The organism is Paenibacillus glacialis (assembly GCF_001637205.1).
Classification (GTDB): domain Bacteria; phylum Bacillota; class Bacilli; order Paenibacillales; family Paenibacillaceae; genus Paenibacillus_AQ; species Paenibacillus_AQ glacialis.
In genome coordinates this window covers 57,672-115,342 of record NZ_LVJH01000070.1, presented here as the reverse complement: position 1 = coordinate 115,342, position 57,671 = coordinate 57,672, and the positions used below count along the sequence as shown (strand labels likewise).

The following is a 57,671-nucleotide window of genomic DNA, read 5'->3' as shown; positions in this document are numbered from 1 at the left end:
GGCATGGGGTGCGGCTATGACAGCATCGGATAAAAAGGAGATCGGTAGACTGGCTGATACATTGCGTGCTGCATCGGGACAGGCTAAGCAGAATGGATAAGTTAGCTTTTAGCCCTGTAGCTTTGTTTTAGTGAAATTTGTTTTGTTTAGTAACAAACTCAATATATATAATATCCACCAACATATATGAAATCCCTTAGGGTAGATTGGTAACCCACAGGGTTTAGCCAATAAAATTCTAAGGGGTATGTATTAATTTTAAAGATGCCTAAATTAAGTTGTGAAAAGCGCTATCTGTTTTTTAGTCATCACAAAACAAAAGAGTCGCTTTTGGCGACTCATCTTTAATATTTCAGTTAAATACATCTCTTATTTTTAGATCAGAAAATGTACTTACTACACTTAATAAACAAAAAATTGTCCCTCTTCTATTAAACTACCGAATCTATCGTATACCATAACGTAACCACCGCCTCCAGAAATCAGCGCCGTAACTAGACCCGTTGAAGATAGACTAAGAGAATTATTATAAGCGTGAAAATAATACGTATACCCTTTTCCATAACCCATCTGATATGTTTGTCCAGGATGAAGCCATTGCTCGTATGAAAGACTCTGAACCGAAGCATTTGGTAAAGCAGCGTTTGCGCTTGCTACACCTGAACTAACTGACAACAATAAAATAACTGAGATAGATAATAACAATTTTTTCACCATTAATACCTCCTTTTATTGTTAATATTAGCATGTTACCCATTATTTACAAGTGAAATATTTCTTTTTAATTAACTGATAGACCTATAAATCTTCTGCCACTCCGGTAATTAGCTCTCCATTACGCAGCCTTACAGCAACTTTCTGATTATTCATTACAGCTTTATGTAACTCATGCTTTACATTAATACAATCCCTCCCGTTCATACACTCAACATTCTGGAAATTTACGAATAACCCTTCTAACTTGGAAAAATATTTCAATTGAATAAAGAACGTTCGTTCGCATATAATACAAACAAGTGTTCCTATAGGGAGTGAGAGTCATGCCAGCTAAATACATTGGAAAAATCATAGAGATTATCTATATGGACCAATCAGGAAAGATCACACAGCGCCGTATCGAGATTAATGCTATTCGCAATGGCTTAATTAAAGCGGCCGATCTCAAGAGTAAATCACCTCGGACATTCCTTATAAACAATGTACTGGCATGGCAACCATCGAAAACAGCATAGGAGGGATTAAAGATGAGTAAGAAGCTAAACGGCAATGAAATGTATGAGTCTTCTCGTTTTATTATCCCGCAACACAGGGAAGCAGCTTTAAGACAAGCACGTGAGATAAGCAGACGAGAAAAACCTTTATTAGATGAACAGGAGATACACCGAATCGAAAGAGTACTTATTGATTCTTATAATAGAAGAACGTTTATAACAATAACTTTATTCGATCCGTTTGATGATGTTCAGATGAAAGGTTTAGTTATCGTTATTAACACATACCTGAGGGAAATTAAACTGTGGTTCGAGGACGAATATAACTGGATCAAGATGATAGATATTATAGCAGCGGAAGTATGATGAATTATAAAAAAAATACCCCACCGACCAATTAAGGTTAGTAGGGTATTTTTTTAGTTGTTTTGGCTCTATTGTATAATATCTCTCGAAAAATTCCGTCCCCAATCCGTCCCCAAGTCCAAATAACTTCTAATTCTAATCGTTTTCTCAGGAGCAGATTAAAAGAAAAACCCCTTATATAATAAGGAGTTTCAGTGTTTTTCTTAAATGATCTGTGTAGGATTCGAACCTACGACCCCTACCCTGTCAAGATAGTGCTCTCCCGCTGAGCTAACAGATCTAAATGGTAGATACAACGATTATCATACCAGCAGCTACATGTACTGTCAATATCATTTTATCGAAAGAATCGTTGCGCTGTCTGGGTTCTCAATGTCCTCAGGTTTAAAAAAAGTAAAAGAGTCTACAATGAGAAATATAGTATCAACCAATAAAGGAAGTGGCATAAATGCCGAACAAGATAAGTGGCTTGGTAGCAGGAGTGTGTCTGCTTGCGCTTCTAGTGGGGTGCTCGGTAGAGCAGGACAAGTCCACATTGCAAATAAAAAGGATGGACTCATCTTCCGCGCCTATCATGAAGGATGTATATTCTGAAGATGTAAACGAACAGGTATACTCAACGAATGAGATTTCCCCACCCTAAACGATCGATAAATAGCGACTAGAATCCCCTTTGACGAACAGCCTTTGTCATGGGGGATTTGGTGTGCCTTACTTTTGATCCTCGACTCTTATATACTATAATCATTCTTCTTCATCCCATTTACGGGAGTAGCCCTTCTTGGTGACATAGAAGAAAGAGTAAATAAGGACGATAGTCATGATAACACCAATAACAATAGTTGCTTTCATTAAATATATGGCCCCTTTGTGATGAATGTGAAGACAAAGTAATTATCAAAACTATACATCAAAAACATTTTTTTGTATAATAATTCGATTAGACGTTAGACTAAATTGATGATACGAAAGAGAGGTAACAAAATGGCTGCAGAGATCATTCATGTCAACACAGAGGAACAGCTGCAGTATGGACTGGATATTCGGAAGAAGGTATTTGTGGACGAGCAACTGGTACCGATAAGTCTTGAAATTGACGAATATGATAAGATTAGTCCCGATGTACATCACTTGTTAATTCATGATAATGGCGAATATGTTGCGACAGGCAGAATCATTTACTATGATGAAGAGACCGCCAAAATGCAGCGTATTGCTGTTTCAAAGGAATACCGTACGAAAGGCTTCGGTAGAGTACTGATTATCGCAATGGAGAAGCTAGCAAAGGAACTTGGATTGCGTTATGCGATTCTTGATGCTCAGTGCCAGGCTGAACCCTTTTACGAGAAGCAGGGGTATGAAGTAATCTCGAAGGAACCCTTCGATGATGCGGGAATACTACATGTTCGCATGAAAAAAGAACTATAATTTGACCGAATTTGACTTTGATATTAAATTTGACCATGATCTTGAATTCATATTAATGCATTGAATTAGCCGATGCTGGGTAACCTACTCGAATGCCCCGAAACTCAATACATGAAACAAAAGGAGCGAATCGATATGGGAACCTCAGAACGTGAACAATTTGTTGCAGTACAGAAGAATGGAGATGGTGATCTGACGGCATTTCAGACATCATCAGGTCGTGTGTTGGCTTATGAACAAGCACTTCAGGAAGTACAGGCAGGAACGATTGCCGGCGTTAATGCATTTAAGGGTAGAGATGGGGAAACATATATTCGTGGAGATGCCGATGGAGATCCATCCAACAACTTGGATCAACTCCCTATTTTTGAATAAATCTAGACACCACAAGCCAGTAGTTGACCCCACGTGGGAATCAACTGCTGGCTTTTTTATAGTTCGTAGATCAGATTTTGTTCTAAGAAGGTCATTTCACCAGTCTGATTAAGATAATCGTCTCTATCATCCGCGTAATGCATCAAATAGGTATTTTTCTGGATTTCTGTGGGTAGTGTAAGGAGTTCTTGAAGCGTTGTATGAACTTCTCCAGGCCCGCTTAATTGGCATTCGTGAAAAATAGTTCTACACCCACGCTCTTGAACCAGATGGAGAAGTAAAGAGGGTTCGAACGTCATGTCAGAGCTATAAAAGATATTTTCATTAATGTACAAAGAGTAGCTTGCTTTACCTGGTATATGTTTTGTAGGGAATAACTCCACTGTAATAAGTTCCGATATGTACTGAGGCTTCAATGGATGAAGGAGTCGTACTTCAAATATGTCTTCTAATGAGGATATTTCACCTTCTTGATATAATCCCCCCTTTAACGTGTGTTCCCACAGCGAGTGAGCGAGTTCTTCTGTTATATATAGAATCATTTTGCGCTTGAATGTGAACTTCGTCTTGAATGCAAGTTCTTCCAGTCCACCAACATGATCAGCGTGAATATGGGTTATTAATACGGCATCAATGTCGTTAAAAGACATACCCAGACGGTATAGCGCAAGTGGTGCAGTTACGCCACAATCAATTAAGAGCGTAAATGTTCCATCATATAGTAAGGCATTGTTATTGTAATAATTTTTAGCAAAAGCACTTCCGGTTCCTAGCATCTGTAGCTGTAGGCCCAAAATAAATAACCTCCTGACTTAAGTTAACGTTTCTGTTGTTAAATATATCATTCATTGCGATTAACCAACAGGAATCTTAGCCCTGAATTTATATAACACCATAGTTCCCAATGAATGAATTCCTCATACAATACTGTGAGGATACACATCTGCAAATGAGGTGACATGGTGGTCAAACCTAAGAGTAAGAAACCCGTTCAACCTAAAACCGAAAAGGTAAGAAGAGAAATGAAACTTGTGACTTCGCAAGTATGTGAGGTATGCAAAACACCTTGTTCAGACGGTATTCATTACAGAGAGAGAATGAGAGTTCCGGGTGCAATTGGCAAAGGGATCCCTTGTATTCTGACCAAACCGAGTTCGTAAATACCAAATAAAACCTGCAGAATTGCGATCTGCAGGTTTTATTTGGCATCTGGAGTAGGTTGACCGCAACTTGCCGATTTATTTGTAGTATATATTTAAGTCAGCATGAATGGAATAGTATGGAGGGAGCGTATAATTATGAGATGGAAAAAAATTATAATGAGTACACTTGTCTTGTCCCTTATGGGGGGATCTTTATTGTTTGCCGATTCAGTTAATGAGAAAGTCCGCCTTTGGGTGAATGGTCAAGAAGTTCAAGAGGGTGGCTATAACATAGATGGTAAGACATATGTACCGATTCGCTCTTTTGAAGGAATTGTGAACTGGAGTGCAAGCAATAATCAAGTCAAATTCCTTAAACCCAATGTACATATTTTTCTATTTAAAGGCGATACCATATTTGGTAACGTGAATAAAGGTAAACTGAAATTCAATGTATTCAGTCAAGTGGATAACTTAGCAGACTCCGTAGTAGCCGTTAAAGTGGCTATTATAGATCCATCAGGTGTCCAGAAGGATATCCAAACGCAAGAATTAAACAGCGATCAGAAGGATAACTTCTGGTTTCGAACGGATGATTTTACATATGATTTCAAAAGCACAGGTAAATATACGATAGGATTCTATATTAAACTGACTAAAAATTCGGAATTTGAATTGGTTTCTCAAAAAGTCATTACTGCATTAAATTAATGTAACGATATGATTTACATTGAATATGATAGGTGAAATTGACCTAAAAAGCCTTCCATGTTACGATACCAAAGGTATTAAAATTCAACTGGAAACGAGGTATTTATATGAGCGAAGATAAACACGTACACGGCGAAGATTGCGGCTGCGGTCATGATCATGAAAATGGTAGTGAGGAAGAGGAGTTTGTCCTGACTTTGACTGACGAGCAAGGCAACGACGTTGAAATGGTTCTTGTAGAGACTTTTGATGTAGGCGAGAAGGTCTATGCTCTGTTACTCGAACGTGAAAATCCTGAAGCGGACGGCATTATTCTGCGAATGGAAGAAGAGAACGAGGAAATGGTTCTTTATAATATCGAAGATGAAGAAGAGTGGAAGTCTGTGGAAGAAGTATATAATGTGCTACTTGCAGCATCGCAGGAATAGATTCTATCTAGTGTTCGAAAGAAGAAGCTCCGTACCGTTATAGGTACAGAGCTTCTTTTTCATTGTCTTCATGATCGAAATGTTAGAAAATGGCATCGGTTTCGACGATAACTTTAACGTTGTGAATGTATCGGTCTTCAGGTCCTTTTACAGGTAAGCCTACTTCGACATGATCAATGATGTAATCAATATTATCTTGAGATATCACTTCTCCGGGAAGAAGAATTGGAATCCCAGGTGGATAGACATATATAAATTCAGCGATGATTCGTCCAGCAGATTCCTTAAATGGAACGACTTCTGTATCTCCATAGAATGCTTCTCGAGGGGTAAGAGATAATTGAGGTATCTCAGGGATTTTAACAATCAATTCGTGAGCTTGATTGACTAAGAAGTAGGTATCAGATAGTTCACGCAATGCTTTTAAAAGAATTTCAATGGTATCTTCCTTATCGCCCGGTGTAACGAGACAGAGAATATTATACATATCGCTCATTTCAACTTCTAGATTATAATGTTCGCGCAACCAGTTCTCCGTATCATATCCTGTGATTCCGAGATGGCGAACGTGAATCGTAAGTTTGGTAAGGTCAATATTATGTGTTGCTTCCCCACCAAGAATTTCTTTGCCGACACAGTATAGTCCATCGATCTTATTAATTTCTTCACGTGCATATTGTGCTAAATCAATGGCTCGCTGAGCTATTTCATGACCATTCAAGGCAAGATTACGTCTTGAAGTATCTAACGATGCCAATAAAATATAGGACGTTGAGGTTGTAGTCAACATGCTGATAATGGTCTGAACACGCTGCGGATTTACGAATCCATTCTTCACATTTAGATTAAGAACCGAGCTTTGAGTCATGGAACCGCCTAATTTATGCACACTTGTGGCTGCCATGTCGGCTCCAGCTTCCATAGCGGACATAGGAAGATCCTCATGGAAATGAATCAACACACCATGAGCTTCATCGACAAGCACAGGAACATGGCGACTATGAGCAAGTTCAACAATTTCCTTTAAGTCTGCACATAATCCATAATAAGTCGGGTTAATCACAAGGACAGCTTTGGCATCAGGGTGACGATCAAGTGCTCTGCGTACAGAGCTTGTTGTGATACCGTGGTCAATTCCTAGATTCTCGTCGCGTGCTGGTGAGACAAAGACAGGTTTAGCTCCGGAGAATATGATGCCAGACATGATCGATTTATGTACATTTCGCGGAACGATGATCTTATCACCCGGAGAACAGATGGATAGAATCATGGTCATAATGGCACCGCTTGTTCCTTGCACACTAAAATAGGTATAATCAGCTCCAAAGGCATCTGCAGCCAGTGCTTGTGCTTCTTCAATGACACCTGTAGGCTGATGTAAGTCATCCAGCGGGGCAATATTAATTAAGTCTATGGAAAGGGCGTTATCCCCTATGAACGCTCGGAACTCTTCATCTGCTCCTCGACCCTTCTTATGTCCAGGGATGTGGAATTGTACGGGATTGCTAGCAGCGTGATTCTTAAGTGCTGTGAAAAGGGGCGTGTTGCTATGGTTCATGAATCATTCACAACCTTTCTGTATTAAAATACAAAGATGAGTATAGCAAATCAGGACGGGATTGCAAGCTTTTGATAAAGTGGTAAAATCCATATGTAATTGGGTAATCTATATTATAGATAGATAATGAAGGTATCAGACAACGTTTCGTGTAGAAGAGGATGGGATAATCTTGTCACAAAGTTCGAAAGAAGTCTCCAATCGTCAATTGAGATCGCCTTTTTTTATTGAGCTTATGCTCATCATTTTTTTAGTTGAGTTCCTGAAAGGATCATTGTTAGTTTCGTTATTGCCTATCTACATGAAGAACTCGCTTGGATTAACGGCATGGAGTGTAGGAATTGCATTCTCTTTGCAATATGTGGGTGATAACCTCTTTAGAAGTCCATTTGGATGGTTAGCAGAACGATTGGGTTATCGAAAGACTATGTCAGGTGCATTGTTGATGACTGTTGTTGCCGTGGTAATCATTGCTTTCACTTCTGCACCGGTATGGCTCTCTATCGCTTGTTTAATTCTAGGGATAGGTACATCTCCATTATGGCCTTGTGCAATGACAGGTGTTACGGAAATATCGGGACCGAATAACAGTAATGGTACCGCGATCGGAGCGCTAGAGATGGCTTCATTATTGGGCATAGGTGCTGGTCCTATCACTATGAATTTTCTAATGCAACGGACAGGCTCTAATTATCATACATCATTTCTAGTGCTGATCGGTTGTGGTATCGTGCTTGTGCTCGTTGCATTACTTCTCCCAGGGAAGGCTAAAAGTGTCAACTTACATACGACGGTGGAAGCCGTGCGCCATAAGAATATATTCATGCTGATCAAGTCTAAGATGATACAATTAAAAAATAGTGTGAAGAAAACACTATATGAAGTGAAACATACTTTGAAAGTAAGTTGGCTCGTCTATCCGGCACTATTCCTCCAGTCGTTTGTTATTGGAATATTAACGCCAGTTATTACGCTATATGTACAGAATGAGCTAGGTTTCTCACTGAATATGTATAGTCTCTTGTTGATTGCTGGAGGGGGAATTACAGTTGTTGCCCTTATTCCTTGTGGGAAATTAATTGACCGTTACGGAACGGCGCCATTCTTACATTGTGGGTTCCTACTTGCGGCTATATCGATTTCTATATTCTCGATGGTACACGCTGTACCACTTGTATTTATATTTGTAGCTCTTATAGGGATTAGTTATGCTTTTATTTTACCAGGATGGAATACATATGTGTCCCATTTGATACCTAAGGGAGAACGTGGAGCTGTATGGGGGTTTTTCCTGACTTTACAAGGTTCTGGGATGGTAGTTGGTCCGATTGTATCGGGTCGGTTATGGGATGTTATGGGGCACGAAGCCCCATTCATAGCAAGTAGTGTGGTTATGATCATACTGTTTATTGTTCACTTGTTATTGACTCGTAAGAGACCGTTAAAGACAAATGCGATTACAGAGGGATAATACCTGATTAGATCATTATTTCTTAAAAAGACTTTTTATATAGCGGTAAGAGTTGTTCGAATGTCGTATGGATGATAGAAAGTAGTTCCTCGCCGTTTTGTAGGATGGGATCATCATGATTTATGCGTAATCCGCACATGATTTCGGCTTTCTTAAGTGTTGATAATTTGTTAGCCATCGCCTGTAGATCATCATTTGTCAACTCTGCATGGAGCGTTCCCTTTGGATCCAAATGATCCATGGACCAGTAGAAATGATCGGGTACCAAGTTATGAATAGTTGAGGTCTCAGAGATCAGTTGCTTAGCAAATTGCAATTTATTAGGGCTCTCATAAATCACGGCAAAGATAATAAAGAGATGAGTTCCAAACATACCTACTTGAAAATGAGGGAGCGCTTTGTAGCCTCTTTTATTAGCTGCCCATGCTACCCAAGTATCATTAGGTGCATTCACCTTACGGCGAGCATGCTTGGCGACATGTGCGAAGATCTCTTCCCCACAGAGTGCGGATAGGAATGGAGCAAGTTCTGTACCTAGAATTTCTAACTTTGGTCGAATATTCTCGATTAGAGCTTCCATGCGGTGTTCGAGACCGGGTACTTGAAAGACGTCAAAATCCTTTTGAGTAAAGCCTGTGAATGACATTATGGGACCTCCTATGTGCTCGTACAATTCGTTTCAGAATATTATAGCACAACAAACCTTTGGAGGATCAAGTTACATGATCGTCCTCTTTTTCGTTGTTTGCAGGTTTATCAAGAATTTATTAAGGGTAAAAATAGTCAATAAACCAAGTTACCGTTACATAAGATAAAGTATAAAATATATCAAGCAAATGATCCCTTAGTATTCGCGGCATCATTCTAATACCATTTGTTATAATATCCAGTTTAGGAGGGAGTGCCTTGAACAAGAGCTATGAAGTAGAGTACTGTAATTTGGAGCTTCGATTTAATCGGCGACATATTCAAGACTTAATCAAAGAGTTGATTCAAGAAGGTTATTCCCTTTATTGGAGTGAGAATGAAACACTCTTTATCATTTCTGTTAGAACCGGACGGAAATTAGTTAAGCTAAGGTTTATGAGAACGCGAAGCGGATATAAGATGGTAGGAGATTACATCATTCGTGACGCTAAGCTTGCTGATTGGATGGAGAAGCTAATTGAAGATACAAGAGGGCATGCAGTTGTTAAACGATTTAAAGACAGACAGATTCTCATTGAAAATATATTATTCGGGGAAGTGATCCGATTGGTGGAAATATCTGGATTTCAACAACGGGTTCTATTTCAGAAGGGGACTTATTTTACCGAACAGGAAATGTCTAAGATGTTCTATTCGTTGGAAGGGGATTTACGCACACAATTACGAAGAATAGAAGTGGACGAAGAATTGGATAAACTTTATGAGGCAATTCAGGCCAATGACACCGTTGAGATTGAACTTTGTAAAGAAAGACTCCGAGAATTAAGTCGTGAACTTATGAGACTTGAATGGTAAATACGTCTTTTGCTTACAATAAGAAAAGCATCTGAGAAGAACACCTCGGTAGTTTGCGAGGTGTTTTATCATGTTGAAATATAAGAAGTATAAGTTTCACTTGATAGATTGAACTAAAGTTTGCGCTCCCATATTCAATCATTTCTAAAGAAATTCATGAAAGGGTATCGTCTTTAGTTCATTCTAGATACTCTATTCCTTATATTTCCGCTGAAACGGGTACAGTCCTTGAAAAGGACGGCATAGCCGTTTCTACTTGGGAATTAGGAGCAGGGGTTCACTTCTTCGCATAAACACGTTAATATATAGATTGGGTATGAGTATAATGATCTTAAAATAAATGGAGTAAAGGATGAGAAACCAAATGGCGAAACAACAAATAGGTGTCATTGGCCTTGCTGTAATGGGCAAAAATTTGGCTCTAAACATCGAGAGTAGAGGCTTTTCAGTCTCCGTATATAATCGCTCTCCTGAGAAGACGCATGACCTTCTGAAAGAAGCTGATGGTAAGAATTTAACGGGTGCTTTCTCCGTTGAGGAATTTGTGGAATCACTTGAAGTACCACGTAAAATTCTTATCATGGTACAAGCAGGTAAAGCTACCGACGCAACGATTGAGCAATTGTTACCATTTCTTGATCAAGGTGACATTATCATCGATGGAGGTAATGCTTACTTCCCTGATACAGTACGTCGCAGTAAAGACCTCGAAGATAAAGGTTTCCGTTTCATAGGAGCGGGTGTCTCTGGTGGGGAAGAGGGAGCATTGAAAGGTCCTTCCATCATGCCTGGTGGTCAAGAGAGCGCATATCAATTAGTTGAACCGATCCTAACAGCGATTTCAGCTAAAATTGACGGTGAAGCTTGTAGTACATATATTGGACCAGATGGTGCAGGACACTATGTCAAGATGGTGCATAATGGTATCGAGTATGGTGACATGCAACTCATTTGTGAAGCTTACCAGCTCTTGAAGGATGTTCTACATCTTGATGCTAAGGAATTACATGAAATCTTCACGGAATGGAACAAAGGAGAACTTGATAGTTATTTGATCGAAATCACTGCTGACATTTTCTCGAAGTATGATTCCGAGACAGGTAAACCGATGGTTGATGTTATTCTTGATTCTGCTGGTCAAAAGGGTACAGGGAAATGGACAAGCCAAAGCTCTCTTGATCTAGGCGTACCATTGTCCATGATTACTGAATCCGTATTCTCACGTTTCTTATCTGCAATGAAAGAAGAACGTGTAGAAGCTAGCAAAATTTTGAACGGACCAGCAACTGAACCTTTCCAAGGGGATAAAGCCGAGTTTATCGAAAATGTTCGCAAAGCGTTGTTTACAAGTAAAATCGTATCTTATGCTCAAGGTTTCGCGCAATTACGCGCAGCTTCTGATGAGTATGGATGGGACTTAAAATATGGTAACCTTGCAAAAATTTGGCGTGGAGGATGTATCATTCGTTCCCGATTCTTGCAGAACATTACGGATGCATACGAGAACAATGCAGAGTTGAAGAACTTGTTGCTTGATCCATTCTTCAAAGATATTTTGGAGAATTATCAAGGTGCTTGGCGTCAAACCGTTACAGCAGCAGTTGCACAGGGTATTCCAGTACCTGGATTCTCAAGTGCTCTTGCTTACTACGACAGCTATCGCTCTGAGAGATTGCCAGCCAATCTGCTACAGGCACAACGTGATTACTTCGGTGCTCACACATTCAAACGTCTAGACAAAGAAGGTAGTTTCCACTTCAACTGGATGGAAGAATAGGCTTCACAGGAATGAGTCCATGCATGGCTTCCATGAGACAGTAACGAATGTTATCTTGTTCAAGATAACTTAGTCCAGGTCGCTTAAGAAGTAACATGCTGACTTCTCCAAAGTATTGGAAATTAAGAAGTAAACGTGGCTTAGGGAGTTCCAGCAATGCTGGATCACCTTGAGCCACTTTTTGTTGAACATAATGAAGAACCCACATGATATCATCGCGGCATAACACATGGCGGACATCACAGATTTCTTCAATGCGTCTTGAACTTGCGCTCGAATGATTTTGGGAATGATGCATGGATTCAACTCACCTCTAATTTGTCTATTTATCCGTTCATTCTAGTATATGGAACTCTAGCAGAAATAGAATCTCTCTTATATGCATGATTGTCGAAACTTTTGGGGCTGTGGTATGATTGAGACAATGAGTGAATAGGATGTTTTTTATAAAATAGATATAAGGTAGAACTGAGGGTGAAACTTTGAGCCAATCACAACAAAATATAATCCTGATTGGGATGATGGGGACAGGCAAATCTACCGTAGGTAAATGGCTTGCACAACATCTAGAATATGACTTGGTTGATCTTGACGCAGCTTTAGAGGCGCACGAGGGTAGCAGTATTGCATCCATATTTACCAATCAGGGTGAGGCATATTTTCGTAAAGCGGAGACCGCTATATTACAGCAAGTACTCTTGGGTACAGGTCAGGTAATTGCGACCGGTGGGGGAGCTGTACTTAATCAAGAGAATTGCGAGTTGATGAAGAGCGGTGGCTGGGTTGTTGCTTTGACGGCAGAAGCGGAGGATATTGTTTCGCGGGTTCAAGGTGATGGACTGAGACCTTTATTAGCTGGGAATACAGAAGAAAGAATACGTACGATTCTTGAGCAGCGGAAGTATGCTTACCTTTTCGCAGATTACACCGTGAACACATCGTTATTTTCTGTGGAACAAGTGAGCGAAATGATTTTAACACATTACCGCGTCTAAGCTTGTTTCCAGTGGTGAATTTTTCGAAATATATGAATATAAAGGAGTTAATAAATATGGATGTTATCGTTAATCCGACCCTTCATTTAAAAGGTAATATTGGGGCTTTGTCCTCTAAGAACTATACAACTCGCTACTTACTTGTAGCTGCTTTAGCAGAAGGGACGAGCACCGTTTATTTCCCTGCACATAGTGAAGATAGCGATGCCATGCGGCGCTGTATTCAGGACCTTGGAGCGACACTTATTGAGGATGATGAGAAAGCTGTCATTACAGGGTTTGGCAAACATCCAAAAGATGTTAAGGAATTGAATGTAGGTAATGCAGGCGCTGTTTTACGTTTCTTGATGGGAATTGCTGCGCTCTGTCCAGATGTTACCTTTGTGAATACATACCCAGATTCTCTAGGAAAAAGACCTCATGATGATCTGATCGTAGCTTTATCTCAATTGGGTGTTGAGGTTGAACACAATGACGGACGCTTACCGATTACTATTCGTGGAGGTCATCCGACCGGAGGCAAGATCAAGGTATCTGGAGAGGTTAGCTCTCAATATCTAAGTGCGTTACTATTTCTAACTCCGCTGTTGGAAGAGGACAGTGAAATTGAAGTTCTAGGGGATTTGAAGTCCAAGGTAGTTGTCGGTCAGACATTGGAAGTTCTTGAACAGGCAGGGATTGTTATTCATGCTCGTGAGGACTACTTGGTATTCCAAGTTCCTGGTAGACAATCCTATGAAGCGAAAACATACACGGTACAAGGGGATTATCCAGGTTCAGCAGCTATATTGGCAGCAGCGGCTGTTACGCAGTCTGATGTTATTGTAGAACGTTTGTCTGCAACAAGTAAGCAGGGTGAACGTGCAATTGTGGATGTATTGAAGCTGATGGAAGTTCCACTTACCCATGAGGATGATGTCGTTCATGTTCAAGGCAACGGTAAATTAAAAGCGCTAGAATTTGATGGAGATGCAGCTACCGATGCTGTACTTGCTATGGTTGCAGCAGCTGTATTTGCTGAAGGGACATCAAGATTCTATAACGTTGAGAACTTAAGGTATAAAGAATGTGACCGTATCACAGACTACTTGGCGGAGCTTCGTAAAGCAGGTGCTAATGTAGAAGAACGACAGGCTGAGATTATTGTACATGGACGTCCTGAAGGAGTTGAAGGCGGTGTGGAGATTAATGCACACTACGATCATCGCGTGATTATGGCTTTGAGTATTGTGGGCCTGAGATCTAAACAACCGATTCGAATTAAGGATGCTCATCATGTTGCTAAATCCTATCCACAATTTTTTGATCATATGAAAGCACTTGGAGCACAGGTGGAATGGGTAGATTCTTTATAAACCAATTGGTTAAAAGAAATGGGGATGGAGAATGTCATTTATGAACCCAACGCAGGAGAAAATAGGTCAAATATTGAAGCAGGCAGGGAATATTGCAATAGTTGGTTTATCCGATAAGTCAGATCGTATTTCGTATATCGTTGCCTATACGATACAACGAAGAGGATATCGAATTATTCCAGTTAACCCCGCTGCAAGTGGGACAGAGATCCTTGGCGAAATGTGTTATGCGTCACTTAAAGATATTCCAGACAACGTAGATATTGTAAATGTATTTCGTCGCAGTGAATATTGTGCCGAAGTTGCACGTGAAGCGGCAGAAATTGGTGCTAAGGTGCTTTGGCTTCAACAGGGGATTATTAGTGAAGAAGCCGCTGAAATTGCTGCGGAGAATGGCATGATTGCTATTATGGATCGTTGTATTAAAGTTGAGGATGCAGTTTCCGTAAGGGATCCTCGTTAGAATGAAAGACGGCCTTTCGGGGCCTTCTTTTTATTTTTGACAAAATGTCTATCAAGGCTTACCATTCAATGTACATAGACTCAATATAAAATGACGATTTTTTCATATTTGATGTTGATCGTGTGGAGAAAGGGGAGTGTCACCTTGAATTGGTTGGGATCTTTGCAGCAGCTCGGAAGAGCGGTTATGCTCCCTACGATGGTGTTACCTGCTGCAGCTATCTTGCTCAGTATAGGCAGTCTACCTTGGGATGCTTGGGGACTTCCATCCATTGGTGATGTTAGTACATGGGCCGGTCAAGGGATTTTCTACTTCTTACCCTATTTCTTCGCGGTAGGAGTAGCTTGGGGACTTGCTAATCAAGCGGGACCAGCGGGGCTTGCTGCGTTGTCTGGTATGTTTATTTACGATCAGGTCACAAGACATTATAGTGATGGAAGCATCCAGCCATCCACTTTAATCGGAATTATTTTCGGCATGATTGCCGGTGGATTATACAATCGATTTAAACATATCAAGCTTCCGGAAGTGGTTCAGTTCTTTGGTGGATCGCGATTTGTTTTGCTGATTATGGGGTTGTTGTCCGCTGTATTCTCATGGTTTATGTTAGGGATTTCTCCCTTTTTACAGCGTGGTCTTGATGAACTTACGCAATTGGTTCTCCATCTTGGTGGGTTTGGACTTTTCTTATATGGAATGTTATATCGTATTCTTACCGCATTTGGTCTGCATCACTTGTTAAATAATGTGTTTTGGTTCCAAGTTGGGACCTTTACTACGCCAGATGGAATTTATGTGCAAGGAGATTTACCTCGATATTTTGCAGGTGACCCTACAGCAGGATCTTTTATGGCAGGGTTATTTCCAATTATGATGTTTGCATTGCCGGGTATTGCTTTGGCTATCATTCATGAGGCACGTGAAGATCTTAAACCTAAAATTAAAAAGACATTTCTAACAGCAGCCTTAGTCTGTTTCGTCACAGGTGTATCTGAACAAATTGAGTTTGCATTTTTGTTTGTTGCTCCTTATATGTTTATTGTACACGTTATATTGTCCGGATTAGCGATGTGGATTACGTATGCTTTAGACATTCATCATGGGTTTTCCTATTCTGCGGGCGTAATTGATTATATACTTAATTTTCATTTATCACATAATGCATGGATGCTCATACCTATTGGATTAGCCTACGGATTGATCTATTATGTGTTATTCAGATGGGCAATTCACAGATTTCAGATCCCAACACCGGGCCGTGAAGAAGGATCAACATTAGAAGATTGGGCGGGTAATATCCCGTTTCAGGCTCCACTTATACTGGAAGCTCTTGGTGGTAAGGAAAATGTTGTGCGGCTAGAATCTTGTGTTACTCGTCTTCGTCTTACGGTTAAGAACGACAGGTTAATTGACACGAGTGCACTTAAACTACTTGGTTCAGCAGGATCGATGAAATTAGGCGGTGGCAATGTTCAAGTTGTGTTTGGGACATATTCAGAATTAATTCGTGAGGAAGTTAATAAGCTTATGCAGAGGGACTTGCCTCAGGTGTTATTCTGTGCGCCAATGCAGGGACGTATGTTACCCATTGGTGAGGTACCAGATCATATTTTTGCAGCTAAGCTAGTAGGTGATGGGGTGGCATTTATACCTGAAAAGGATGAATTAGTCTCTCCTGTCTACGGAACGATTCTGCATATATATCCTACGATGCATGCCATCGGGATATCGACACCAGAAGGTCTTGAAGTGCTTCTTCATATCGGAATTGATACATCCCAACTAACTGGTGGTGATTTCAAAGCCGTAGTCAAAGAAGGGGATGTGGTAGTTCCGGGTCAGTTGCTTATCAAATTTAACTTGGCATATATTCGCAAGCATGCAGCATCCTTGGCCACTCCGATGGTCATTACCAATCCGCAGCGAGTGAAATCATGGAGCTTTGCTCCTTTTAAAGGTGTTAAGAAAGGGCAGGCATCCGTGATGTCTGTTGTATTACACGACAGGAACGTTGGAGGGCACGAAACATGATACAAGGCATCGGGGCGGCAGCAGGGGTCGCTATAGGTAAAGCATTTGTACTGCCTAGTTGGGAATGGGATTTGCCTGAATCTCGATTGGAAGCTATAGATTTAGCTAAAGAATTTGAAAGATTGTATGAAGGGATACGTACCTCTAAGCATGAAATTGAGTTCATTAGAAATGAATTCAAAGAGGTGGTAGGCGGAGAAGAATCCAGTATTTTTGACGCCCACCTTGCTATATTGGACGATCCGGTTTTTATGAATGAAATTCAAGGCATCATCGAACGTCAATACAAAGCGGCCGAAGTTGCCGTAAAAGAAGCGATAGACCACTTTGTAACGATGTTCGATCTGCTAGATGATGAATATATGAAAGAGCGTGCTATAGACATTAAGGATGTTGGGAATCGATTATTGAAACATCTACTTGGTGCTCCAGAGATTACGTTACCTGAAGATACACAACCTTATATTTTGGTTGCTAAGGAGTTATCGCCTTCTCAGCTTGTACATTTGAACCCTTCGCACGTGCTTGGAATTGCCACACTAATTGGGGGGAAGACATCTCATTCCGCCATTATGTCACGAGCCATGGGTATCCCACTTGTATGTGGATTAGAGAATAATCTGAAAGCACCGATTCAGACAGGGGATATGCTCATTGTAGATGGCGACCAAGGTCATGTGTACATTCATCCCAACGAATCAACGATAGCTCACTATACTGAAATACGCTCCAAACAACAGTACAAAAAAGAGCAACTTCAACTTCTAGCATCTGTTGAGGCAGTGACTAAAGATGGCGTTCAAATCAATCTTTCTTCCAACATTAGCTCTGTCAAAGAAATGGACATGGCTTTGAAGTATGGAGCCGTAGGCGTAGGGCTTTTCCGAACAGAGTTCTTATATATGGATCGAGTTACGTTTCCAAGCGAAAATGAGCAGTTCGAGGTATACCGCCATGTTGCAGAAAAGATGGGTAGTGGATCGGTTGTCATCCGTACGTTGGATATTGGCGGGGACAAGCATTTAGACTACTTCTCTCTTCCAGAAGAAGATAATCCATTCCTTGGATACCGGGCCATTCGGATTAGTCTAGATCGAAAGGAACTGTTCAAAACTCAATTGAGCGCGATCCTACGAGCAAGTCATTATGGTCATGTGAAGATTATGTATCCTATGATTTCATCTGTTGAAGAAGTACGAGGAGCGAATGAACTTCTTCGTGAAGCGATGACTGAATTAGACGAAAGAGGAATTCCTTATAACCGTGATATTCAGGTCGGCATTATGATCGAAGTGCCAGCAGCGGTTGCGATAGCTGATTTGCTTGCGGCAGAAAGTGATTTCTTTAGTATTGGTACGAATGATCTTGTACAATATGTGCTTGCAGTTGACCGGATGAATGAACAAATTGCTCATATGTATCATCCGTATCATCCAGCGATCCTTCGTATGCTTCGATCGACTGTCGAAGCTGCAAGACAAGCTGGTATCCCAGTAAGTGTATGTGGCGAAATGGCTGGTGACGAGAGGTCTATTCCTTTATGGATCGAACTCGGAGTCCATGAACTCAGTATGTCACCACAATCATTGCTTAAGATCAAACATCGCCTTCTAAATACATCTGCTGAAGAAGTTAAGCTTGTAGCCAAAGAATGTTTAAAGATGTATACGAACACAGAAATTGAGAAGTTGTTGAATGACTACCATGATTCTCACAGAAGTTTCCGTTCCATGACGGGAGAACGGCAATAATTATATGTTATATAAGAACAGCCTCCTTGATATCCTATTGGATTGAAGGAGGCTGTTCTCATTTTATTTGAATTTATGAAAGGATAAGTTTCACTGAATATGCTACTACTTATATTTCTGAAGAGACGGATACCCGACTTTAAGGGACGGTGTAGCCGTTTCTTCTTGATCGCAGAAGTGTTGTTATTCGCCTGCTAGTGCATCACAAAATGCTTTGCCATATGGAGGAAGATCGGGAGGTCTACGAGCAGATATAATATGCCCGTCAACGACAACAGCTTCATCTTTCCATATCGCACCGGCATTCTCCATATCGTCACGTATCCCTGGGGTGGATGTTACAGTTACGCCATCCAGTATACGCGCTGAGATCAGGACCCAACCCGCATGACATATTTGTCCAATCGGTTTGCGGTCTTCGTTCATTTCACGAATCAGTTCTATTACTTTGGTGTAACGACGTAATTTATCAGGAGCCCAGCCACCTGGAACAAGAATGCCGTCATACTCTTGGCTATTTACTTCTTCAAAGGAGTAGTCGCTCTTCGCGGGTACCCCATATTTACCGAGATACGTCTTATCTTTTTCTTCTGCTACAAGGTGAACTTCAGCTCCTTCTTCACGTAATCTGTAAATTGGATACCACAATTCCAAATCCTCGAAGTCCTCGCTAAGAAGAGCTATCACTTTTTTGCCGGAAAGTCTCATTCATCATCACTCCATTTTCAATCTATATAGATAGAATGAACTAAAGAAGAACACCCATATTCATGAGTTTCATTAGAAAATGATTGAATAAGGGAAGTGCAAACTTTAGTTCAATCTATCTTGATTACTCTATTCTAACAAAAAGCATGCCCTCAATCCTAGTTAAGGATTCTAATATTGCTATTATTTACATTAAATGCGTTCAGCATATTTTATGCAGGATTTAATCTATCTAAGGTCGAATAGATGGATAGCAACTTATTTATTATTTTCTCAAGATATATATAAATATATGAGGTGTTAATAGTGGATAGATTATGTAATTGCGGTCAATGGATGAGACTAGAGCTGCGTACAATTCTAGCGGGTAAAATACAGATTCTTCATGTACCCATGCGAGCGTGTGAAGGGTGTTCTGTATATCATCTTTTTCCACCTGTTAAATCTGTATTGGCGGACTATGTGAAGAACCTTGGGAATGATTCTCGTAAGAGAAAGAGGTCCTTCACAGATGTTAATGAGATATCACAAATTATCTATGAGGTGTTCTCGCAAGAGACGTGTGATTCTTCAGCTTCAGATATGGAAAATGCAATAAAAGCTGCTATAAATGATCGCGTTAATTTATTACTTGATTTGTTCCAACATGCGAAGAGTATAGATGATCATATCTGGATAGAGGATCTACGACAAAGATTAAGTCAACTTTCGAGTCTATTGGTAGAATTAGATCGAGATAAGGTCTATTCTTACGAATAATGAGTGTAGTTTTATGCAGATTATTGGCTTTTTTCGTCTATTTTTGTTACGATAGTGAAATAATATCAAGCTTATAGGAGGATGTATATCGAATGGCTACAATGACAAGACTGACTTCTATGGAACAGTTAAATACAGCATTGGAAGCTTCACATGATAGGCCTCTACTTCTATTCAAACATAGCACTCGTTGTCCTATTAGTTCAGCCGCTATGCAGCAGGTGATGTCCTATTTGGAGGATGAACCTAATGAGTCCATTGATTATCGAGTGATTTATGTTGTTGAAGATCGACCTATTTCGCTTGAGGTTGCTGAGTTGACTGGTATCAGACATGAATCACCACAAGTTATATTAGTAAGTGAACGGAATCCGATTTGGAATACTTCCCATTCTTATATAACGTCTCGTGCTCTTAGAGATGAATTATTATAGTTCATGAAGCGCTATCATTGCGCAAAGCAATAAATTGTCGTAATATTAATTATATTAGGTTGAACGAATGAAAATTTATTTATAATGGAGCGGAAAAATTTGACAGTAACCATTTACGATGTGGCGCGTGAAGCAGGCGTATCTATGGCTACGGTATCTAGGGTTGTCAATAACAACCCCAACGTTAAGCCACAGACCCGGAAGAAAGTATACGAGGCGATTGAACGTTTGGGATATCGTCCGAATGCTGTGGCGAGAGGTCTCGCCAGTAAGAAGACTACAACGGTTGGTGTTGTAATTCCTGATATTTCTAATTCTATTTTCGCTGAAATCGCTCGGGGTATAGAAGATATTGCGAATATGTATCATTACAATATCATTCTCTGTAATGCGGATAAGAAGAAAGAGAAAGAAATTCGTGTTATTAATACATTGTTGGAGAAACAGGTCGATGGGTTGTTGTTCATGGGCGGAACTGTAACAGAAGAACATATTCAAGCTTTCCAGACATCTGCAGTGCCGGTTGTACTCTGTGCGACTAGCGATGTGAACGGTAACTATCCTTCGGTTGACATTGATCATGAAGCGGCTGCATTTGATGCGGTAAATACGTTGATCCGACATGGACACCGTGAAATTGGCATGATTAGCGGAACACTTCAGGATCCAGCAAATGGCTATTCTCGCTTTCAAGGGTACAAGAGAGCGTTAGAAAAAGCAGGAATAGATTATCGGGAAGATTGGGTTCGTATTGGTAACTATCGCTATGAGTCTGGTGTAGAGGCAATGAAATACTTCCTTGGTCTGAGAAAGAAACCGACTGCAATATTTGCTGCAACAGATGAGATGGCCATTGGGGCGATACATAGTATCCAAGATGAAGGGCTTAAAGTGCCAGATGATTTCTCCGTTATCAGTGTAGATAACATTCATATGGCATCGATGGTTCGTCCGCAACTGACAACAGTAGCTCAACCGATGTATGATTTGGGTGCTGTGGCGATGCGCCTTTTGACGAAACTAATGAAGAAAGAGAATGTTGATAATCCGCGGGTTATTCTACCGCATGAAACGATTCTCCGTCTCTCTGTTAGTCACGTAAATGAGGAGTAAGTCATTATTTAAAAAAAATATTGCTATCTTGAAAGCTCCGTTAAGGGGCTTTTTTTAAAGCGTAATTAGGTAATCAGATGAAGGGGGTTCATAGACTTGATAACAAATGAATTAACTATAGGGTTGATTGGTGCTATGGATGAAGAAATCGAGCTGTTACTAGCTGGAATGGAACAAAGTGAGGAAATAACAAGAGCAGGTATACGATATGTTACAGGGACCTTTCAAGGGAAATCTGTCGTTGTATGTAAGTCTGGGGTAGGTAAAGTGAATGCAGCAGTCACTACACAGATCTTGATTGATCAATTCGGAGTGTCAAAAGTATTATTTACAGGTGTAGCGGGAGCAGTACATCCTGATTTGAACATTGGTGATATTGTAATCTCCACTGAATGTATTCAGCATGATTTCGATGTTTCTGCATTAGGTTATCCTCGTGGGGTCATTCCTTATCAAGAGATATCTGCATTTCCAGCGAACGAACAATTAGTAGCTCTAGCTGAAAAGGCTTGTCGTGAAATATCCGTTGGGAACTACCAATTGGGGAAAGTACTGTCTGGAGATCAGTTTATCGCGAGTAGAGATACGGTTGCTTGGTTACGTAGTGAAATGGATGGCACCTGTGTGGAGATGGAGGGTGCTTCGGTTGCGCAAGTGTGCTACAAGAACGGTGTGCCGTTTGTCATCATTCGTTCGATGTCTGATAAGGCGGATGGATCTGCGCACGTTAATTTTGCTGAATTTACTATTGAATCATCGCAACGCTCACATGCTATTCTAGAATATATGATTAGTCAAATATAATCGTATGATTAAAAGCCCTTTTCTTTCTGACTATGATTTAGCGTCCTAATCGCTGAAACTAGTAGGAAGAATGAGGGCTTTTTTTGATGTGAAAAATATCAAAGTATCAATACATAAATCGTTGTTGAAATCGGATGTGATCGAACTGTTCTTTCGAAGAGAGAGGAACATCCCTTCCCATTCGAACCATAAGGCAATTGGCGGGATGAGAGCATATTTCTGGATCGTCTGTAGCATACCATTCCATATCAACGATCTTCATCAGTCTCTCCATCATTTTACGATAATCCCATACACTTAGGCCGCTACCTTTTAAGTCCCAATGCCAATAATATTCTGTTGTAAATACGATATATTGTTCCATTTGATTATCTTCAAAAGCGGTTTTAATCATTTGTTGCCCAAGACCTAATGAACGATATTCGTCAGCCACTTCGATGGCGCCAAGCTCTATTAAATCTGTCATATGTTCTTGAGACCATCGTTCTTGTTCATCTGCATAGTGGAATGTGACATACCCAACAATAGTATTATCATCGCGGGTAATGATAATCCGTCCTTCGGGTAGGGCGGCAATTTCAATCAAAGCTTTATGTTGTTCTTTGGGACGACGAAAGGCATCAAGATCAGGGTGCAGTGTTAGTTGTGAAAGGATGTCGGCGGGAACAGGACCTTCAATGATAAGGTTACGATCAAGAAAGGGGATAGAATGAATATGGTAATGTTTAAGGTGATCCATAGGAGTATCTCCTTCCTTTTATATCTACTTATAACAAATAAATAATTAAATGAAAAGTAATGACAGGAATTTAAAACCTATGCTATAATCATTTTGACATAATTTAGTCACAAATGTGATTGCTAATATAATTGTTATTATGACAGAAATTTACTAGATATGCGATCCTTTACGACAATAAATAGCGATTATTGTAAGCGTTTTTTATTTATAGCTAAGAAGCTAACTATTGGAGGGATATTGTTGGATGGAAATCAATCATAATAACGAAATACTACCTAGTGTTAATAGTTTAACCAATATGGGTGATTATGAGCAGGCTTATCAAGATTTTAATTGGGAAGATGTTGAACGTCACTTTACATGGTATGAAACAGGTAAGTGTAATATGGCATATGAAGCCATTGATCATCATGTAGAGGCTGGACGAGGAGATAAAGTTGCACTTATATATAGTGATGCAAAGAGAGAAGAGTCATATACTTTTAGACAATTAAGTGAAAGATCGAATCAGTTTGGGAATGTTCTCCGTAAATATGGAGTTGGTAAAGGGGACCGCGTATTCATATTTATGCCCCGCGGTCCAGAGTTATATATTTGCTTACTTGGAATTCTTAAGATAGGTGCGGTGGTTGGTCCATTATTTGAGGCTTTCATGGAGACGGCTGTTAAGGATCGTCTAGTGGATAGTAGTGCAATAGCTTTGATTACAACGCCACAGTTATTGGGGAGAATTTCGAGATCGGAATTGCCAGACCTAAAGCATATCATAGTTGTAGGAGATTTAGAGGATCAGAATGATTCTGTGATTAGTTATAGCGATGAAATGGAATCGGCATCAGAACAGTTAGAGCTCGAATGGCTGGATCGCGATGATGGACTCATTATCCACTATACTTCTGGATCGACTGGTAAACCGAAAGGCGTGTACCATGTTCAGAATGCTATGATTCAACATTATTATTCTGCTAAAGTAGTACTTGATTTACGTGAAGATGATATTTATTGGTGTACAGCAGATCCGGGGTGGGTAACAGGTACCTCTTATGGTATTTTTGCTCCATGGATTCATGGGGTAACGAATGTCATTCGTGGTGGGAGATTCAGTCCGCAGGATTGGTACTCAACCATTGAGAAATATAAAGTAACCGTGTGGTACAGTGCTCCAACAGCCTTCCGGATGCTCATGGGTGCAGGAGATGATGTCACATCGAAATATGAACTTAGTAGTCTTCGACATGTTCTTTCTGTGGGTGAACCTTTGAATCCTGAAGTTGTACGTTGGGGATTTAAGACATATGGGCAACGGATCCACGATACCTGGTGGATGACTGAAACAGGAGCGCAAATGATTTGTAACTATCCAGGAATGGCCATCAAACCGGGTTCAATGGGGCGTCCTCTTCCAGGGATCGAAGCTACAATCAAAGATGACAAAGGAAATACAGTAGCACCTTACACTATGGGTAATTTAGCTATTAAGGCACCATGGCCCTCCATGATGAATCGTATATGGAATAACCCTGACAAATATGCAGAATACTTCCGAGTGCCTGGATGGTACATCTCAGGCGATTCCGCTTACATGGATGATGAAGGTTATTTCTGGTTCCAAGGAAGGATTGACGATGTTATTAATTCTTCGGGGGAGCGGATAGGACCCTTTGAAGTTGAAAGTAAGCTGTTGGAACATCCTGCTGTAGCGGAAGCTGGAGTTATTGGTAAACCGGATGTGATACGAGGCGAAATTATTAAGGCTTTCATCTCGCTTCGGGAAGGGTTTGTTGAAACACCCGAGTTGAAAGACGAAATCTATCGTTTTGTTAAAGAGGGATTATCGGCCCATGCAGCTCCAAGAGAAATTGAATTCAAGGATAAGCTACCTAAGACCCGTTCTGGTAAAATCATGCGCCGCGTGCTAAAGGCATGGGAGCTTAATCTTCCGACAGGTGATTTATCTACGATCGAGGATTAGCCATCAAATCTATCTGCACATGAACACAAGAAGACCCGGAAGTAACAACTTCCGGGTCTTCTTGCTGTCTGATGCGAGTGATGATTAAGCTATTTCTTTTCGTAATAGGTTGAAGCGGAGGGTTCGGATTCCCCGGCACTATTGCTAGCTGTTATACGGAACCAGCCAGAGATAGGGGTATTGTAATCGTATAGAAAGGAAGATGATTGACTTGAACCCAACTGAGAATAATGTCCGTTCTGTTCACTACTGAAATAGACAATGTAACGCTCGACAGTATCGCTACTGTTAGTAGCCCAATATAACTGAATACTATTATCTATAGCTACAATAGTAGGCTGCCCAGGGGGTGTAGGCGTCGTTAGAATAGCCTCTCCACCTGGTGGATCGATTGGAGGACCTTGATCTGTTTCATCTGGCGGAATCACTTCTTCTGGAATCGTAATGTTATCATCTGGGATAGTAGGTGGTTGGTAGCTGCTATTCCCAACAATCGCACTCGGTTCGGATTCTTTACCGGCTACATCAACTGCTGTGATGTAAAAGTCATAAATGCCACTTGCGGAAACGGTACTTTTAAATACTTTAGGATCATCAGTAAGTATGGAAGTTCCTTGTTTCACAAAAGTGCTGCCGTTCAATGAACGGTAGAGTCGGTAACCCACTACATCCTGTGATCCACTAGACTTAAAGTTAATCTTTGCTGATCCATTCTCAAGGGAGAAGCTAACATCTCTAGGTGATGTAGGTATCTTACCGTCATCCACTCTTGGATCGATTAGAGTTGGCATATCACCGGTCGCGTCTTTAGGTAAATAGTACGCTAAGGATTGATGCTTTTTCATCACGGTGAATGCGGCTTGAAGTTCCTTGATTAAATCTTGGATCGGATGTTCACGTTTAATGACAACTTTTTCCTTTAACATGTCCTCCGGCGTAGTATCTTGAGGAATATAATTCACACCATTATACGTGATGTATTTGGCCTTCGCGATTCCATCATCACTTTCCTTAGGAACGTATTTAACATTAAACAAGTCTGTCACAAATTTATTGGTTAATGAAGTAGGAAGTTTACCACTGTATGCAGACACTGTTTTCGTTGTAATTCCTGATGGTCTCTCGAACTTGGATGTGGTAAATAGCTCTGGTTTCTTAGCTATCGCGTCATTCATGATGAGTGTCCATATATTTTGAGCATTCTTTCTCTGTGTGCCTTCTAGTACGTTTATAGGCTCTTTGTAGCCACCCCAGACGCCAAGAGTGATATCTGGAGAATACCCCACAAACCATACGTCAGCATAGTTCTGCGTTGAACCTGTCTTGCCTACGATGGGAACCTCTTTCCAATGCTTATAATTTTTCTTAACTGTACTAGCGGTACCTTCAGTAATAACAGTACGCAACATATCGGTCATAAGATAAGCAGTTTGTTCAGAGAAAGCTTTGATAGGTTCTGGTGTGTGCTGATAGACAATCGTACCATTTGAATCCGTAATTTTCTCAATCATATAAGCATCAAGAAATGTTCCGTGGTTAGCAATTGAACCATAGGCATTAGTTAGTTCTTCAACAGACACACCATGTGCTAAACCACCGAGTACGCCGGTTGTTGCAGCATAATCATTTTGTTCAAGAGTTGTAATTCCAAGTTTCTTCGTAAATTCCCACGCTTTATCAATCTTTATAACATTATTAAATAATTTCAAGGCAATTGTATTCTTAGACTTATTGAGTGCATAACGGGCTGTGATGAGTCCTTCATAACCACCTGATGAGTTCTTGGGAATATGGAATCCCTTCTGATAATCTTTTAATATAATAGGGGCGTCATCCACAATGCTAGCGGGCTGTATAGCTCCTGAATCAAGTGCTGGTAAATAAGCAGCGATCGGTTTCATTGCTGATCCCGGTTGGCGCACCATCTGTGTAGCGTAGTTCATTTGCTCTTCGTAGAAGTCGCGTCCTTCAATCATTCCTAGAATGGCACCGGTTTTGTTGTCTAACATTATAGCCGCTGTTTGCTCCATCCCTTTCGTTTTACTATCAGGGCTGAAGTTATCTTTGTTCTCGGCAATGGCATGCATCGAATTGTAAATACTCTTATTTATAGTCGTATACACTCGATACCCACCGGTTGTCAGTTGGAGCTTAGCATCTTCTAGGAGATCGTCATTGCCTTTGGCGGCTTTATCAATTTCCTCGATTGCAGGTGCATTTAACTTCATCAGAATTTCAGCAGCTTTTCGTTCCGTTTCCATCATGAGGTAAGGAAAGGTAGAATAGGCCTTTGCTGTTTGAGTAGCTAGAGATGATTTAATGTCGAACGCAACAGCTTCGTTGTATTCAGCGTTCGTAATTTTTCCTTCTTCAAGCATACGTCGTAATACTAACTTTTGGCGGTCCATTGCACGTTTGAATGCAGTAGGATTGAATTCGCCCTTCCCATTAAATGCGGAGTATTTGGAAGGTAGCTGCGGAAGCCCTGCTAAATAAGCGGCTTGAGCAATATTTACTTTGTTTAAGTCGCCAATATTGAATATACCTTTTGCAGCAGCTTTGATACCATACACATTGTAACCATTTGCTCCGTTACCGAAAGGTACCTTATTAAGATATGCTGCAAATATTTGTTCTTTGGTCAGAATACGTTCTAGTCTTAATGAGAGAAGCATTTCTTTGATTTTACGGTTATCTGTCCTATCAAGATTGAGGAACACACGTCTAGCGAGTTGCTGTGTGAGCGTACTTCCACCTGTTTGTATGGACTCGTTCAGTACTCTCTGCTTAACTGCACGAAGTGTACCGCTTACGTCAACTCCCATGTGCTTAAAGAAATCGTTATCTTCAATCGCGATGACGGATTCTTTAATTATTGAAGGAATCTTGTCATACTCCACAAGCCGTCGATCCTCATCTGTACGGAGTTGGCCAATAGGTGTGCCATCGCTGAAATAGGCGAAGCCAGTAATTGAATTCTGACTCATTTTATTTACTATTTCAGCTCTCGTTCGTACGGGCTCATCATGAACAATAGAAGAAATATAACCGAAGGCAGCGCCGCCCACAAACAGTGACCCTATGATGATGAAGAATATTAGCCAAAGTAGCGTACTGCCCAGTATACGTCCAATCGATTTTTTCGAACGGAGCTCTTTTTTTGGTGCCTTTTTATTTGTATCAACCATTCGTATTAGTACCTCCTTTTAACGGAACTATTATAGCATAAAAATCGACATTTGAGTTTCTTTATCCCGCCGACCCTGTAATAACGCTAAAGTTTGACTAATTCAGAGTGAATGTGGTTTAGATATTTTCACACTATATATTCACGTCCATTGGGATGAAAGGTGCTTTTTTGTGCCAGACATATTATGTGAACTGGAGGAAGTATTTATGAAATGGGAACCATTATCTTCGTCTCAGCAACAAGAGATTCTAGTGGTAGATATGGACACGTATGCTACAAATCGTCAATATTTTACGTGAAAAAAAAGCCTGGAACATGAGTTCCAGACTTGTCTGAACGAGATCTTAACGGTTGTAGAATTCGACGATTTGTTTCTCATCGATATCTTGTGACAATTCAGAACGCTCAGGGTAACGAATGAATTTACCTTCTAAAGCTGTATCATTGAATTCCAAGTACGCTTGAAGGTGGCTACGGTTCTCAAGGGCTTCCTTGATAGAAGAAAGGCTACGACTTTTTTCACGAAGACCGATAACATCACCAGTGTTCAACAAGTAAGAAGCAATGTTGACTTTCTTACCGTTTACAGTGATATGACCGTGAGATACCAATTGACGAGCTCCTGCACGGGAATTTGCGAAACCTAGACGGTAAACCAAGTTGTCCAAGCGGCTTTCTAGTTGGAACATGAAGTTCTCACCAGCAATACCTTGCATTTTTTGAGCTTTATTGAAAAGTGTTTTAAACTGTTTCTCACCCAAACCGTACATGTGACGCAATTTTTGTTTCTCAAGCAACTGCATACCGTAGTTGCTGATTTTTCTGCGTTGGTTAGCGCCATGTTGTCCCGGAGGGAAAGGGCGTTTCAAATCTTTACCTGTACCACTTAGTGAGATGCCTAGACGGCGACTTAGTTTAAATTTAGGACCAGTGTAACGTGCCATTGTATAGTAGACTCCTTTATAATTGAAATTTCAGTAGGGTTCTATTTGTGCCGTATTTTGTTTAATGTGTTGCGGCTCATGGGCCCAAAACACAACTGATAGAGAGTTCAGCCGCTGTCTATTCAGTAACAAAGTACGTGAGGGTGACACAACGTTACGCCCAAATTCTCTCGAACAAAAAATCGCTTGTTCAACAATTGATTCTATATGATAATGTGGGTAAAAGTCAAGTTCTTAAGTATTTAGAAAAACGTCTGATTTTTCAGATAGGGCTTTAGTCCTAATATATTATGGTAAAACATGAAATATAGGTGCAAATATAGCATTAAAAGAGTAGAATATAGTTATTGTATACTAGTTCTTTTAACTTATGTCTTTAGACGTATTTTATTGTTAGGTTGCTTGTTATTCGCGGATCATAAAAGTGACATACAGATGACCTTTTCAAAACAGTGTAAAGGAGCAATGTTTTTATGTCAGAATATCAAAGTAACGTTTCAGATCATGAGAGGTTTCTTAAGGATAGTAAGTCGGAGGAAGACTCCTTAAATTCAGTAAATTTCTGGATGAGTAATCTGGACATTACGACATATGATTTCCCTTCCATCTATCATCTTTTGACGAAGAGTTTCATAGATTGGCAGCAATTATCGTCTTCACTGCCTATCATGGAACATTCAAAGTGGACAATTTTGGGATTCGATGGTTCTTGGGTTGCTGGGGATATTACGATATCGGATTATCTGAAGAATGATGCTTCTGTGCTGTTGGACGAATGCTTACAACATAAAACAAAAGTCATGGCGGATTGGAATCCAGAAATAAGTCATTATAAAGAGGAGCATACGATTTGTTTGTTTCCTTTGTTCACACGTGGATGTCAGGAACTCTATAGTATTATGGTATGTTCTCTTCCTCGACAAAAGGTTGAAAACGGAGGAATTGAAATAGCCTCAGCTATGTCTATTCTCTTTCAGAATTGCTTCTACAAAAGATTTGAAAATATATTTGTAGAAGATATGATGAGTGAGCAAAAGAAGGCCAATGATGAGGCTGCTCGTACAGCTATCTTGTATCAAATCGTAGAACGTATGCATGATCAGATTGATGTCGATATGATATTAACGGAAGTGTTGGACAGTGTAGCTTTCCTGTACCCTACCGCAACCCTTCAGTTGTTTATGTCACAAGATCATCACAGTGATAACCCGCGTGTTAAACCACTTATTCTACAAACCTGGAAAGATGATGTAAGAGTACGTACCTTTATGGACGGGAAATTGACTATTCAGGAAACGAAACAAGAGAATGGTGAGGACAAGCTGGAAATTGGATTTCCACTTGGAGGTACACAGGGAGTATATGGCGTATTTTATTTGCTCGCAGACAAAGACTTTTTGAATGAAGTCGATTTACAGTTAGTGACAACTTTAGTCGACACCGCGGGTAACGCTTTTGAGAATGCGAAGTTATACGAGCAGTCCAACTTGCTTATTCAAGAGTTGCGACTGATCAACGAACTAACACAACGAGTGAATCAAAGTCTTCGTCTATCTGAAATTTATCAATTTTCAAACGAAGAACTTCTTAATATTTTTAAGGCAGACTTTTGTTGTATTCTTCAGTTTAATAAGAAGCTGGATGGATTAGAGGTCGTGTCAAGTAATGTGCCTGGTCTGGCGAAAGAAGTATTTGAAAAGGACTATGGCTTTGGTGGTTTGGTATATGGCAAAGGAGAACCGGTTATTCTATCAGGTTACACAGTGAACATGAGGATTCCCTCTAAATTCATGGAATATTCCGGATCGGAATCACTGATTGCAGCTCCATTAACTGTAAAAGGTGAAGTGATGGGAGCTATTCTGTTATCACATAAGAAATCACATTATTTCACATATGATAATTACAGATTATTGCAAACGTTATCTATTCATATAGCACTTTCAGTGAGTAACGCATTGTTGCATGCAGAAGTTAAGCGAATGGCCAATAGAGATGTATTAACGGATCTTTATGTTAGACGTTATCTTGATGAAGTGATACATGAAAGGCAGACACATGATTTCTGTGGTTCGTTGATCGTGGTGGATATTGATCAATTCAAACAAGTGAATGATATGCACGGACATCAGCAAGGAGATAAAATTCTTAAGCAGGTCAGTGAAATTATCAGAACCTCAATTCGACAAAGTGATTTAGCCGCTCGTTGGGGAGGAGAGGAACTTGCTATATATTTACCTCAACTCGGGGTGAAACAGGCAATGGTCGTTGCAGAACGAATTCGTAGACGTGTGGAAGAAGAGACAGCGCCTTCTGTAACTGTTTCCTGTGGTATATCTGAATGGAATTGGCTGGATGATCAAGTAAGTGTTGATTCTTTGTTTTATTTGGCAGATATGGCACTTTACCGAGCTAAGAACAATGGACGTAATCAAATTCAAGTTGAAGATAAAAGTATAACGAAAGCACCTGGATTATAAAGGTGTTTTTTTTTTTTGGAGATACAAAAGAACCTTTTTTATATTCTAGATGAGAATGGGAACGATAAAGTAAAGTGAAAGTGCCATAATTAAAAAAAATAACTAACTTGATGGATTATGCTAATGAGGAGTAGATCAAGATGACATATAGTGTATGGAAATTGCGGTCGTGGATCACTGTTACAGGGTTATGCTGTTTGTTGTCTGGATGTAACTTCTTCTCGACGAATGCTTCTCCTGAAGAACAGTTTCGGGTCTCAGTAAGTGGTTTGGCTGGGAGTGAGGCCCTTTCTTTTGTAGGGGAAGCTGCGCTCCGAAGGAATGAACAGCGTCAGTTCGAACAGCATTTCTCTTATAAAGGACAACTAACGAATCATGATGAATTGGCTATGCAAAGTACAGTACCATTGCAAACTGCAACGAAAGGCAGCGTAACTGCGGTTCAAAAAGAGAAAAAAAATTCAAGTCCTATTTATGCAGATTTTCGACGTATGAATGGAGGATGGATTCACACTTCTAGTGTCATTGACCAAGCAGATCAGGCTCTTGTAAGGTTTAACCCTTTAGATCAGTTAGAAGAGATTAATGGATTGAATAAGAGCATTACAGAAGAGATGGGTGCCACACGAGGAACTAGAGTTCTTCGAATTGAACTGAAATCCGAGGATGCATTACAATGGTTAGACAAGCAACTAAATAGTGAAATGGATGGCTTGCGAGAAGAGCTAGATAAACAACAAACAACGTATTCGTTGAAAGTACGCTCTGAATTAGAAACAATTTGGAGCAAAGGAGAAAACCAACTACAGACGATGCTGAAAGAGGCCAAGGTGGCTACTGTGTACCATATGACTATTGATCGTAGAAGTAATCTTCCACTAAGACTGACTTCGGAAAGCAAAATATCATATTTAGACCTGGAAGGAAATGAACAAAATGAAATCGTAGTGAATGACGTTACTTTTCAATTGTAATCCTCGTGGAGATAGTCCATTTCCTGCTGACTTGGAACTTAGATCATGGTACAATGGTCAAAGAATTAACCGTTGTTCAAATAGATATGGATAGATTTTAAGGAGGAAAAATAGATATGAAAGATCCTAGAATTCAAAAATTAGCGAAAAATTTGGTTGGATATTCCGTTAATGTGCAATCTGGTGAAAATGTATTGATCGAAATGATTGGTAGTGAACGAGATCTTTTGAATGCTATTATAGAAGAAGTAGCTAAAAAGGGTGGTAACTCTTTCGTTGAGTTAACAGACAAATCAGTACAACGTACAATGTTTACTCATGCGTCAGCGGAGCAAATGGAGACCTGGGCTGAGCTCGATTTGGAACGTATGAAGAAAATGGACTGTTATATTGGTATTCGTGCAGGAGCGAATGTGAATGATCTATCTGACGTTCCTGAAGAAAAAATGAAATTATATAATTCCATTTATAGTCATAAAGTACATAGTCAACAACGGGTTAATCACACGAAATGGGTTGTTCTTCGTTACCCGAATGCAAGTATGGCTCAGTTGGCTAACAAAAGTACAGAAGCATTTGAAGACTTCTATTTTGATGTATGTAACCTTGATTATGCCAAGATGGATGTTGCTCAAGACCCGCTTGCTGACCTGATGAGAAGAACGGATAAAGTGCGTATCACAAGTCCAGGTACTGATCTTACATTCTCTATCAAAGGCATCGGCGCTGAGAAATGTTCGGGCGAAAAGAACATTCCAGATGGTGAGGTATATAGTGCACCTGTACGTAACTCCGTGAATGGAACAATTAGTTACAATACGCCGACAGTGTATAATGGTGTTTCTTTCGAGAATATCAAGTTTACATTTAAAGAAGGTAAAATTGTTGAAGCAACAAGTAATGAAACTGCACGTCTTAATGACATCTTAGATTCGGATGAAGGTGCGCGTTACATTGGCGAATTTGCGATTGGGTTTAATCCATATATTCTTCATCCTATGAAAGATATTCTATTCGATGAGAAAATCGCAGGAAGTTTACATTTTACCCCTGGTCAAGCATATGATGTTACTAATAATGGGAACAACTCATCAATCCATTGGGATTTGGTTCTAATTCAACGTCCTGATTACGGTGGTGGAGAGATTTACTTCGATGATATCCTTATTCGTAAGGATGGAATGTTTGTCATTCCTGAGCTTCAAGGACTAAACCCTGATCAATTAAAATGACATATAAATGACTTGCATCAGAAAGCGGATTCAAGGTATCATTATGGAGTTAATACTCATAATAATAATAATATAAGTTACGGAGGGATCCTCTATGTCCAGTAACAATGCAGCGGTTGTAGAAATTGCTCAAACAGCAGGTAAGTTCAGTTCTTCCATCGTGCTTCAAACAGACAATAAGTACATCGATGTTAAGAGTATTTTAGGCTTATTTACTACGCTTGTCAGCCATAAGGATTATGAATTACATGTTCATGGTTCAGATGCAGAAGAAGCAAAAGTAACGATGCAAGAAGTATTTGCTAAACATGGTTTGCAAATCGTCGTCGTCACTGATTAATGTGAGTGAAAGAACCCTTACTTGTACAAGTAAGGGTTTCTTTTTTTTTGGAGGTTCTTGTATTGATGTGTAATTTCGTCTAATATTAAGATTAGAATTAAAGCTGTGACTTTTGGACATAGGGGGAAGAGACATGACTTCGTCTGATTTACAGGAACATTTAAATCTTAGAGCGATCAATCTTCTACAAGAAGATGCAGATAAAATTCAAAAGCTTATTGAAGTCCAGATGGAGAACTTAGCAACGCGTTACTGTCCTCTCTATGAGGAAGTGCTGGATACCCAAATGTATGGCTTCTCTAAAGAAGTTGATTTTGCGGTACGTGTAGGTCTACTAGAGGAATTTGCGGGAAGACAGTTGGTTAGCCAACTTGAGCGTAATCTGGCCATTCTTTATGAGGCTTTGAACAACAAAGAGTAGCCTGTGAACTACAGGCATACATAGAATTTAAAAATGCATGCCGATTATCGGACATGCATTTTTTTGATTTAATGAAAGTAGTGTAGCGGTCATCTATTCATAGTATTTCGTGTTTAAACCAAATAAAAGGAGACACCTAGTATAATGTATACGACTAAAAGTAGAAGCCCTTCATACCAGTTGGTTGAACCATCTTGGATAATGGATTTCGCAATGAATACAGATACCCCAATGGCGACTAATTCAATGGTAGTGAACACAATATCCATCGTATTTCCGGTGAAATAACTGACGAAGACGAGTACAGGCGCTACGAACAGCGCAATCTGTAAGCTGCTTCCTACGGCGATTTCAACAGAAGCACCGATCTTGTTCTTCATAGCTAGTAGGATCGCTGCACTATGTTCGGCTGCATTCCCGATAATCGCCACTAAGAAGGCACCTACGAATATCTCACTAAGGCCAAAGCGTGCGGTTATGGTATCAAGTGTACCCACCATCCATTCACTTACAAACGCCACCATGACCGTTGCTAATATGAGGAACACGATGGATTTACGTTTAGACCAATGAGTTTCATGTCCATGAGGAAGTTCTCCCTGTGATGCATCTGCGACATCGGATAAATACTTTTTGTGCGTGATCATAGAGAATAAGAGCCAAGCGATGTAGGAAAAGATAAGAATTCCCGCTACCACTAAGCTGAGAGTTGTTGTTTCGCTCGCCGTAATGGAATGCGTGTTTAAGAAAACAGCGGGAATAAACAAGGCGATAACAGCTACGATCATGAGAGAACCGTTCAGTCCGGCAAGAGTAACATTGAAATTCTGTACTTTGAATTTCAATCCTCCAGCGAAGAGACTAAGCCCAAGAACTAGAAGAAGGTTACCGATGATAGATCCAGTTAAGCTGGCTTTTACCATATCGTATAGACCCTCTCTTACTAGGAAAATCGCAATGATTAGTTCGGCAGCATTCCCGAATGTAGCATTTAGAAACCCTCCGAGTCGTTGACCCGCATAATGAGCAACATTTTCGGTCGCTTTGCCTAGAAATCCCGCGACGAAAATAACGGCAATGGCGGACAATATGAATTGGAGGGTGGGATCCCAACCAGCATAGTGACCTAATGCACTTAGAATAAATGTGATGACAAGCAGGGACGGACTAATCCAGTTTCTCATTATTAGACACCTCTATAAGTTATGTATTTTCAAATTCTTATAAAATATACCCATTTAATGGCTTACTGTAAACAATTTTTGTGAATGACTATTTGCATTTAGTTCCTTTTGGATTTACAATTACGATTAATGAGGTATAAGGAGGGATGGGCATGACGGAACAACTTCAACTGGAAATGGGAAATATACGAATTTCGAATGATGTCGTCTCGAAAATTGCCGGCATGGCAGCGCTTGAAACACCAGGTATTGCTGCAATGTCTGGAGGGCTATCCGAAGGATGGGCTAAGCGTCTTAGTGGTAAGAATGTTCAAAAAGGGGTCACGGTAGAGGTGGGGCAGCTAGAGGCTGCTATCGATTTGCGTATTATCGTACTCTATGAGACACCTATACATGAAGTATGTCGTATGTTGCAGCAAAATGTTCGTGAAGCTGTAGAGAGTATGTCGGGTCTACAAGTGGTTGAAGTTAATGTCAAAGTCGAAGGCGTTGCCTTTAAAGATGATGAGATTGAAGATTTAGTTATTCGCACTAAATAATGTTTGATTACAACTTGATTCAATAAACAAAAAGACTATCGGGATGCCCGGTAGTCTTTTTGTGATTTAATATATTCCTGTTTCATAGGTTTGTTGCTTTCACGGGAAATGCTCAATAGAATACCCATGCTCATTAACATGACGAGAGTAGATGAACCGCCGTAACTAATGAAAGGTAGGGTAACCCCAGTTAATGGTATGGTCTGAGTAACTCCACCGATATTAATAAAAGCTTGAATGGATATGAGTCCCATAACTCCGATCCCAACTAACGTTCCGAATGGGTCGGGACATCGAAGTGAAATCAAAATGCCTCGCCAAATAAAATATAAGTAGAATAGGAGAAAGAATGCAGTACCGATAAATCCAAATTCCTCACCTATGACAGCAAAGATAAAGTCATTGTATGAATTCGGGAGATAATGAAGTTTCTGAATGCTTTGACCAAATCCAGATCCGGTGAAACCTCCTTGCCCAATAGCGGTTAAGGATTGAATAAGATTGTAGCCTGAGCCATCCTCGTCTTCCCATGGATCTAAGAAAACAGCGATGCGATCCTTCTTATAGTTCTGATTGACAGTAGTTGGAGTATCTGTGTTAGAAAAAGAGTCAATCAGTGTACTCACACCAAGTACAAGACCAGCACCTAGAATAAATAATCCGATAGAGCCCAAGATATGTTTCATGCTAGCTCCACCTGCATAGATAATAAGACCACAGGTGCCGACGAGAATCATAGAAGAACCAAAATCGGGTTGCAACATGATGAGCCCCACAACGCCTCCAGCAATCATGATAACAGGAATAAATCCTTTTTTGAGATCACGTAATCGCTCACCCTTTTTGGTAATCAGAGCGGCAAGATAGAGTATGGTTGCAAGCTTAGCGAACTCAGTGGGTTGGATACTGACCGGTCCGAGACGGAACCAGCTTCTAGCACCATTCTGGGAGATTCCTATATAAGGTACTAGAATCAGCATGAGAATCGTCACAATAAAAAATGGGATAAACAATTTTTTATACTTGTTATACGGAATATTCATAGTGATAAACATAAGAAAGATACCGAGAGTAACGGATACGAACTGGCGCTTCGTGAACCAGAGAGCATCATTGTTAAATTTCTCATTGGCAACGGCTAGACTCGAGCTAGCACTAAAAACCATAACGAGACCAAAACCTACAAGTAGTAATGTAAGGATAAGTAACTGGAAATCGGGCGTCCCCTTCTTGGGCTGGGGCTTATTTTCCTTCATAGCAGTAATACCATATTAGGCTTCAAGTATTGCTTTGAATTGGCTCAATTTTTTATTTGCAATCGCTTGAATAGGCCCAGGAATCTGTGCTTCATAATCCAGTCCATGAGGAAATGTACCTTTACCCATGTATACAGCTTCTACAGCAAGAATGGTATCGGGTTTTTCTAATTTGCCCTCAATCGCGCGTGTATTAATACGTACGAAATATTCTTCCTTGTTGTTCGCATCCTCAATTTTATATTCGTATGTAGCGCGATAATATTCCCATTGCCACCGGAAAAACCCCGATTTTTCTGCTGATTCATCCATATAAGCTAGGTCACACTTTAGACCATCTAGTCCTGAATTCTCAATAATCATCGCTTATTCATCTCCTTATTCGTTAACCTCTAAAGTTCTTTATTCATGATATTATGTTTCGGGAACTTGTGCAAGCAAGAGTCTAGTGGTGAATGCCCACTCCGAAGCCATTTCTGATACAATAGAAACAAGATAAGGGTGGAACTTGGACTAGACATCCCGAAATGGAGCGGATTATGATGATTGACGATAGGCTTCTAAACGAAATACAGCTTAAAATGATCGCGTGGAGAAGGTATTTGCACGCTCATCCGGAGTTGTCTTATCAAGAAAAGAATACATCCGAATTCGTGGCGACCACATTACGTGATCTTGGAATAGAAGTGCAGAAGAACTTCGGAGGAGGGTACGGAGTGGTTGCTTCTCTTAAAGGAGAACAGCCAGGAAGGAAGATTGCTCTGCGTGCAGATATGGATGCCCTTCCGATTCAAGATGAGAAGCAGTGTGAATATGCATCTGAAGTGAACGGCGTTATGCATGCGTGTGGGCACGACGGTCACACCTCCATACTGCTGGGTGTGGCGACTTACTTTAGCTATCATAGAAGTCAACTTCGAGGAGAACTCATATTTATATTTCAACCGGCAGAGGAAGTGTGTCCTGGCGGAGCACAAGGTATGATTAAGAGTGGTGTCTTGCAAGGCGTAGATGTTATTTATGGTCTTCATTTGTGGACACCCCTTCCGGTAGGAACTGTTGGGAGTGCTGCAGGTCCGTTTATGGCGGCGGCTGATGAATTTTTTATTGATATTATTGGAAAAGGTGGTCATGGAGGGGTCCCTCATGTGACCATTGATAGTATCGTAGCGGGTTCAGCTCTTGTGATGCAATTACAAAGTATCGTCAGTCGTTCTGTTGATCCGCTTCTACCAGCTGTTGTGACCGTAGGAACGATTAAAGGTGGGACAGCTCAGAATGTGATTGCAGAAAAGTGTCAAATTACAGGCACGGTCCGAACCTTTGATGAGCAAACGAGGGGGCTTATTCGACAAAGAATTGAATCAATGGCATCACTTACAGCTCAAGCCTATGGTGCAGAAGCAACGGTAGACTATGTCATGGGATATCCTCCGCTTGTGAATGATGCTTACGAAGTGCAGCGTTTCTTTGATGAAGCATTGAAAATATACGCAACTGAGTGTGTTCAGACATTGCCTAAACTTATGCCTGCAGAGGATTTCGCATATTATGTACAACAAGTGCCTGGATGCTTCATGTTTATAGGGGCGGGTAACAAGGACAGAGGGATGGACTACCCCCATCATCATGCTCTCTTTGACTTTGATGAAGCGGCAATGCGTGACGGGGTCAAAATGATCGTAGCTATGGTTGAATCACATTCGTCGTAGTCGTAGTTATGAAATGCAAACAAACTGAGATTCCTAGTAATAGGAGCTCAGTTTGTTTTATATTGCATGATCCTCTCTGATTTGGGAAAAGCTATAACAAGAAGTTCATCTCTAGCACGTTATGGAGATGGACTTTTTCGCGATTGAGGAGTCACATAAGTTTGATACGATTCACATTTTAGAGAGGGAGGTAGTCATGGATAACAGTAAGCCATGTATTGTGCAACATGATCGAATGGTGTTGCTCGAATGCGGACATGATGCATTTGAGGAGGCACGCGAACAGCTTTCCTGTTTTGCAGAATTAGTGAAGAGTCCTTCCTCATTTCATACGTATAGAATTACGCCACTCTCTTTATGGAATGCTGCTGCACTGGGATGGTCTGCCACAATGGTTATGGATAGTCTTCACTCGATGTCACGCTGGGATGTTCCATTAGGATTAATTCAGGATATTCGAGATCTTGTCTCTCGATATGGAAAGCTAACTCTTGTAATAGATCTAAATGTACCCTACCAACTGATTCTGAAAAGTACGGATTCGCAACTGATGGACGAGATCATTCAGCGGACGGGAATGCTAACGTTAGATATGCGACGAATCTCTATGACAGAATTGGCGTTCCACGTAGCTCGTCGTGGTTGGTTGAAGCAAGAGTTAACAAGGCTAGGTTACCCAATTCTCGATCTGGCTGGTTATGATGATGGTCAACGGTTATCGTTCTCTTGGAAGGAAGAGGGAGTGAATCAAGCATTTCAATTGCGAGATTATCAGAAGGACGCGGTCAAAGCATTTGAAGGCTTACCTGGCAGTGGAGGTAGCGGGGTGGTTGTACTTCCTTGTGGTGGGGGGAAAACGGTAATTGGCATGGCTGTTATGGAAAGATTGCAATGTGAGACATTGATCTTAACGTCGAATACAACGTCTGTGAGGCAGTGGATGGATGAATTAGAGTTAAAGACAACCCTTGTGTCTGCTGAGATTGGTGAATATTCGGGACAGAAAAAAGAGGTTAAGCCTGTAACGGTTGCGACGTATCAAATTCTTACGCATCGGCGTACGAAAGATAGTGAATTTGAACATATGAAGCTCTTTAATGAACGGCAATGGGGTCTCATTATATATGATGAGGTTCATCTTTTACCAGCACCCGTATTTCGTGCGACGGCAGAAATTCAGGCGACACGTCGGTTAGGCTTAACAGCGACACTGGTCCGTGAGGATGGTTGTGAACAAGATGTATTCTCATTAGTAGGGCCGAAACGTTATGATATGCCTTGGAGACAACTGGAATTAAAGGGTTGGATCGCAAAAGTTGACTGTGTAGAGATCAGGGTGTCCATGGCGAATGATATGTTGGATAGGTATCACCGCGCTGAAGGTAAACATAAATTTAGGATTGCAGCAGAGAATCCAGATAAATTACCTGTTATTATTAGCATTTTACAGCAACATCCACACTCCGGTGTTCTCGTAATTGGGCAATATTTAGATCAGCTTGAATGGATTGCAGCATCTATCAAGGCCCCACTTATTAGCGGGAAGATGTCGCAGCAGGAGCGAATGGGTTTATATGATTCTTTTAGAAGAGGTGAGGTGCGAGTTCTTGTGGTGTCTAAAGTAGCTAACTTCGCCGTAGACCTACCAGATGCATCTGTAGCAATTGAAGTGTCGGGAAGCTTTGGATCGCGTCAAGAGGAGGCTCAGAGGCTTGGTAGAATATTACGCCCCAAATCCTTAGATAATAGAGCTTATTTCTATACGTTAGTGACGAAAGACAGCAAAGAGGAAGATTTTGCGATCCAACGCCAAATGTTTCTTATAGAACAAGGATATGAATATGCCATTCAGATTCAACCGGATACTGTTGAGCGAGTAGAGGCTACAGATAGCTATACAGAAGGAGGGGCGGTCCTCCAATGAACTTAGATGAACCATATGTTAAAAACGTAACAGATATATCCTCGCTAAGTACTTGTGAACAAGAGATATTGAGAAGAGTTTACGCGAGTTTTGCAGGTCAGTCATTTAATGATGCTAATTTCATGAAGTTGCGAGTGAAGGGATACAGTGGGGCAGAGCATCTTCTTTCGTTCCTAGTGCTTAGAAAAAGAGGCTATATTCGTACTCAACAGCATTCATGGGGGGAGCAGTTGTATTATATCCCAATGGATCTGCTACCGCTGCTTCACCAAATCTTGTACACACACGAACTATTAGAAGTGAAGGAAGAAGTACTAGTTATGAAAGAGGCCAAACCGGGGCTCGTTCTTGACCTATTTCATGTGCTAGTATTCATTGCACTGGATCAAATAGCACTTACAACTAAAGGTACCGTACATAAGAAAAGTATTCAAAAGATTGCAGAAAGAATGAATTTAAAGGCAGAGGATTTGAATGAGCTTACATTACTATTAACTAATGCTGAGAATGTTCCATTACATGTCGCGATCATTTTAGATTTACTGCATTGCTTAAAATTGATAGCGAGAGAGCCTAAGTATATCGTAGTACAAGAGAAAGCGTTGTGTATGTGGCTAAACTTGAATGCGGAACAAATGACAAGTGTGCTTGTTAAAATAGTGACCGAGCGATATGGAACATATCATTCCGAAATGCAACACTTGTGCTGTTCGATCTGTCAACCAGCCTTACTTTCTGGTAATTGGGTTGAGATAGAACCACTATTAGATTGGATGACTCAGCAACAGATGTTAGATAGCTCTCATCGTGTGGAGATGAGTATACAAGCTAAGGCGTGGTTATGTGCTCTTGCTGGTTTTGGTTGGATGGATGTGGGTATGTTGTCAGGCAATCGTATTTGCTTTCGTTGGAGTATTTCATCTAATGAAGTGTTGAATGCATTTAATTATGATATGGCGAGCTTAAACACACCACTTGAGAACCCAACAGGTAGATTTTATGTACAACCTGATTTCGACATTATTGTATTACCGGATATCCCCTATTTATTACGTTGGAAATTAATGATGTTCACGGATATCCGTAAGAGTGACCGCATGTCCATATATCGACTATCGAAGGATAGCATTACGCAAGCTGTTAAAAGGGGCATGGGTATTGACGAGGTCATGAGGTTCATGACGGAATACGCTGAGACAGGAGTGCCGGAACATATATCTTTGACACTTAGACAGTGGGATAAAGAGACGAATCATGCAGAAATATTCTTGTCTTCATCGAGAGTAGAAGAAATGATGGATAGTCTATCAGAACAACACGTGAACGAAACATGGGTTTATGAGAAACATCGTTTTATTAAAGAATATTGTAGTGTTCATCCATTTCGTGTTGAAGATAATATTCCTATACCTGAATCGTTCTTTCAAGGTATCGAGCAAATTCCTAAGATGTGGATTAAGGAATTTAGAAGCTACCACTTCTCAACGGGCATTCAAATGATGGAACAAGCCCTTCTTTGGAAGACAAAGGTGAAGTTATCTCTTGATGGCTCTGAAGTTGATTTTATTCCGTTACAGGTGAGCCATAATCCTTATGAGATTTCAGGAGAAGTATATAACCCTGCGGTAATGCAATATGAACGAATTCAACTGTCTCCAAGTGATTGGAAGGAATTGAGGCTGATTGTGCCTAATTTCACCTAATAAAACCATTATGACACGATATGGAAAACGCTTCATAAGAAGTGATTGATATGATATGATGGAGTAGTCTACGAAAGATCAGTAGAACTTTTTATAGAGTAGAGGGTGAAGTTCATGAGCGTATCTGAATTACAATCAGTCGACATGCAACAAGTGTTGATGTACGCATATGAATTAGGCGATTTGATTAATCAGTCTGTCGATGTGTCAGATTATCTATATTGGAAGCGGCAAGTTGATGCTCATGAGGGCATCCAATCTTTGGTTAAGCAATTAGCTGCTAAGAAAGAATTGTTTGATGAAACACAACGTTTTGGACATTTTCACCCTGATTATCATGCAGCTAAAGATGCGGTGCATGCGGTGGAAATGGATCTAGAAATGTATGAGGAAGTTCAGAATTTCCAAAAGGCAGAAAAGAGACTTGATGATATGCTTCATCAGATGTCGGAGACTATTGCATTCTCGGTATCGGATAGTATTAAAGTGCCTAGCAATGATCCGCAGCCTAAAGGTTGTAGCAGTGGTGGTAAATGTTCTTGCGGTTAGGTGAAAAGTTGTAGAAAGAGAGGTGGAAAGAAGATGTTTGCGGAACGAACAGGATATATTATTTGGGTGAATGATTTAAAAGCAGCCCGGAATCTGGAGAAATACGGAACGGTTCATTATATATCCAAAAAAATGCATTATGTAGCGATGTATGTAAATGCTGACCGTGCTGAAGAAGTTTCTAAGAACATTCGTCGGCTTTCCTATGTACGTAAGATTGAACGCTCATATCGGAACGAAATTCAGACTGAATATAGCAGTGATACCCAGGATAAAACGAGCTACTACGGTCTTTAAAGTCATCTAAGAAGTAATCCATCTAAGAAGTAATTTATCATATATTTCACCATATCTTTTCTATCTATGACGATGATACGGCCCTGTAGAGGGCCGTTTTTTTATAAATATAAGAAAGTATAAGTTTCACTTGATACTCTATTCCTTATATTTCCGCTGAAACGGGTGCCGTCCTTGGAGAAGGACGGCGCTGCCGTTTCTACTTGGCTTGTAACCTAGCTTGTGATTGGTAGGTATATAATGTAATATGATAGGTATAAATACATAACAGAGTAGATATAAAGACCTATACGGTGGAGAGTGATACCGCATGCGCGACAAGAGAATGGAACGTTTCAGCACTTATGAACCGTTTTATGTGGTTCTTGGTGATAAACGGGTAGCCGACATCGTCATCACTAGCCATGCGAGAATTCGATATATGGATCGGGTTCAAGATGGAGAGGTTGATTTCAATAAGATTGCAGCATGGATGTGGGAATGTTTGAAGCAGAACAGGATAACTCCCTACTACCGTAATGAGCAAGATGTATACTTGATTGATGAAGATATTGTTGTTGTAGCTGAATTTACCAAGCTCGAAAGTGAAGTTGACCTCATAGGGAATACGCTTCATAAGATGATCATTGTCACGTACCTAGGGAAAATGTCAGAGACGATTGAATTAAGAGATTTGAAATCATATTATTCTTGGTTGAGACATAGTCGTAGGATGACTCTGCTCAAGAACACTCGTAAACGGAAGTGAATCTAGCAATCTATGAAATGATGATGATTTACGAAGTATGTAACATGCAGACGTTGAACTGCATGTTTTTTTGTGTGATTCCAGATGATTACGTTACAATAGTATTGTGAGGAATTTGCACCTGCTTCATAAACTCCATAAGTTCTATACAATTCAACTAAAATCAACGCTAATATGCATTTCGATTGATGAAGGAGAAGCTGAGATGATAAACAAAGAGCAGGCACGATGTGATCTACATACGCATACACAAGCTTCGGATGGTATGCAAGCACCAAAGGTTAATGTTCAGTTAGCGAAAGAGAGAGGCCTCACTGCTGTAAGTATTACTGATCATGACACGGTAGCTGGCATTGAAGAAGCAATGGTAGCGGGTGAGCAATATGGCATTGTTGTCGTTCCAGGTGTTGAGATCAGTACCCGTGCGGGTGGAAAAGATATTCATGTACTGGGTTATTATGTGGATTATAAGGATGTTCAATTCCGTTTAAGGCTTGAAGAGCTTCGTGAAACTCGACAGTTAAGGAATGGGAAAATCATAGATAAACTTCAGGAGTTAGGTGTCAACATCACCTTAGATGATGTAGTAAAAGGACTAGGCCGTCCGTTACTCCCTGATGAGAGCATTGGGCGTCCGCATATAGCGGATGTATTAGTTGAGAAGGGATATGCCTCTGATATGCGTGATGCGTTCGATCGTTATTTAGCGGAAGGAGCGCAAGCCTTCATATCTGAGACACGTATTTCGCCAGAAGATGCTTGTCATTGGATTAGAGAAGCAGGAGGGGCGCCGGTCATTGCTCATCCAGGATTGTATAAAGATGATGCACTCGTTCGAGATATTATCGAGAGGGCAAATCCTGCAGGGATTGAAGTCTATCATTCTGATCATGGGCAAGAGGAAGAGTCTCGCTATCTTGCTCTGGCAGAAGAATATAATCTGATCGTTACAGGTGGTTCGGATTTCCATGGCGCGAGACAAGGTGTTGTATTTCATGGCGATATCGGAAGTGTAACGGTCTCCATAGATGTGTTGGAACAATTGAAGAAGAGATAGGATATCGAGCTTTAAATTGAACTGGAACAACATACATAATAAGGACCTGACGTATATGTTCAACGTCAGGTCCTTATTATGTTATTGAAAGTATGTCTAATTCTTAATGATGCTCGCCAATTCCTTGATACGTCGCTCATCAGGTGTAACGAACAGCGTCTTCTGGTGGTCATAAATGACAAAACCAGGTTTCGATCCACTTGGTTTACGTACATGTCGGATTAAGGTTGTGTCGACAGGCACGCTGCTTGATTCTTTGGCTTGGCTGAAATAAGCTGCAAGCTGAGCAGCTTCTTCCAGTGTGGCTTCTCCGAACTCTTCGCTACGAATAACAACGTGTGACCCAGGGATATCCTTGGTGTGCAACCAAGTGTCATTTGGGCTTGCCAAACGGTTAGTGACATATTCATTTTGTAGATTATTTTTACCTACGTAGATATCTATTCCTTCTGAAGACGTAAATACATGTAGGGTAGGACGATCGGTCTTCTTCTTGACCTTCTTCTTATTCGTCTTCTTACTTCGGTCTCGCAAGTATTGTTGCTGGATCAATTCTTCGCGAATTTCCTCAATATCGTTCATCGAAGCGTGCGCAAGTTGTTGTAATAGTTCTTCCATGTACCGAATTTCTTCGCGTGTCTTGTGTAGCTGCTCATCGATGACGACAAGACTATTTTTGTATTTATTATATTTCTTGAAATATCGTTGAGCGTTATCAGTAGGGCTTAATAGCGGATCGAGCGGGATTTCAACCGTCGCTTGTTCTTCATCATAGAAGTTAATTAACTGAGCGGTTGAGTCCCCTTTATTGATCATGTAAAGGGAAGCAAAGATAAGCTCGCCCCAGATACGGTATTGATCTGCGTCTCCAGCTTCGATTAAATCTTCATTAAGATGATCGAGCTTTTTAATATTCTTGGTCCGTTCATTGTTAAGAAAGCGAAGTAGATCACTTACCTTCTGCTTGACGGTATCCCGTTCTGCCTTATCTCCGTAATACTCCTCCATACATTCACTTATGGAATTGTATGTGGTTACCTCGCTGTCAAGCATCTTAAGAGGTATGGCAGAGAACACGAGTTTCCCTTTGGCATTGGCCCCAATAACGGGTTCATACTGATGCAACTTTGCAGATTCCATGACTTGGGAAAAAGCTTGCCATAGCATAGTTGCATCAATTCTTTCTTCTTGTTCTGTGACATGACCCTCTTGGCGCGCACGAAATATGATTTCTTGTGCAATTAATGGGCTTAGTCCACTGAATGAGTCGACAATCCAAGAAATAGGCTCTTGGTCCGTATCCTTGTAAGACTCGGTGAACGTTTCCTGATCGATTTCAAGTGGATTCAGCTTATTCTGTTCTGGAGGCTCTGTATAAGCGACACCGGGCATGACTATGCGAAAACTACTGATCGCAGGCGTGACATGATGAATACCATCTAGAATGGTTCCGGTTGAAGCATCCATGAGAATGATGTTGCTGTGTCGCCCCATGAGTTCAATGATAATCTTCTTCAAAGACACATCTCCAAGCTCGTCACGTTGACGAATGGAGATATGGATCACTCGCTCCATCCCTACTTGCTGGATATCTTCGATCGTACCGCTCTCACAGTGTTTACGCATAAGCATACAGAACATTGGCGCTTCTTGTGGGTTTAAGAAGCTTTTCGATGTGATTTGTACGCGTGGATAGGTCGGATTGACTGAGAGTAGTAATTTAGAATTCCCTTCTCTAGAACGCAGAGTAAAAAGAATGTCGCGGTTGTTCGGTTGATATATTTTGTTAATGCGGGCACCTTTATATACTTGTAGCGCTTGTACAATAGCCCTTGTGACAATACCATCTAATGCCATAATCTATATCTCCCATCTATCATGTTCAAGCATGATTCCATCATCTAAGTATTGTTTATAGTGGTTCATTAAATCTTACTTTCTCTATGATGCCATAGTTTGGACAAAAACTTAAGAGGAAGCCCGGTGATATTTTAACCCCTGTCCGAATATTATTACCTTATACCAGGTGGAAAAGCTGTTACGCCGCTAAAAACTGCAGTAGACCGGGAGGGAACGTAAAAGCATGGAATTGAAAAGATGGCATCAGATGGATGCGGAAGAGCTACAGCATGTTATGGGTGTTCAGCCACAGCAAGGCCTCACGGAAGAGGAAGCGAAACAAGTTAGGGAGAAGAGTGGATTAAATGAGTTAACCGAAGGGAAACGAATCTCCCCCATTATTCTATTTTTGAATCAATTCAAAGATTTCATGGTCGTTGTATTGATGGGGGCAACGCTAATATCTGGTTTATTAGGTGAATATTTAGACGCTGTTACGATCATCGCTATTATTCTCTTGAATGGCGTATTGGGGTTTATTCAGGAGTTCCGTGCAGAACGTTCGCTTCGTGCACTTAAGCAGTTATCAGCGCCCACTGCCAAAGTATTACGTGGAGGTAAATTAGACATTATCTCAACCCGCTTACTTGTGCCTGGTGATGTGGTTGTTATGGAAAGTGGGGACCGAGTTCCAGCAGATGTACGTTGGATTGAGACGAGTAGCTGTAGTGTTGAGGAATCTGCACTGACAGGTGAATCGTTACCCGTTACGAAACATTGCCAAGTCATTAGTGAAGAAGACGTGCCGCTCGGTGATCAGAAGAATATCGGTTTCATGGGTACGATGATGACTAGAGGTACAGCCAAAGGTATCGTTGTACGTACAGGTATGAACACGGAAATGGGTAAAATTGCTGATTTGATTCAAAATACTGAATCCATGGAAACGCCACTGCAACATCGATTAGAACAGCTTGGGAAAATTCTAATTATACTCTCATTGGCCTTGACCATAATGGTCGTTGGTGCAGGTATTCTACACGGACAGCCTCCTATGGGTATGTTACTAGCAGGCGTTAGTTTAGCCGTCGCTGCAATTCCTGAAGGGCTACCGGCTATCGTGACTGTAGCATTGGCACTTGGTGTGCAGCGGATGATTAAGCGTAAAGCGATTGTTCGTAAGCTGCCGTCTGTAGAGACGCTTGGCTGTGCATCTGTGATCTGCTCGGATAAGACGGGAACGTTAACTCAGAATAAGATGACGGTTACGTCCGTCTGGGTTGGAGGCAGATCCTTGGAGGTTACAGGGGACGGATACGCTCCGATCGGGCAAATATTAGAAGCTAAACGTCCAGTTGACCTGAAGAATGATCAGAGCTTGCGCCGTTTGCTTCAGATCAGTGCATTGTGTAACAACTCGGAGATCGTAGAGAATGTATCTGACGAGACACGTGGGAAGAAAAAGATTAAAGAGGAGAAAGGGACTACTTCTTCATGGGATTTGAAGGGAGACCCGACTGAAGGTGCACTTGTAGCTCTTTCATCCAAAATGGGCATGTCACCGCATTCGCTTGGCAGTGTGTATCAACGCGAGCAAGAATTTCCTTTCGACTCAGAACGTAAACTCATGTCCGTTATTGTGACGCATCAGGGAGGAAGACTTCTATACACCAAAGGAGCACCAGATGTGCTGTTGAATCAATGTTCTCATATCCTATGGGGAGGAAATGCTATTCCATTCACAGGTATGATGCGTAAGCTAGTGTTGACTGCGAATGAAGAGATGTCTTCTGGCGCATTACGAGTTCTCGGTACAGCGTATCGGGAATTGCGTCCGCAAGAAAGGGTGGCTAGTGAGTCGGAAGCGGAATCACAACTGGTCTTTGTAGGACTTGCTGGGATGATTGATCCGCCACGTCGTGAAGTGAAAGATGCAATCACCACGTGTCGTCGCGCAGGTATTAAGACGGTCATGATTACAGGAGACCATGGCACAACAGCGGAAGCGATTGCTCATCAGCTTGGCATTCTGCCTAGGGGCGGTCTCTCTCTATCTGGACAGGAGCTATCACGACTTAGTGATGATCAACTGGATGCTAAGGTCGATCAAATCTATGTCTATGCTCGAGTATCTCCAGAACATAAGCTTCGCATCGTCAAATCATTACAACGTAAGGGACACGTGGTTGCCATGACAGGCGATGGTGTGAATGATGCGCCTGCCATCAAGGCAGCAGATATCGGTATAGCGATGGGCATCACTGGAACAGATGTAACGAAGGAAGCTTCTTCGTTAATTCTTAGCGATGACAATTTCTCTACTATTGTATCTGCGATTGAAGAAGGGCGTAACATCTACGAGAATATTCGTAAGTTCATCCGTTATCTGCTCGCTTCGAATGTGGGGGAAATCTTGACGATGTTCTTCGCGATGATGCTTGCACTACCACTACCACTGCTACCCATTCAGATATTATGGGTCAATCTCGTTACGGATGGGTTACCTGCGATGGCATTAGGCGTTGACCAACCTGAGAAAGACCTGATGGAGCACAAACCGCGTGGTGCTAAAGAAAACATATTTGCTCGTCGGCTTGGTTGGAAAATTATTAGCCGCGGATTTCTAATCGGAATATGTACGCTTGCAGCATTTTGGCTCACGTTACGTGTTGCTCCAGATCAAGATGGACAGTTACTGAAGGCACAATCCGTTGCATTTGCTACACTTGTTATGGCTCAGTTATTCCATGTATTTGATTGCCGGAGTTCTCGTTCTGTATTCCATCGCAATCCATTTCAGAATAAATATTTGGTTCTGGCTGTGCTTTCTTCAGTCCTTCTTATGTTGGGCGTGTTCTATATTGAACCCCTTCAACCGATATTCAAAACCGTACCACTCGGATTACGGGAATGGGCGCTTACCATTGTGGCAGCTGGCATTCCTACGTTCCTGATGGGAGCGGGTAGTGTCTGGGGAGGAAGAAAGACAAGAACGGGTGGAAATCAACGAATCGTGGCAAAAAGTACAAAGATTTCAGCATAAAATCAATAGATTCTTGTGAGGACTGTACGATATGCTATTTTACAGTAGTTGTAGATGCTGTAGAGGAGCGAGATAAACATGGAATTTACAAAAATGCACGGATTAGGTAATGACTTTATTGTTGTATACGGGGAACAGGAACTTCCTCTCAATGCTTCGGAGTTAGCTGTTCGTTTATGTAATAGATTTTTCGGTATTGGTGCTGACGGACTTGTGTACATCCTTCCTTCGGATGTTGCAGATTTCAAGATGAGAATTATGAATTCCGATGGTTCAGAAGCAGAACAGTGTGGTAATGCCATTCGTTGTGTAGCGAAGTATGTGTATGATCATGGGTATGTTACGGAGGATAAGATCACGATCGAAACCTTAGGAGCGGGCGCACAACAGGTACAGCTTCAAGTGAAGGATGGCAATGTGGAGAAAGTAACGGTTGATATGGGAGAACCCATGCTAGATGGGGTTCAAATACCGACGACAATTCAAGCTAACCCAGTCGTGAATCAACCCATCGATGCAAATGGACAGCAATTTCATTTCACTGCCGTATCCATGGGCAACCCTCACTGTGTGATTTATGTGAAGGATGCGGTCTCATTTGACTTGGGTACATGGGGGCCAGCACTTGAGGTACATCCTTATTTTCCGAAAAAAGTGAATGTGGAATTTGCTACAGTACAAGACCGGAGTCATGTAGATATGCGCGTGTGGGAACGCGGTGCGGGGCCTACACTAGCTTGTGGAACGGGGGCATGTGCCACACTCGTCTCCTCTGTACTGAATGGAACTACTGATCGCTCAGCATGGATTAGCCTTAAGGGTGGCGACTTGTTCATTGAATGGAACGAAGATGACAACCATGTGTATATGACAGGACTCGCATCTGTAGTGTATACAGGAAAGATAGAAGTGTAAGCGTCTAGACTCAGTCCGAATACGACTTAACTTAGCTTGTAGCTAGTATCGAAAGATATAAGGCTACAGGCTTTTCTATTCTAATCTCCTAATTCCTAGAACTATTTTCATATAGAACGCTTATCTTTAATAGTGATATATGATACATTTATACGAAACTATTATCAGGGTGGAGGACGGAAACATGAAACCGGATTTGCGGCAAGCATGGGAGAATAATGTGCTAATCGGGGACGGGGCGATGGGTACCTTTTTATATCAAATGGGTTTCCCCGTGGGAATTTCTTATGAAGAATTAAACCTAACTGCACCAGAAGTAATAATGGATGTTCACCGTCGATATGTGGAGGTTGGAGCTCAGGTATTAGAATCAAATACCTTCTCTGCTAACTTTGATAAATTGTCTAAATATGGACTGGAAACTAAGGTGGAAGAAATTAATCGCGCTGGCGTGAGAATTGCTCGGGATGCAGCGGGTCCTGACGGTTATGTACTAGGTGCTGTGGGTTCTATACGTGGAGGAAAGCGCACAAATGTATCTACTAAGAGGCTTAAAATATATTTTGAACAACAAATTGCTGCTCTTCTAGCAGAAGGCGTAGATGGCATCTTGCTAGAGTCATTCTATGATGTTGAAGAGTTAAGCATTGCACTTTCCCGAGTACGTAAGCTCAGTGATTTACCTGTCATATGTCAATTTGCTGTAGAAGACGTGGCGCGGACGTTGGATGGGTATACGATGACTGAAGCTTTACATATTTTACAGCAAGAAGGCGCTGATGTGATTGGCTTTAATTGCCGTACGGGTCCCAATGGGATGATGCGAGCTGTTGAAAGTCTTGGGGATCAATTAGGTGTACCTGTATCTGTATTCCCGAATGCTGGGGTTGCAGACTATGTGGATGGAGAGGTTCGATACACGGCAACGCCAGAGTATTTTGGAACAATGGCCTTACGATTTGCCGATTTAGGTGTCCGAATTGTTGGGGGATGCTGTGGAACAACGCCTGAACATATTAAAGAGATTTCCAAGGCATTAACGGGCTATGTTCCTAATCCTATTGATAAAAATCGCGTGTTGGCGTCTCCGGCGCCACGTGTAGTATATGAGCATACGAATGACAATGTTGAAGATGATCGTGAGCCTACGATTGTTGATCTTGTTAAACAACGGCATACGGTCATTGTTGAACTGGACCCTCCTCGTGACTTAGACATCAATAAATTTATGCTCGGGGCTGAGGCGCTGAAGAAAGCAGGTTGTGATGCATTAACACTAGCCGATAACTCGCTTGCAGTAACCCGAATGAGCAACATGGCCTTAGGGTATCTAATACAAGATCAGACGGGCATGCGTCCTTTGATTCATATCGCTTGTAGGGATCGTAATTTGATTGGTACACAGTCTCACTTAATGGGATTTGATGCACTTGGGATCGATCATGTCCTCGCAGTGACGGGTGATCCTGCCAAGTTCGGGGATTTGCCGGGATCAAGTTCGGTATATGACCTAACTTCTTTCGAGATTATCCGAATGATCAAACAGCTCAATGATGGGATAGCGTTCTCCGGAAAGCCATTGAAGCAGAAAGCGAACTTTGTAGTAGGAGCCGCATTTAATCCAAATGTGAAGCATCTTGATAAAGCTGTACAGCGTCTAGAAAAGAAGATTGCTGCGGGTGCAGACTATATTATGACGCAGCCTGTATATGATCCGAAACTGATCAGCTCGATTAAGGAAGCCACAGCACATTTGGACATGCCGATCTTTTTAGGCATTATGCCGCTTGCAAGTGGTCGGAATGCTGAATATCTACACAATGAAGTTCCGGGTATCCAATTGTCTGAAGAAGTTCGTGCACGTATGGTTGGTCTTGAAGGGGAAGAGGGAAGAGCGATGGGCGTTACCATTGCGAAAGAATTGATTGATGAAGCTATGAAACACTTTAATGGGATCTATATTATGACGCCATTTATGTTTTATGGGATGAGCGTTGAATTGACGGAGTATGTCTGGAAGAGGTCCGGTCGCGAAGTAACCCCCTTGTTTCGTTCATAATTATCAATTACAATAGATTAATGGATGTGGTGCCGATGTCATTCAGTATGACCGGATACGGTCAATCTGCCCTGCAACATGGGGGGTATAAGGTTGAAATAGAGATCAAATCCGTTAATCATCGTTTCTGTGAAGTGGTGCTCAGGATGCCTCGGGAATGGACGTGCTTCGAGGATGTTCTGAGAAGAACAGTGCAGAGTTACGTGAAGCGCGGACGGATTGATATTTATATGAATAAAGAGGCGGAATTAGACAATGTGGCGTTTGCCACGTTAAATCATTCCGCCGTTAAGGCGTATTTGCAAGCTGTTGATATCCTTCATGATCAATACGGTCTGGAAGGTAAGCTGACAGTGAAGGATATACTCGCTCTTCCTGATGTTCTGCTCTCTCCTGATCATATACCTACAGTTGATGAAGAGGATATGGAGTTATGGGGCGAAGTTCTTCAGGAGGGACTTCGGAGTGCACTTGAAAGTCTAAAGATCATGCGTTTCAAAGAAGGGCTTCATTTAGCTCAGGATGTTGAACAACGATTACATCGTTTGCAGGTTCTGCATGGTGAGATGCTAGCTCTTGCACCTCATGTGGTCGAGGAACATCGTATTAGGTTGAGACAAAGGCTTACGGAACTACAGGACCCTTCATTCAGCTTGGATGAATATAAGTTGTCAATGGAGATTGCTCTTTATGCGGATCGGTCCAATATTGACGAAGAGTTAATTCGAATGCAAAGTCATTTCGAGCAGTGTAAGGAATTACTTCATTCGGATGAGGCGATCGGGCGTAAATTGGATTTTCTAATTCAGGAAATGAATAGAGAAGTCAACACGATCGGTTCGAAAGCTAATCATTTGCCTTTGGTCAACCGTGTTGTCGAGATGAAAGCAGAATTAGAGAAGATTCGAGAACAAGCAGCAAATATTGAATAAGCATCATGCCTTTACGGACAGCATTGTGTCAAATGTATAGGGGGAAGAACTGAGATATGGCAATCAAACTCATTAATATCGGCTTCGGGAACATCGTATCAGCTAACCGCATTATTTCAATCGTTAGCCCGGAATCTGCGCCCATTAAACGGATTATCCAGGAAGCGAGAGACCGGCATATGCTGATCGATGCAACCTACGGACGCCGGACGAGAGCTGTCATTATTACTGACAGTGATCATGTCATATTATCAGCGGTACAACCGGAGACGGTTGCTCATCGTCTATCCAGCAAAGATGATGATAATGACGAATAAGATGGAGAGTAATATGTCTAAAGGATTATTAATTGTATTATCCGGTCCTTCTGGGGTTGGTAAAGGAACTGTATGTAGTGCGCTTCGAGGTAAGATGGATAATTTGGTATATTCTGTGTCTGCAACTACACGTGTTCCTCGCTTAGGTGAAGAGAACGGTGTGAACTATTTCTTTAAGTCCCATGATGAGTTCAATCATATGATGGCGAATGATCAACTTCTTGAATATGCTGAATATGTTGGTAACTACTATGGTACACCTCGTGATTTCGTTGAGGAGACTCTCCAGAGTGGGAAAGATATCATTCTGGAAATTGAAGTACAGGGTGCACTTAAGGTGAAAGAGAAGTTCCCAGAAGGCATATTTATTTTCTTGCTTCCACCATCATTGGATGAGCTGAAGGATCGCATTTGCGGTCGGGGTACGGAAAGTCAGGCTACGATTGATCATAGGCTTTCGGTTGCGGTTGATGAGATCAGTTTAGTAGGGCATTATGATTATGCTGTGGTGAACGATCAGATTGATGCAGCGTGTAAACGAATAGAATCTATTGTTATTGCCGAACATTGTAAGGTTAGAGGTTAGAAGTAGTCAACATTAAGACTACTACTATTGAACTTCATAATAAAAAAAGAGGTGTCCTATCATGTTATATCCTTCCATTGATGAAATGATGAACAAAGTTGACAGTAAGTATTCGTTGGTTGTAGCTTCTTCCCGTCGTGCAAGACAATTGCGTGAAGGCGGCAAAACAACGCTTAAAGAAACTAAATCTCATAAAAATGTTGGCATTGCTCTTGAAGAAATCTATGCTGATCAAATTGTTATTGAACCAGGAACTGCGGAAGAGAATAACAAGTAATTTTGTTTGATTACGTTTATGTAATATCCGTAAGTCTTCTTGTTACCCAACAACCGTAAGGTTGTTGTTTTTTTTCAAAATATAAGAAAGTATAAGTTTCACTTGATAGATTGAACTAAAGTTTATGCTCCCATATTCAATTACTTCTAAAGAAATTCATGAATATGGGTATCGTCTTTAGTTCAATCTATATTGATACTCTATTTCTTATATTTCCGCAGAGACGGATAACCTCCTTGAAAGAGGACGGCATAGTCGGTTCTGCTTGAAGAAACGGATGCCGTCCTTAAAAAAAAGGGCGGCACAGCCGTTTCTTCTTATGTATTCCAGATGAAAGGTGGGGGTATACATGTTGAACGGTAAAAAAATAGTGCTTGGTGTTACCGGTGGGATTGCAGCCTACAAAGCAGCAACGCTGTGCAGTAAACTTGTGCAAAAGGGTGCAGATGTACACGTCATCATGACATCTTCAGCACAACAATTCATAACGGAACTTACATTGCAGTCGCTATCGAAAAATCCGGTGTACAGTGATACTTTTGACGAACGTGAACCTTCGGTCGTTTCCCATATTAACTTGGCTGATCTAGCGGATCTGGTGATTGTTGCTCCCGCGACCGCCAATATGATTGCCAAAATGGCGCATGGACTAGCCGATGATATGTTATCAACGACGTTGTTAGCGACGACAGCACCTATTATGGTGGCACCTGCTATGAATGTACATATGTATCAGCATCCTGCTGTTATAGAGAATATGAGGATACTTGAGTCACGTGGTGTTTCGTTCATAGAGCCAGGGGAAGGCTTATTGGCCTGTGGGTATGTTGGTAAAGGTCGTATGGAAGAACCAGAAAGTATTGTACAAGTGATTGAACAGTATTTTGCTGAAGTGGGACAAGTCAAGCCTAGGCTATTAGAAGGCAAAAAGATCATCGTTACTGCGGGTGGGACAATCGAGAGAATTGATCCTGTTCGTTACATTACGAATGATTCGTCAGGTAAAATGGGGATCGCTATCGCTAAAGTAGCTCGTGATATGGGAGCAGAAGTATATCTTGTGGCAGGGCATATTGATGTAGCGCCTCCAAAAGATATCCATGTGATTCCGGTTCAGTCTGCTCAAGATATGTATGATGCAATCCTTGCTTTATGGGAAGACACGGATGTTGTCATTAAAGCTGCTGCCGTGGCGGATTATCGTCCTCGAAATGCTGCAGATCAGAAGATGAAGAAGTCCGGTGAGACGATGACACTTGAGATGGTGAAAACGGTCGATATTTTGGAGCAACTGGGTCGAATGAAGAAGTCTCAGTTCCTGGTAGGTTTTGCAGCTGAAACCAATGATGTGGAGACTTACACACGCGAGAAGTTGATTCGCAAAAACTGTGATTTGATGGTTGCCAATGATGTGACAACGGAAGGCGCTGGCTTCCGCTCAGATACAAATATTGTGCAAATTCACGATAGGAATGGTCTAGTAGAACAATTGCCTATGCTCTCTAAAGAGGAAGTTGCTCATCGCTTGCTTACGATTATGGCAGAACGAGTATGTGGTGTTCACTCTTGATGCAAATAGCTAAAGTCATAGTCGATGTTCCTGCTCGGGGAACGGATCGTCCTTTTGACTATCTGATTCCAGAATCCATGCGCGATTGGGTAGAGGTAGGAAGCCGGGTCGGCGTACCCTTTGGGCATCGAACGGTTCAAGGATTCGTAATATCGCTAGATCCACAGTCACAGACGGAAACCTTCAAGATGAAGCCGATTCAAGAAGTGCTAGATATTATTCCACCGCTCTCCCCAGAACTTGTAGAGTTAGCCCAGTGGATGAGTCGCGAGTATGCTTGCCGTTTTATTACAGCACTGCAGGTGATGATTCCCACTGCCTTGAAGGGGAAAGCAGAACGTTATATTTCTATAAATCATTCAGATGTTGATCAGCATGAGGATATTGAATATCGTGAAACACTCTTCGCGGAAGTATCATCTGTGAATAAGGAAGAACAGGACATTATTTCTTTCATCGCTCAAAAGAGTGAAGTGACGACGCAGC

At 41.1% G+C, this 57,671-nt stretch carries 57 protein-coding genes and 1 tRNA gene (2 of these 58 cut by a window edge); 43 read left to right on the top strand and 15 right to left on the bottom strand.

The genetic code is table 11. From position 1 onward, the window contains the following. Positions 1-100, top strand: the 3' portion of a protein-coding gene (locus PGLA_RS29475; RefSeq protein ID WP_068537601.1) for a M23 family metallopeptidase. 506 nt of this gene lie to the left of the window's left edge; only the last 100 of its 606 coding nucleotides appear in the window; the start codon falls outside the window, past its left edge; it ends in the stop codon at positions 98-100. A gap of 302 nt (positions 101-402) precedes the next feature. Here the strand turns inward: PGLA_RS29475 and PGLA_RS23295 are convergent, their stop codons facing one another. Beyond that, the gene (locus tag PGLA_RS23295) at positions 403-717 is read right to left on the bottom strand and encodes a hypothetical protein (RefSeq protein ID WP_068537600.1); all 315 of its coding nucleotides are present in this window, start codon (positions 715-717) and stop codon (positions 403-405) included. An 81-nt stretch (positions 718-798) separates the two neighbouring features. Beyond that, positions 799-921: a hypothetical protein gene (locus PGLA_RS29470; RefSeq protein ID WP_281197452.1), complete on the bottom strand. Its 123-nt coding sequence runs from the start codon at positions 919-921 to the stop codon at positions 799-801. Positions 922-1,040: 119 nt separating this feature from the next. On the opposite strand from PGLA_RS29470, the gene PGLA_RS23290 reads away from it, so the two are divergent. Beyond that, positions 1,041-1,232 (top strand): hypothetical protein, encoded by a 192-nt coding sequence (locus tag PGLA_RS23290; protein WP_068537599.1) that lies wholly within the window; start codon positions 1,041-1,043, stop codon positions 1,230-1,232. A gap of 12 nt (positions 1,233-1,244) precedes the next feature. Continuing rightward, positions 1,245-1,577, top strand: coding sequence for a YolD-like family protein (locus tag PGLA_RS23285; RefSeq protein WP_068537598.1), 333 nt, complete (start codon positions 1,245-1,247; stop codon positions 1,575-1,577). Positions 1,578-1,785: 208 nt separating this feature from the next. Here PGLA_RS23285 and PGLA_RS23280 read toward each other — a convergent pair. Next, a tRNA-Val gene (locus PGLA_RS23280) sits at positions 1,786-1,857 on the bottom strand. Between the two features lie 168 nt (positions 1,858-2,025). Here PGLA_RS23280 and PGLA_RS23275 point away from each other — a divergent pair. The 3 genes from PGLA_RS23275 (at position 2,026) to PGLA_RS23265 (ending at position 3,380) form a co-directional block, all read left to right on the top strand. Then, positions 2,026-2,220, top strand: coding sequence for a hypothetical protein (locus PGLA_RS23275; protein ID WP_068537597.1), 195 nt, complete (start codon positions 2,026-2,028; stop codon positions 2,218-2,220). Positions 2,221-2,561: 341 nt separating this feature from the next. Next, a complete protein-coding gene (locus PGLA_RS23270; protein ID WP_068537596.1) occupies positions 2,562-3,005 on the top strand; it encodes a GNAT family N-acetyltransferase in 444 nt (147 codons plus the stop codon). Between the two features lie 111 nt (positions 3,006-3,116). Then, positions 3,117-3,380, top strand: a complete 264-nt coding sequence (locus PGLA_RS23265; protein WP_394327640.1) for a DUF3892 domain-containing protein — start codon at positions 3,117-3,119, stop codon at positions 3,378-3,380. A gap of 56 nt (positions 3,381-3,436) precedes the next feature. On the opposite strand, the gene PGLA_RS23260 is transcribed toward PGLA_RS23265, so the two are convergent. Further along, positions 3,437-4,174 (bottom strand): MBL fold metallo-hydrolase, encoded by a 738-nt coding sequence (locus PGLA_RS23260; protein WP_068537594.1) that lies wholly within the window; start codon positions 4,172-4,174, stop codon positions 3,437-3,439. A 504-nt stretch (positions 4,175-4,678) separates the two neighbouring features. Here PGLA_RS23260 and PGLA_RS23255 point away from each other — a divergent pair. Continuing rightward, positions 4,679-5,233 (top strand): copper amine oxidase, encoded by a 555-nt coding sequence (locus PGLA_RS23255; RefSeq protein ID WP_068537593.1) that lies wholly within the window; start codon positions 4,679-4,681, stop codon positions 5,231-5,233. A 107-nt stretch (positions 5,234-5,340) separates the two neighbouring features. Beyond that, positions 5,341-5,661, top strand: coding sequence for a DUF1292 domain-containing protein (locus PGLA_RS23250; protein WP_068537592.1), 321 nt, complete (start codon positions 5,341-5,343; stop codon positions 5,659-5,661). Between the two features lie 82 nt (positions 5,662-5,743). Here the strand turns inward: PGLA_RS23250 and PGLA_RS23245 are convergent, their stop codons facing one another. After that, the gene (locus tag PGLA_RS23245; protein ID WP_068537591.1) at positions 5,744-7,219 is read right to left on the bottom strand and encodes an aminotransferase class I/II-fold pyridoxal phosphate-dependent enzyme; all 1,476 of its coding nucleotides are present in this window, start codon (positions 7,217-7,219) and stop codon (positions 5,744-5,746) included. A 172-nt stretch (positions 7,220-7,391) separates the two neighbouring features. Between PGLA_RS23245 and PGLA_RS23240 the strand changes: the two genes are divergently transcribed. After that, on the top strand, positions 7,392-8,690 hold the full coding sequence (locus PGLA_RS23240; RefSeq protein WP_068537590.1) for an MFS transporter: 1,299 nt from the start codon (positions 7,392-7,394) through the stop codon (positions 8,688-8,690). A 22-nt stretch (positions 8,691-8,712) separates the two neighbouring features. Here PGLA_RS23240 and PGLA_RS23235 read toward each other — a convergent pair whose 3' ends face one another. Beyond that, complete coding sequence (locus PGLA_RS23235) at positions 8,713-9,336, bottom strand: YktB family protein (RefSeq protein WP_068537588.1); 624 nt, start codon at positions 9,334-9,336, stop codon at positions 8,713-8,715. Between the two features lie 260 nt (positions 9,337-9,596). Between PGLA_RS23235 and PGLA_RS23230 the strand changes: the two genes are divergently transcribed. Next, positions 9,597-10,193 (top strand): hypothetical protein, encoded by a 597-nt coding sequence (locus PGLA_RS23230; RefSeq protein WP_068537586.1) that lies wholly within the window; start codon positions 9,597-9,599, stop codon positions 10,191-10,193. Between the two features lie 364 nt (positions 10,194-10,557). Then, the gene (gndA, locus tag PGLA_RS23225) at positions 10,558-11,970 is read left to right on the top strand and encodes an NADP-dependent phosphogluconate dehydrogenase (protein ID WP_068537584.1); all 1,413 of its coding nucleotides are present in this window, start codon (positions 10,558-10,560) and stop codon (positions 11,968-11,970) included. Here the strand turns inward: gndA and PGLA_RS23220 are convergent. After that, a complete protein-coding gene (locus PGLA_RS23220; RefSeq protein WP_068537582.1) occupies positions 11,951-12,268 on the bottom strand; it encodes a hypothetical protein in 318 nt (105 codons plus the stop codon). The genes gndA and PGLA_RS23220 overlap by 20 nt on opposite strands. 184 nt (positions 12,269-12,452) lie before the next feature. On the opposite strand from PGLA_RS23220, the gene PGLA_RS23215 reads away from it, so the two are divergent. The 5 genes from PGLA_RS23215 (at position 12,453) to ptsP (ending at position 18,565) form a co-directional block, all read left to right on the top strand. Continuing rightward, positions 12,453-12,965 (top strand): shikimate kinase, encoded by a 513-nt coding sequence (locus tag PGLA_RS23215; RefSeq protein WP_245700281.1) that lies wholly within the window; start codon positions 12,453-12,455, stop codon positions 12,963-12,965. A 56-nt stretch (positions 12,966-13,021) separates the two neighbouring features. Beyond that, entirely contained in the window at positions 13,022-14,320 is a 1,299-nt protein-coding gene (gene aroA / locus PGLA_RS23210) for a 3-phosphoshikimate 1-carboxyvinyltransferase (RefSeq protein ID WP_068537578.1), read from the top strand. Positions 14,321-14,351: 31 nt separating this feature from the next. Then, a complete protein-coding gene (locus tag PGLA_RS23205; protein ID WP_068537576.1) occupies positions 14,352-14,783 on the top strand; it encodes a CoA-binding protein in 432 nt (143 codons plus the stop codon). Positions 14,784-14,927: 144 nt separating this feature from the next. Further along, positions 14,928-16,814: a glucose PTS transporter subunit IIA gene (locus PGLA_RS23200; protein ID WP_068537574.1), complete on the top strand. Its 1,887-nt coding sequence runs from the start codon at positions 14,928-14,930 to the stop codon at positions 16,812-16,814. Then, positions 16,811-18,565 carry a phosphoenolpyruvate--protein phosphotransferase gene (gene ptsP / locus PGLA_RS23195; protein WP_068537572.1) on the top strand — a complete coding sequence of 585 codons (1,755 nt, stop codon included), beginning with the start codon at positions 16,811-16,813 and terminating at the stop codon, positions 18,563-18,565. Before PGLA_RS23200 ends, ptsP begins: the two co-directional genes overlap by 4 nt. Before the next feature lie 183 nt (positions 18,566-18,748). On the opposite strand, the gene PGLA_RS23190 is transcribed toward ptsP, so the two are convergent. Continuing rightward, complete coding sequence (locus PGLA_RS23190; RefSeq protein WP_068537571.1) at positions 18,749-19,273, bottom strand: type 1 glutamine amidotransferase domain-containing protein; 525 nt, start codon at positions 19,271-19,273, stop codon at positions 18,749-18,751. A 306-nt stretch (positions 19,274-19,579) separates the two neighbouring features. Between PGLA_RS23190 and PGLA_RS23185 the strand changes: the two genes are divergently transcribed. The 4 genes from PGLA_RS23185 to PGLA_RS23170 all read left to right on the top strand — a co-directional run bounded on the left by PGLA_RS23185 (position 19,580) and on the right by PGLA_RS23170 (position 22,383). Continuing rightward, positions 19,580-20,032: a hypothetical protein gene (locus tag PGLA_RS23185; RefSeq protein ID WP_084411449.1), complete on the top strand. Its 453-nt coding sequence runs from the start codon at positions 19,580-19,582 to the stop codon at positions 20,030-20,032. Between the two features lie 92 nt (positions 20,033-20,124). Continuing rightward, complete coding sequence (gene ytxJ, locus PGLA_RS23180; RefSeq protein WP_068537567.1) at positions 20,125-20,466, top strand: bacillithiol system redox-active protein YtxJ; 342 nt, start codon at positions 20,125-20,127, stop codon at positions 20,464-20,466. Positions 20,467-20,565: 99 nt separating this feature from the next. Beyond that, positions 20,566-21,579: a catabolite control protein A gene (gene ccpA, locus PGLA_RS23175; RefSeq protein WP_068537564.1), complete on the top strand. Its 1,014-nt coding sequence runs from the start codon at positions 20,566-20,568 to the stop codon at positions 21,577-21,579. A gap of 96 nt (positions 21,580-21,675) precedes the next feature. Next, entirely contained in the window at positions 21,676-22,383 is a 708-nt protein-coding gene (locus PGLA_RS23170) for a 5'-methylthioadenosine/adenosylhomocysteine nucleosidase (protein WP_425415415.1), read from the top strand. Between the two features lie 106 nt (positions 22,384-22,489). Here the strand turns inward: PGLA_RS23170 and PGLA_RS23165 are convergent, their stop codons facing one another. After that, entirely contained in the window at positions 22,490-23,122 is a 633-nt protein-coding gene (locus PGLA_RS23165) for a GNAT family N-acetyltransferase (RefSeq protein WP_068537562.1), read from the bottom strand. Positions 23,123-23,369: 247 nt separating this feature from the next. On the opposite strand from PGLA_RS23165, the gene acsA reads away from it, so the two are divergent. After that, positions 23,370-25,097 (top strand): acetate--CoA ligase, encoded by a 1,728-nt coding sequence (gene acsA, locus PGLA_RS23160; RefSeq protein WP_068537560.1) that lies wholly within the window; start codon positions 23,370-23,372, stop codon positions 25,095-25,097. Positions 25,098-25,186: 89 nt separating this feature from the next. Here acsA and PGLA_RS23155 read toward each other — a convergent pair whose 3' ends face one another. Beyond that, complete coding sequence (locus PGLA_RS23155; protein ID WP_068537558.1) at positions 25,187-28,285, bottom strand: transglycosylase domain-containing protein; 3,099 nt, start codon at positions 28,283-28,285, stop codon at positions 25,187-25,189. A 346-nt stretch (positions 28,286-28,631) separates the two neighbouring features. Next, the gene (rpsD, locus tag PGLA_RS23150; protein ID WP_068537556.1) at positions 28,632-29,231 is read right to left on the bottom strand and encodes a 30S ribosomal protein S4; all 600 of its coding nucleotides are present in this window, start codon (positions 29,229-29,231) and stop codon (positions 28,632-28,634) included. A gap of 473 nt (positions 29,232-29,704) precedes the next feature. On the opposite strand from rpsD, the gene PGLA_RS23145 reads away from it, so the two are divergent. From PGLA_RS23145 to PGLA_RS23125, 5 genes are all read left to right on the top strand, one after another. Further along, entirely contained in the window at positions 29,705-31,711 is a 2,007-nt protein-coding gene (locus PGLA_RS23145; protein WP_068537554.1) for a sensor domain-containing diguanylate cyclase, read from the top strand. 140 nt (positions 31,712-31,851) lie between these two features. Then, positions 31,852-32,685, top strand: a complete 834-nt coding sequence (locus PGLA_RS23140) for a hypothetical protein (protein WP_068537552.1) — start codon at positions 31,852-31,854, stop codon at positions 32,683-32,685. Positions 32,686-32,801: 116 nt separating this feature from the next. Further along, positions 32,802-33,917: an aminopeptidase gene (locus tag PGLA_RS23135; RefSeq protein ID WP_068537550.1), complete on the top strand. Its 1,116-nt coding sequence runs from the start codon at positions 32,802-32,804 to the stop codon at positions 33,915-33,917. 94 nt (positions 33,918-34,011) lie between these two features. Next, positions 34,012-34,257, top strand: a complete 246-nt coding sequence (locus PGLA_RS23130; protein ID WP_068537548.1) for an HPr family phosphocarrier protein — start codon at positions 34,012-34,014, stop codon at positions 34,255-34,257. Positions 34,258-34,390: 133 nt separating this feature from the next. Continuing rightward, positions 34,391-34,678, top strand: coding sequence for an Fpa/YlaN family protein (locus tag PGLA_RS23125; protein WP_068537546.1), 288 nt, complete (start codon positions 34,391-34,393; stop codon positions 34,676-34,678). Positions 34,679-34,791: 113 nt separating this feature from the next. On the opposite strand, the gene cax is transcribed toward PGLA_RS23125, so the two are convergent. Continuing rightward, positions 34,792-35,862, bottom strand: coding sequence for a calcium/proton exchanger (gene cax, locus PGLA_RS23120; protein WP_068537544.1), 1,071 nt, complete (start codon positions 35,860-35,862; stop codon positions 34,792-34,794). A 152-nt stretch (positions 35,863-36,014) separates the two neighbouring features. Between cax and PGLA_RS23115 the strand changes: the two genes are divergently transcribed. Further along, positions 36,015-36,401, top strand: a complete 387-nt coding sequence (locus tag PGLA_RS23115) for an Asp23/Gls24 family envelope stress response protein (protein WP_068537542.1) — start codon at positions 36,015-36,017, stop codon at positions 36,399-36,401. A 35-nt stretch (positions 36,402-36,436) separates the two neighbouring features. Here PGLA_RS23115 and ftsW read toward each other — a convergent pair whose 3' ends face one another. Together ftsW and PGLA_RS23105 are read right to left on the bottom strand one after the other, a co-directional pair. Further along, complete coding sequence (gene ftsW / locus PGLA_RS23110) at positions 36,437-37,657, bottom strand: putative lipid II flippase FtsW (RefSeq protein ID WP_068537540.1); 1,221 nt, start codon at positions 37,655-37,657, stop codon at positions 36,437-36,439. Positions 37,658-37,672: 15 nt separating this feature from the next. Beyond that, positions 37,673-38,020 (bottom strand): YugN family protein, encoded by a 348-nt coding sequence (locus PGLA_RS23105; protein WP_068537538.1) that lies wholly within the window; start codon positions 38,018-38,020, stop codon positions 37,673-37,675. A 164-nt stretch (positions 38,021-38,184) separates the two neighbouring features. On the opposite strand from PGLA_RS23105, the gene PGLA_RS23100 reads away from it, so the two are divergent. The 7 genes from PGLA_RS23100 (at position 38,185) to PGLA_RS23070 (ending at position 45,647) form a co-directional block, all read left to right on the top strand. Then, positions 38,185-39,369, top strand: a complete 1,185-nt coding sequence (locus tag PGLA_RS23100) for a M20 family metallopeptidase (RefSeq protein ID WP_068537536.1) — start codon at positions 38,185-38,187, stop codon at positions 39,367-39,369. A 196-nt stretch (positions 39,370-39,565) separates the two neighbouring features. After that, on the top strand, positions 39,566-41,293 hold the full coding sequence (locus PGLA_RS23095) for a DNA repair helicase XPB (protein ID WP_068537533.1): 1,728 nt from the start codon (positions 39,566-39,568) through the stop codon (positions 41,291-41,293). Next, positions 41,290-42,996, top strand: coding sequence for a helicase-associated domain-containing protein (locus tag PGLA_RS23090; protein ID WP_068537531.1), 1,707 nt, complete (start codon positions 41,290-41,292; stop codon positions 42,994-42,996). Before PGLA_RS23095 ends, PGLA_RS23090 begins: the two co-directional genes overlap by 4 nt. A gap of 114 nt (positions 42,997-43,110) precedes the next feature. Continuing rightward, on the top strand, positions 43,111-43,545 hold the full coding sequence (locus PGLA_RS23085; protein WP_068537529.1) for a YlbF/YmcA family competence regulator: 435 nt from the start codon (positions 43,111-43,113) through the stop codon (positions 43,543-43,545). 33 nt (positions 43,546-43,578) lie between these two features. Further along, a complete protein-coding gene (locus PGLA_RS23080; RefSeq protein WP_068537527.1) occupies positions 43,579-43,842 on the top strand; it encodes a YlbG family protein in 264 nt (87 codons plus the stop codon). Between the two features lie 310 nt (positions 43,843-44,152). Beyond that, positions 44,153-44,590: a hypothetical protein gene (locus PGLA_RS23075; RefSeq protein WP_068537525.1), complete on the top strand. Its 438-nt coding sequence runs from the start codon at positions 44,153-44,155 to the stop codon at positions 44,588-44,590. 205 nt (positions 44,591-44,795) lie between these two features. Further along, a complete protein-coding gene (locus tag PGLA_RS23070) occupies positions 44,796-45,647 on the top strand; it encodes a PHP domain-containing protein (protein WP_068537522.1) in 852 nt (283 codons plus the stop codon). A gap of 96 nt (positions 45,648-45,743) precedes the next feature. Here PGLA_RS23070 and PGLA_RS23065 read toward each other — a convergent pair whose 3' ends face one another. Next, complete coding sequence (locus tag PGLA_RS23065) at positions 45,744-47,504, bottom strand: Rqc2 family fibronectin-binding protein (RefSeq protein WP_068537520.1); 1,761 nt, start codon at positions 47,502-47,504, stop codon at positions 45,744-45,746. A 226-nt stretch (positions 47,505-47,730) separates the two neighbouring features. On the opposite strand from PGLA_RS23065, the gene PGLA_RS23060 reads away from it, so the two are divergent. From PGLA_RS23060 to priA, 9 genes are all read left to right on the top strand, one after another. After that, positions 47,731-50,529: a calcium-translocating P-type ATPase, SERCA-type gene (locus tag PGLA_RS23060; RefSeq protein WP_068537517.1), complete on the top strand. Its 2,799-nt coding sequence runs from the start codon at positions 47,731-47,733 to the stop codon at positions 50,527-50,529. A 78-nt stretch (positions 50,530-50,607) separates the two neighbouring features. Continuing rightward, positions 50,608-51,444 (top strand): diaminopimelate epimerase, encoded by an 837-nt coding sequence (gene dapF, locus PGLA_RS23055; protein ID WP_068537515.1) that lies wholly within the window; start codon positions 50,608-50,610, stop codon positions 51,442-51,444. A gap of 184 nt (positions 51,445-51,628) precedes the next feature. After that, positions 51,629-53,503 carry a bifunctional homocysteine S-methyltransferase/methylenetetrahydrofolate reductase gene (locus tag PGLA_RS23050; protein ID WP_068537513.1) on the top strand — a complete coding sequence of 625 codons (1,875 nt, stop codon included), beginning with the start codon at positions 51,629-51,631 and terminating at the stop codon, positions 53,501-53,503. Positions 53,504-53,538: 35 nt separating this feature from the next. Further along, on the top strand, positions 53,539-54,435 hold the full coding sequence (locus PGLA_RS23045; RefSeq protein ID WP_068537511.1) for a YicC/YloC family endoribonuclease: 897 nt from the start codon (positions 53,539-53,541) through the stop codon (positions 54,433-54,435). A gap of 56 nt (positions 54,436-54,491) precedes the next feature. Then, the gene (gene remA, locus PGLA_RS23040) at positions 54,492-54,752 is read left to right on the top strand and encodes an extracellular matrix/biofilm regulator RemA (protein ID WP_006209218.1); all 261 of its coding nucleotides are present in this window, start codon (positions 54,492-54,494) and stop codon (positions 54,750-54,752) included. A gap of 13 nt (positions 54,753-54,765) precedes the next feature. After that, the gene (gene gmk / locus PGLA_RS23035) at positions 54,766-55,338 is read left to right on the top strand and encodes a guanylate kinase (RefSeq protein ID WP_068537952.1); all 573 of its coding nucleotides are present in this window, start codon (positions 54,766-54,768) and stop codon (positions 55,336-55,338) included. Positions 55,339-55,399: 61 nt separating this feature from the next. Next, positions 55,400-55,615 (top strand): DNA-directed RNA polymerase subunit omega, encoded by a 216-nt coding sequence (rpoZ, locus tag PGLA_RS23030; RefSeq protein WP_068537509.1) that lies wholly within the window; start codon positions 55,400-55,402, stop codon positions 55,613-55,615. 349 nt (positions 55,616-55,964) lie between these two features. Then, the gene (coaBC, locus tag PGLA_RS23025; RefSeq protein ID WP_068537507.1) at positions 55,965-57,185 is read left to right on the top strand and encodes a bifunctional phosphopantothenoylcysteine decarboxylase/phosphopantothenate--cysteine ligase CoaBC; all 1,221 of its coding nucleotides are present in this window, start codon (positions 55,965-55,967) and stop codon (positions 57,183-57,185) included. Continuing rightward, positions 57,185-57,671: the 5' end (the start) of a primosomal protein N' gene (gene priA / locus PGLA_RS23020; RefSeq protein ID WP_068537505.1), read on the top strand. Its footprint extends 2,054 nt past the window's final position; the window shows 487 of its 2,541 coding nt (coding positions 1-487); the start codon lies at positions 57,185-57,187; its stop codon lies off the right edge, out of view. Before coaBC ends, priA begins: the two co-directional genes overlap by 1 nt.

Bases quoted from the DNA above. Each gene is read 5' to 3' on its own strand.
- PGLA_RS23295 (WP_068537600.1), bottom strand. From the start codon at position 717: ATGGTGAAAAAATTGTTATTATCTATCTCAGTTATTTTATTGTTGTCA.
- PGLA_RS29470 (WP_281197452.1), bottom strand. From the start codon at position 921: ATGAACGGGAGGGATTGTATTAATGTAAAGCATGAGTTACATAAAGCT.
- PGLA_RS23290 (WP_068537599.1), top strand. From the start codon at position 1,041: ATGCCAGCTAAATACATTGGAAAAATCATAGAGATTATCTATATGGAC.
- PGLA_RS23285 (WP_068537598.1), top strand. From the start codon at position 1,245: ATGAGTAAGAAGCTAAACGGCAATGAAATGTATGAGTCTTCTCGTTTT.
- PGLA_RS23275 (WP_068537597.1), top strand. From the start codon at position 2,026: ATGCCGAACAAGATAAGTGGCTTGGTAGCAGGAGTGTGTCTGCTTGCG.
- PGLA_RS23270 (WP_068537596.1), top strand. From the start codon at position 2,562: ATGGCTGCAGAGATCATTCATGTCAACACAGAGGAACAGCTGCAGTAT.
- PGLA_RS23265 (WP_394327640.1), top strand. From the start codon at position 3,117: ATGAAACAAAAGGAGCGAATCGATATGGGAACCTCAGAACGTGAACAA.
- PGLA_RS23255 (WP_068537593.1), top strand. From the start codon at position 4,679: ATGAGATGGAAAAAAATTATAATGAGTACACTTGTCTTGTCCCTTATG.
- PGLA_RS23250 (WP_068537592.1), top strand. From the start codon at position 5,341: ATGAGCGAAGATAAACACGTACACGGCGAAGATTGCGGCTGCGGTCAT.
- PGLA_RS23245 (WP_068537591.1), bottom strand. From the start codon at position 7,219: ATGAACCATAGCAACACGCCCCTTTTCACAGCACTTAAGAATCACGCT.
- PGLA_RS23235 (WP_068537588.1), bottom strand. From the start codon at position 9,336: ATGTCATTCACAGGCTTTACTCAAAAGGATTTTGACGTCTTTCAAGTA.
- gndA (WP_068537584.1), top strand. From the start codon at position 10,558: ATGGCGAAACAACAAATAGGTGTCATTGGCCTTGCTGTAATGGGCAAA.
- PGLA_RS23220 (WP_068537582.1), bottom strand. From the start codon at position 12,268: ATGCATCATTCCCAAAATCATTCGAGCGCAAGTTCAAGACGCATTGAA.
- aroA (WP_068537578.1), top strand. From the start codon at position 13,022: ATGGATGTTATCGTTAATCCGACCCTTCATTTAAAAGGTAATATTGGG.
- PGLA_RS23205 (WP_068537576.1), top strand. From the start codon at position 14,352: ATGTCATTTATGAACCCAACGCAGGAGAAAATAGGTCAAATATTGAAG.
- ptsP (WP_068537572.1), top strand. From the start codon at position 16,811: ATGATACAAGGCATCGGGGCGGCAGCAGGGGTCGCTATAGGTAAAGCA.
- PGLA_RS23190 (WP_068537571.1), bottom strand. From the start codon at position 19,273: ATGAGACTTTCCGGCAAAAAAGTGATAGCTCTTCTTAGCGAGGACTTC.
- ytxJ (WP_068537567.1), top strand. From the start codon at position 20,125: ATGGCTACAATGACAAGACTGACTTCTATGGAACAGTTAAATACAGCA.
- PGLA_RS23165 (WP_068537562.1), bottom strand. From the start codon at position 23,122: ATGGATCACCTTAAACATTACCATATTCATTCTATCCCCTTTCTTGAT.
- acsA (WP_068537560.1), top strand. From the start codon at position 23,370: ATGGAAATCAATCATAATAACGAAATACTACCTAGTGTTAATAGTTTA.
- PGLA_RS23155 (WP_068537558.1), bottom strand. From the start codon at position 28,285: ATGGTTGATACAAATAAAAAGGCACCAAAAAAAGAGCTCCGTTCGAAA.
- rpsD (WP_068537556.1), bottom strand. From the start codon at position 29,231: ATGGCACGTTACACTGGTCCTAAATTTAAACTAAGTCGCCGTCTAGGC.
- PGLA_RS23145 (WP_068537554.1), top strand. From the start codon at position 29,705: ATGTCAGAATATCAAAGTAACGTTTCAGATCATGAGAGGTTTCTTAAG.
- PGLA_RS23140 (WP_068537552.1), top strand. From the start codon at position 31,852: ATGACATATAGTGTATGGAAATTGCGGTCGTGGATCACTGTTACAGGG.
- PGLA_RS23135 (WP_068537550.1), top strand. From the start codon at position 32,802: ATGAAAGATCCTAGAATTCAAAAATTAGCGAAAAATTTGGTTGGATAT.
- PGLA_RS23130 (WP_068537548.1), top strand. From the start codon at position 34,012: ATGTCCAGTAACAATGCAGCGGTTGTAGAAATTGCTCAAACAGCAGGT.
- PGLA_RS23125 (WP_068537546.1), top strand. From the start codon at position 34,391: ATGACTTCGTCTGATTTACAGGAACATTTAAATCTTAGAGCGATCAAT.
- cax (WP_068537544.1), bottom strand. From the start codon at position 35,862: ATGAGAAACTGGATTAGTCCGTCCCTGCTTGTCATCACATTTATTCTA.
- PGLA_RS23115 (WP_068537542.1), top strand. From the start codon at position 36,015: ATGACGGAACAACTTCAACTGGAAATGGGAAATATACGAATTTCGAAT.
- ftsW (WP_068537540.1), bottom strand. From the start codon at position 37,657: ATGAAGGAAAATAAGCCCCAGCCCAAGAAGGGGACGCCCGATTTCCAG.
- PGLA_RS23105 (WP_068537538.1), bottom strand. From the start codon at position 38,020: ATGATTATTGAGAATTCAGGACTAGATGGTCTAAAGTGTGACCTAGCT.
- PGLA_RS23100 (WP_068537536.1), top strand. From the start codon at position 38,185: ATGGAGCGGATTATGATGATTGACGATAGGCTTCTAAACGAAATACAG.
- PGLA_RS23095 (WP_068537533.1), top strand. From the start codon at position 39,566: ATGGATAACAGTAAGCCATGTATTGTGCAACATGATCGAATGGTGTTG.
- PGLA_RS23090 (WP_068537531.1), top strand. From the start codon at position 41,290: ATGAACTTAGATGAACCATATGTTAAAAACGTAACAGATATATCCTCG.
- PGLA_RS23085 (WP_068537529.1), top strand. From the start codon at position 43,111: ATGAGCGTATCTGAATTACAATCAGTCGACATGCAACAAGTGTTGATG.
- PGLA_RS23080 (WP_068537527.1), top strand. From the start codon at position 43,579: ATGTTTGCGGAACGAACAGGATATATTATTTGGGTGAATGATTTAAAA.
- PGLA_RS23075 (WP_068537525.1), top strand. From the start codon at position 44,153: ATGCGCGACAAGAGAATGGAACGTTTCAGCACTTATGAACCGTTTTAT.
- PGLA_RS23070 (WP_068537522.1), top strand. From the start codon at position 44,796: ATGATAAACAAAGAGCAGGCACGATGTGATCTACATACGCATACACAA.
- PGLA_RS23065 (WP_068537520.1), bottom strand. From the start codon at position 47,504: ATGGCATTAGATGGTATTGTCACAAGGGCTATTGTACAAGCGCTACAA.
- PGLA_RS23060 (WP_068537517.1), top strand. From the start codon at position 47,731: ATGGAATTGAAAAGATGGCATCAGATGGATGCGGAAGAGCTACAGCAT.
- dapF (WP_068537515.1), top strand. From the start codon at position 50,608: ATGGAATTTACAAAAATGCACGGATTAGGTAATGACTTTATTGTTGTA.
- PGLA_RS23050 (WP_068537513.1), top strand. From the start codon at position 51,629: ATGAAACCGGATTTGCGGCAAGCATGGGAGAATAATGTGCTAATCGGG.
- PGLA_RS23045 (WP_068537511.1), top strand. From the start codon at position 53,539: ATGTCATTCAGTATGACCGGATACGGTCAATCTGCCCTGCAACATGGG.
- remA (WP_006209218.1), top strand. From the start codon at position 54,492: ATGGCAATCAAACTCATTAATATCGGCTTCGGGAACATCGTATCAGCT.
- gmk (WP_068537952.1), top strand. From the start codon at position 54,766: ATGTCTAAAGGATTATTAATTGTATTATCCGGTCCTTCTGGGGTTGGT.
- rpoZ (WP_068537509.1), top strand. From the start codon at position 55,400: ATGTTATATCCTTCCATTGATGAAATGATGAACAAAGTTGACAGTAAG.
- coaBC (WP_068537507.1), top strand. From the start codon at position 55,965: ATGTTGAACGGTAAAAAAATAGTGCTTGGTGTTACCGGTGGGATTGCA.